This is a genomic window from Pseudomonas sp. NPDC098747, assembly GCF_044760045.1.
In the GTDB taxonomy this organism is placed as follows: Bacteria; Pseudomonadota; Gammaproteobacteria; order Pseudomonadales; family Pseudomonadaceae; genus Aquipseudomonas.
Window position 1 is genome coordinate 1 of sequence record NZ_JBIWAL010000027.1, and the last position, 57076, is coordinate 57076.

Here is a 57076-nt window from a genome sequence, read left to right on the forward strand (position 1 = left end):
AAAGATAAATCTACAACCTAGAAAACCAACATCAAAAACAATAATAACAAAAACGACCAAATACCCAAAAAACTTTATATACAAAGAAGGCTTTCGAAGCCGGCCTGCGTCCAATCGTGGTCATCAACAAGGTTGACCGTCCAGGCGCGCGTCCGGACTGGGTTCTGGACCAGATCTTCGATCTGTTCGACAACCTCGGTGCTACCGAAGAACAACTGGACTTCCAGGTTGTTTACGCCTCGGCCCTGAACGGCATTGCCGGTCTGGAACACACCGACATGGCTGAAGACATGACCCCGCTGTACCAAGCGGTAGTCGATCACGTTCCAGCGCCAAAAGTTGACCGTGAAGGTCCTTTCCAGATGCAAATCTCGGCACTGGACTACAACAGCTTCCTGGGTGTTATCGGCGTTGGCCGTATCGCTCGTGGTAGCGTCAAGCCGAACACCCCGGTTGTTGCTATCGGTGCCGATGGCAAGAAGCGTAACGGTCGTATCCTGAAGCTGATGGGTCACCACGGTCTGCACCGTATCGACGTTGAAGAAGCTTTCGCAGGCGATATCGTTTGCGTCAGCGGCATGGACTCGCTGTTCATCTCCGACACCCTGTGCCACCCGGACACTGTCGAGGCGATGAAGCCTCTGACCGTTGACGAGCCAACCGTTTCGATGACCTTCCAGGTAAACGACTCGCCATTCTGCGGTAAAGAAGGCAAGTTCGTGACGTCCCGTAACATCAAGGACCGTCTGGACAAAGAGCTGCTGTACAACGTTGCTCTGCGCGTTGAAGAAGGCGACACCGCTGACAAGTTCAAGGTTTCCGGCCGTGGTGAGCTGCACCTCTCGGTACTGATCGAAACCATGCGTCGCGAAGGCTTCGAACTGGCCCTGGGCCGTCCGGAAGTGATCATTCGTGAAGTGAACGGCGTCAAGCAAGAACCGTTCGAAAACGTGACCATCGACATCCCTGAAGAAGCTCAGGGCAAAGTGATGGAAGAGATGGGCCTGCGTAAGGGCGACCTGAGCAACATGGTGCCAGATGGCAAAGGCCGTGTGCGTCTGGAATACAACATCCCTGCTCGTGGTCTGATTGGTTTCCGTAACCAGTTCCTGACCCTGACCAACGGTGCTGGCATCCTGACCTCGATCTTTGATCGTTACGACACCGTCAAGTCGGGCCACATGTCCGGCCGTCAGAACGGCGTTCTGGTTTCGGTTGAAACCGGCAAGGCTCTGACCTACTCCCTGGAAACTCTGCAGGCGCGTGGCAAGCTGTTCGTTGAACACGGTCAGGAGATCTACACCGGTCAAATCGTCGGCCAGAACAGCCGCGACAACGACCTGGGTATCAACCCAACCAAAGGCAAGAAGCTCGACAACATGCGTGCTTCGGGTAAAGACGAAACCATCGCTCTGGTTCCACCAGTGAAGTTCACTCTGGAACAGGCTCTGGAATACATCCAGGAAGACGAGCTGTGCGAAGTTACTCCTAAGTCCATCCGTCTTCGCAAGAAGATCCTGGACGAAAGCGAGCGTACCCGCGCTGCCAAGAAAGCCAAGATCTAAGTAATTAGTTCAGGCTGAATGAAAACGCCCCCGGTCGAGAGACCGGGGGCGTTTTTGATTGTCTGGGGTTTGTGTGGGTTGCGGCTTGAAGATCAAGAGCCCCTCACCCTAGCCCTCTCCCGGAGGGAGAGGGGACTGATTGGGGGATGCTCTAGAGATACGCCGACCTGATCGGGCCGTACCGAATCCATAATCGACTGGGTATTTCAGGTCGATGTATGGCGCAAGACACCTCGGTCAGCTCCCTCTCCCCTCTGGGAGAGGGCTGGGGTGAGGGTTGGCCTTTAGAACTTCTCGATTGCCCGAAAATTCTGCTCGCGCACCACTTCCTTCGGCTTATAAGCGCAATACCCCGGCCGTGGGCCGATTTTCGGGTGATTGCGGCAAGTGTCCGGGCGCTTGTCATAAATGGTGCACAGGCGGCTCTTACGATCCAGGTAGTAGCAATCGTTGTTGCTCATGCGCTGGAGGGTGAAGATGCCCGACTTCTGATTGAAGCGCTCGACCAGACCGTCCTTTTGCAAACGCTTGGCGATGTTCTTCGGCGGATCGCCCAGTTCGAACTCGTCGACCACGCCGATGCGCACCAGATCCTTGATCTTGACCTCGACCGGCAGCGTGCAGCAGCTGGAGATACAAGAGCCGCACATCGGGGCCGTATATTTGGCCCACGTATCGAGACGATCGATCTCGGCGGCGGCAATCAGGTTGGGCTTCATCATCGGGAGTTACCAGGCGTGTGCATCAGGGCGCGCGATCATACCGGGACTGGTGGATTTTTGAACAACCTTTCGCCAGATTTTTTCTGCATGCAGGCATTTTGCCGAACAATTCGGCACGGCCCCTGCATTCATTAGCTCATTCGCCAGGGTAATGCCGGGCCATCTCACCGTCTCAGGAAATACTGCCGAACCAGAGCCGCCACCGTCGGTCAGACCGTCTAGGCTCAGACAATTCCCCGCTCGCCCGAGGTCGTATCGATGACTCAAGAACCACTAGTTCGCGAAGCAGAGGTGGCCGCATTCCGCGACGCCGTCCTGACCAAACTCACCTACGCGGTGGGCAAAGATCCTGATCACGCCTTCGACCATGACTGGTTCGAAGCCATTGCGTTGGCAGCGCGTGATCACATGGTCGAGCACTGGATGGACCACACCCGGCAGATCTACCGCAAAGGTCAGAAGCGGGTGTATTACCTCTCGCTGGAATTTCTCATCGGCCGCTTGCTCTACGACAGCCTGAGCAACCTCGGTTTGCTCGATGTGGCGCGTGAGGCCCTGACCGAGCTCGGTGTCGATCTGGAGCGCATCCGCCTGCTGGAGCCCGACGCAGCGCTCGGCAACGGTGGCCTTGGCAGACTGGCGGCGTGCTTCATGGAAAGCATGTCGACCCTCGGCATCGCTGGCCACGGTTACGGTATTCGTTATGAACACGGTTTGTTTCGCCAGGCCATCGTCGATGGCTGGCAGCAGGAGCAGACCGAACACTGGCTGGATTTCGGCAACCCGTGGGAGTTCGAACGCCCGGAAGTCGTTTACCCCATCGGCTTCGGTGGCAGTGTGGAAACCGTCACCGACGCCAGCGGCAAATCCAGGCAAGTCTGGTCGCCCGCAGAAACCGTCCGCGCCATTGCCTATGACACACCGGTAGTCGGTTGGCGCGGGGCGAGCGTCAATACCTTGCGCCTGTGGCGTGCGCGGGCGATGGAAGATCTGCACCTGGAGCGTTTCAACGCGGGTGACCACCTGGGCGCTGTCGCCGAAGTGGCCCGCGCTGAAAGTATCTCCCGTGTGCTCTATCCGGCGGACAGCACCGAAGCGGGGCAGGAACTGCGCCTGCGTCAGGAGTACTTCTTCGTCGCCGCCTCGCTGCAGGATTTGCTGCGTCGCCATCGCAACATGCACACCTCGGTGCTGACCCTGGGCGATCATGCGGCCATCCAGCTCAACGACACGCACCCCTCGATTGCCGTCGCCGAACTGATGCGCCAACTGGTCGACGTCTACGACGTGGCGTGGGATGCGGCGTGGCAAGTGACGGTCGATACGCTGTCGTACACCAACCACACGCTGCTACCCGAAGCGCTGGAAACCTGGCCGGTGGGCCTGATGGAACGCATGTTGCCACGGCACATGCAGATCATTTACCTGATCAACGCGCAGCACATCGATTCGCTGCGTGCCAAGGGCATTCATGACTTCGACGTGTTACGCGCGGTGTCGCTGATCGAAGAAGACAACGGTCGTCGGGTGCGCATGGGCAACCTCGCGTTCCTCGGTTCGCACAGCGTCAACGGCGTGTCCGGGCTGCACACGCAACTGATGCGCGAAACCGTGTTCTCCGAGTTGCACAAGCTGTACCCGGAGCGGATCAACAACAAAACCAACGGCATCACCTTCCGCCGCTGGCTTTATCAGGCGAACTCCGAACTGACCTCGATGCTGGTTGATGCCCTCGGCCCGGACGTGCTCGATAACCCTGAAGAACGCCTGCTGGATCTGCAACCGTTCGCCGAGAAACCCGCGTTCCGCAAAGCCTTCGCCGAACAACGTCTGCACAGCAAAAAAGCCTTGGCCTATCTGATTCATGAACGGCTGGGGATCGCGGTCAATCCGGCGGCGATGTTCGACGTGCAGGTCAAACGGATCCACGAATACAAACGCCAGTTGCTCAACCTGTTGCACACCGTGGCGCTGTATCAGGCCATTCGCGCGGAACCGGAAATCGACTGGGTGCCGCGAGTGAAGATCTTCGCCGGTAAGGCGGCGGCGAGTTATCACCAGGCCAAGCTGATCATCAAGCTGACCAACGACATCGCACGGGTGGTGAACAACGACCCGACCGTACGCGGCCTGCTGAAAGTGGTGTTTTTACCCAACTACAACGTTAGCCTGGCGGAAAGCATTATTCCGGCGGCGGACCTTTCGGAGCAGATTTCCACTGCCGGTTTCGAGGCGTCGGGCACCAGTAACATGAAGTTTGGCCTCAACGGCGCGTTGACCATTGGCACCCTCGATGGCGCCAACGTGGAAATGTGCGAGCGCATCGGCGCTGAGCACATGTTCATCTTCGGTCTCAGCGCCCAGCAGGTTGAAGCGCGTAAACAGAATCACGAGTTCAGCGCTGCGCCCGACATTGCGGCGTCCCATCGTCTCAACGATGTGTTGCAAGCGATCCGTAGCGGCGTGTTCTCGCCGGATGACACTTCGCGCTATACCGGGCTGATCGATTCGCTGGTGGACTACGACCGCTTCCTGGTCTGCGCCGACTTCGACTCCTACTGGGAAGCGCAGAAGCGCGTCGAAGCGCACTGGCACGACACCAATAACTGGTGGCGCTCGGCGGTGTTGAACACTTCGCGGATGGGCTGGTTCTCGTCCGACCGGACGATCCGCGAGTACGCCACGGATATCTGGAAGGCGCTGGAGTAACTTTTCGCAACAAACGTAACCATGGCCCAACGTTTGTTGGGCCGGATCGATATACTGAGCGCCGGTTACCGGACGTATCAGTCAGTACACCAAATTTGTGAGAAGTGAGTCCTGTGGTGAGGGGATTTATCCCCGATGGGCAGCGCAGCTGTCCCCTGTTTTTGGGGGCTGCTGCGCAGCCCATCGGGGATAAATCCCCTCACCACAAAGGCTCACTCCTACAGGGTTTGTGCCTAGACTGATGCAATTGCCGGACTCGCCCCCCTGGGGGCCGCTTAGGGATATCGACCATGCAATGGATGTTCATGTTGATCGGGCTGGTGCTCGGCTGGCTGCTTGACGAGTCAATCAGCTCCGCGCTGTTGGGCGCGCTGCTGGGGCTGGCGATCGGTCAGACGATCCGCATCGCGCGGCTTGGCTCGCAGATGACAGAGCAACAGCACCAACTTGAACAGGCGAAGGTGGCTTTGCAAGGCGTTGCCCAGCGCCTGTTTCTGCTGGAAGGCTCGCCATCTCATGCGGTGGCACCGCCAAGCGTTGAGCCTGTCAGCGTGCCTGTCGACGACGTTGACGACGCCCCGGCGCCTGAACTGGTCTGGGACCTGCCGCCCGAACTCGAGCCCGTCTCTACCGTCGCCAGCGAAACCAGCCAGCCTTTGCCGGACGATATCTGGCGTCTGGACGCGGTTACCCCAGAACCACAACAACCAGCCGAACCCCGTGGCCCAAACCTGATCGAGCGCGGTATCAGTGCTGCACGCAATTGGCTATTCGGCGGCAACACCGTGCTGCGGGTCGGCGTGGTGCTGTTGTTCTTCGGTCTGGCGTTTCTGTTGCGCTACGCCACTGAGGGCATGGTTGTACCGATCGAATTACGTTACGCCGGGGTGGCGGCTGCGGCATTGGGTCTGCTGGCGCTGGGCTGGTGGCTGCGGCAGCGCAACAACAGCTATGCATTGATTTTGCAAGGCACCGGGATTGCGGTGCTGTACCTGACGGTATTTGCGGCGATGCGATTGCATCCGCTGCTTGATCCATCCGCCGCGCTGGGTTTGCTGGTGGCCGTGACGGTGTTTTCGGCGATTCTGGCCATCACCCAAGATGCGTTGGGTCTGGCCGCAGCGGCTGCGTTGGGTGGTTTCGCCGCGCCGATCCTGACCTCGACCGGTGCCGGCAACCACGTCGCGCTGTTCAGTTATTTCGCACTGCTCAATACCGGCATTCTCGCCATCGCCTGGTTCAAGGCCTGGCGTTTGCTCAATCTGATCGGCTTCGTTGGCACCTTCGGCATCGGTTTCGCTTGGGGCTTGCGCTCGTACGCGCCGGAACTGCTGTGGAGCACCGAGCCATTCCTGATTCTGTTCTTCCTGATGTACCTCGCCATCGGCTTGCTGTTTGCCCGGCGTAAATTGCTCGATATGCCTGACGCTCCGGCGGACGGCGATCGCGAGGCGCTGTTGCACTGGTCGGCGCGCAAGGGCGATTACGTCGACGGGACGATGCTGTTCGGCCCGCCAATCGTTGGCTTCGGGTTGCAGTTCGCGCTGGTCCAGCACCTGGAGTTCGCGGCCGCATTCAGTGCCTTGGCGCTGGGCATGATTTACATGTGCCTGGCCAAGGTGTTGATGGGCGGGCGCGCAGTACTGCTGGGCGAAACCTGTCTGGCGCTGGGGGTGATCTTCGCCAGTCTGGCGATTCCGCTGGGCCTGGATGCACGCTGGACGTCGGCGGCGTGGGCGGTGGAGGGCGCAGGGATTTTCTGGCTCGGCTTGCGTCAGCATCGACCGTTCGCCCGGGCCTTTGCGTTGTTGCTGCAATTTGGTTCGGCACTGGCGTTTCTCAGCCAATTGAATGTAGGCGAAAGCAGCCTGCTCGATGGCGCTCCACTGGGCGCGCTGATGCTCGGTATCGCGTTGTTGTTTACCTTCTATCAACTGCGCAAAGCCACGCCCGAGCAAGCTTCGCCTTGGGAACGTCAGGGGCTGCCGGTATTGGCGTGCCTGGGCCTGACTTTCCTTTATCTGCTGGCGCCGTTGTTCTTCTTCGTCCAAGGCACGGCGATCAGTTGGGCGCTTGCCGGTTTGGCGACGTTGTTTGTTGGCCTGCGCCTGCAATCGCGCGCGTTCCTGTTCACCGCGTTCGGCGTGCAGTTGCTGGGTGGTGCGTTGTTCCTGCTGCGGCTGCAAGGCGGGGGAGATGATTCGACGGCGGTGTTCAGCGCCGGTTGGAGCGGTCTGCTCAGCGCTTCGCTTATTGGCTTGGCGCTGATCGCCGGCATGTTGCTGGCGGCTCGCGACGAAATGGTGCGCGGCGACGTACGCCTGTTGCGTGGTTTGTCGGTGGTGCTGCTGGCCGGTCTGGTGCTGATCAATCTGGCGGTATTGTTTGTCCTGCCGTGGCAAACGGCGAGTGCGGTGTGGGCGGCGAGTGGTTTATTGATCATCTGGCTGAGCCTGTACCTCCAGCAGCGCGTGAGTTTTGTCTTTGGTCTGCTGTTGCAGGTGATCGGCGGCGCGGCGTTCTTGCTCGCCGGCCCTGAGTTGCTCGGGCCGCTGTCCGCTGAAGGACTTAAACCGTTGGCCCATGGTGGATTCTGGACGCCACTGGTGCTGGGGCTGGCGGCGATGATCGGTGCCTGGCGCCTGCAACTGGGCAATCACGCTTCGGCGTTTGATGCGCTGAGTTTGCAGCGTTTGTCCGAGGTCCTGCTAGTGTGGGGCGCTGGTTGGTGGGCGATGGCGTGGGTCAGTGAGGTGCTGCGTTTTGCACCGGTGAATCTGCAAGGCACATTGTTGCTGCTGGTGGCAGCGCTGAGTGTTCTGTTGTGGACGGTTCTGTCGCTGCGCTTGAAGTGGTCGACGCTTGGCTTGCTTTGCACGCTGCTGATTCCGGCGGCAGGTTTGGTACTGCTGGCGGCTTGGCACTCGCGTTATCACCCGGCAGCAGACTTCGGCTGGCTGGCGTGGGCGCTGGTGTTCGCGGCGCATTTCCTCAGCCTGCGCCGTTTGGCGCCAATGCTGCCGGCACGCGCCTTGAGCACTGCCCATGTGCTCGGTTGCTGGCTGCTGATCGGCGTGCTCGCGCTGGAATTGCGCTACGGCTTGCTGCTGTTGTCCGAGCAATACAACGCCTGGCGTTGGCTGGGTTGGGCAATTCTGCCGAGCCTGTATCTGTTGCTGATGGCCGCACCGCGCAACTGGCCGTGGCCAGTGTTGGCATTCCCGCGCGAGTACCGCTTGTATGCCGCCGCGCCGTTGGCAGTGTTGATGCTTGCGTGGTTCTGGCTGGCAAACGGCGTCAGCGATGGCAACGCGGAACCATTGCCCTACGTTCCGTTGCTCAATCCGCTGGAGCTGGGTTTGCTGTTCGCCTTGTTCGGTGTGTACGTCTGGTCGCGCAGCGTGGTATCGCAACTGTCGATCCGCCAGGACTACGCCGATTACGCCACGCAACTGGTCGCCGGGGTCTCACTATTCGCCTTCTGCACTGCGTTGGTGACCCGCGCCGCGCACCACTGGGCCGGCATTCCGTTCGAACTCGATCAACTGCTCGCCTCAATGCTGGTGCAGGCCGGGTTGTCGATCGTCTGGACGCTGATGGCGCTGGGGTTGATGATCGGCGGACACCTGCGGCACCGTCGCGAAGTCTGGCTGATCGGTGCGGCGCTCATTGCGCTGGTGGTGGCCAAACTGATTTTTGTCGAATTGAGCAACCGTGGCGGCCTCGCCCGGATCGTCTCGTTTATCGGCGTCGGCGTGTTGCTGCTGGTGGTGGGCTACTTCGCGCCGCTGCCACCGAAACGCGCCGAAGCTGACCCGGCGGCGGAAAAACCGTCCCCGGAAACCGAAGGAGTTGCATCTTGAGTCGCATGCTGAATCTGGGGTGGTTGGCATTGGGCGTGGTGATGGTTGCCGGTGCTCAGGAAAAACCGGCGGACTTCGCCACGCAGGTGCCGCTGTCGGTGACGGGCGCAGGTCCGTGGTATCGGCTCGAGTTGCCGCTGAGCGCACAATTGCAGGCGCGCCAGACTGATCTCAGCGACCTGCGCGTGTTCAACGCTGCCGGCGAACCACAGGCCTACGCACTGGCCCGCGAATCGGCGCAAACCCGCGACGACGGTCAGTTGCATGAGGTGAAATGGTTCCCGCTGTACAACGCTGCCGACGCCACGGAGCGCGCGCCCAACGTCCGGGTGCAATCCACCACCAACGGCACTTTGGTTGAAGTGCAGCCATCCAGTCAGTTGGAGGCGGGTGAAGAAGTACTGCGCGGTTGGCTGCTCGACGCCAGTGCGATCAAAGCACCGTTGCAGCAGTTGATCCTCGACTGGACCAGCGAGCGCGACGGCTTCCAGCGCTTCAGCATCGAGGCCAGCGACGACTTGCAGCGTTGGCAGCCGTGGGGCGAGGGGCAGGTGGCGCGGCTGACCTTTTCCGATGAGCGGATCGAGCAGCATGAGGTGGCCTTGCCGGGGCAATCGGCACGTTATCTGCGACTACTCTGGGAGTCGCCAAACGCGGCGCCGGCCTTGACCTCTGCACAGCTGAAAAGCAGCGACCCGCGCAACGTGCCGCTGCCGTTGGTCTGGTCGCAAGCGTTGGCGGGCAGTAGCAGCAAACCCGGCGAGTACACCTGGCAGTTGCCGATGGGGCTTAACGTCGAGCGGGTGCAGGTCGAGCTGAAACAACCGAACAGTCTGGCGCCGGTGACCTTGGCGGGACGACGCGAGAGCAACCTGCCGTGGCAGACCTTGGGAAGTGGCTTGCTCTATCGCCTGACGCAGAATGCTCAGGACGTGGTGCAAAACGAATTGCAGTTGTACGGGCAAACCGTGCAGCAGTTGAAGCTGACGGTGGATGAGCGCGGCGGCGGCTTGGGCGAGCAGGCGCCGAGCCTGAAATACGCGGTGCGGGCAACGCAGGTGATTTTCCTCGCACGCGGCGAAGGCCCGTACAGTCTGGCGCTGGGCAATCCGAATGTGAAAACGGCAAATCTGCCGTTGACGACGCTGATACCGGATTTCAAACCGGAGAAACTGGCGGCGTTGGGCAAGGCGACCGTTCAAGGGGGCGCGGTTGCCACCCAGACATCGACCGCGACCACAGCGGCTGTGGCTGAGACCAATTGGAAGAAGATCGGCTTGTGGGCGGTGTTGTTGCTGAGTGTGGTGTTTCTTGGGGCGATGGCGTTCAGCTTGCTGCGCAAGCCTCCTGCCAATTCCTGAAGCGGCGGGTGCTGCGCACCATTCGCGAGCAAGCTCGCTCCCACAGTTGATCTCCAGTGGACACAAATGTTGTGATCAATCGAGATCCCTGTGGGAGCGAGCTTGCTCGCGAAGGCGGCCGATCAGTCGACCAAAAATGGTCAACCACCATCCATCCCATTTCCAACTACGCTAAACCCGGTACCTGAACTCTCTGCACCCATTCACGTCTGATACAAGCAATTGCGCCCCGACGCACGTTACCGGGCGTCTTCGCTCGCTACGTTTTCAGACTCCCTGTAAACTGCGCGGGTTTTTAGCCCCCCATTCCACCGGAGCCGTCCATGTCCCGCGTTACCCTGAGTCGCTATTTGATTGAGCAGACCCGTAGCAACAACACACCTGCCGATCTGCGTTTCCTGATCGAAGTGGTGGCGCGCGCCTGTAAAGAAATCAGCCACGCCGTGTCCAAAGGCGCCCTGGGTGGTGTTCTGGGCAGCATGGGCACTGAAAACGTGCAAGGCGAAGTGCAGAAGAAACTCGACGTGATCTCCAACGAGATCCTGCTCGAAGCCAATGAATGGGGTGGTCACCTGGCCGGCATGGCGTCCGAAGAAATGGACAATGCCTACCAGATCCCGGGCAAATACCCGAAAGGCGCGTACCTGCTGGTATTCGACCCGTTGGACGGTTCGTCGAACATCGACATCAACGCGCCGGTCGGCACTATCTTCTCGGTACTGCGTTGCCCGAACGAATACCTGACCCAGAACGAGCCGCTGAACGAAAAAGCGTTCCTGCAGCCAGGCACTCAGCAAGTTGCTGCCGGTTATGCGATCTACGGCCCGCAAACCATGCTGGTGCTGACCTTGGGCGACGGCGTCAAAGGCTTCACCCTGGACCGCGAAATGGGCAGCTTCGTACTGACCCACGAAGACATCACCATCCCTGAAAGCACCCAGGAATTCGCCATCAACATGTCCAACCAGCGTCACTGGGAAGCTCCGGTACAACGTTACGTTGGCGAGTTGCTGGCCGGTGAAGAAGGTCCGCTGAAAAAGAACTACAACATGCGTTGGGTCGCGGCGATGGTTGCCGACGTGCACCGCATCCTGACCCGTGGCGGTCTGTTCATGTACCCGCGCGACAGCCGCGAGCCATCCAAACCAGGCAAACTGCGCCTGATGTACGAAGCCAACCCGATGTCGTTCCTCGTCGAGCAAGCGGGCGGCACGTCCACCGACGGTCACCAGCGCATCCTCGACATCCAGCCAGAAGGTCTGCACCAGCGCGTAGCGGTGTACCTCGGTTCGAAAGAAGAAGTCGCACGCGTTACGGCCTACCACAAGGAATAAACCATGAACGCGCCTTGGCAGCCGTTGCTCGATTGGTGGTTCGGAAATGCCGAATCACCGGATGAGATATCGGCTGACAAGGGCAAGTTGTGGTTCGGCAAGCGTGACAGCCAAGACCTCGAAGCGCAGACGCGTTTCGGGGTCTTTGTCGATCAGGCCTTGGCCGGCGAATTGACCGAGTGGACGCAACGTCCCGAAGGTTGGCTGGCGGTGGTGCTGCTACTCGATCAACTGCCGCGAATGATCTTTCGCGACTCTTCCAAAGCTTTCTCCGGTGATCTGCGTGCGCAGAAACTCGTCGCGCAAGGCATCGCTGCGGATTTCGATCGGCAGTTAAAGCCCATTCAGCGAGTGTTCATTTATCTGGTGTTCGAACACTGCGAAAACCTCGCGGTACAGAACGAAGCGGTTTCCAGGTTCATCGAACTGGTGGCTGAACAGCCGGAAGTGGAGCGGGCGGTGTTTGCCGACAATCTGGACTATGCCGAGCGGCATCAAAAAGTGATTGCACGGTTTGGAAGGTTTCCGCATCGCAATGCGGTGTTGGGAAGGGAGTCTACGGCTGAGGAGTTGGTGTTTCTTTCTGGGCCTGGGTCGCGGTTCTAGAAGCTTACCCTCACCCTAGCCCTCCCGAAACGTCGGACCGCCCGGAGGGAGAGGGGACCGACTGAGGTGTTTGGCTTTGATACATCGACCTGAAAGTCTCCAGTCGAACTCACTTTTGAACAGCATGAAGATCTGCTCCCTTTCCCCCTCGCCCCCTTGGGGGAGAGGGCTGGGGTGAGGGGGTAAAGCCCTTGATCTTCAGATCCTGAAGCTGCCAACCAACTGCTTGAGACGCGCCGCCTGCTGCTCCAGATCGGAGCATGCGCGCAACGTCGCCTGCAAGTTCTCCACACCTTCCTGATTCAGCGTGTTGATTTCGTTGATATCAACGTTGATCGACTCGACCACAGCCGTCTGCTCTTCAGTCGCAGTCGCCACCGACTGGTTCATGCCGTCGATCTCGCCGATGCGCTGGGTCACGCTGCCCAGGCGTTCGCCGGCCTGGTTGGCGATGCCGACGCTGCTTTCACTCTCGCGCTGGCTCTCGGTCATGATGCTGACCGCCTGACGCGCGCCGACTTGCAGCTCTTCGATCATCTTCTGCACTTGTTGCGCCGAATCCTGGGTGCGGTGCGCGAGGTTGCGTACTTCGTCGGCGACCACGGCGAAACCACGACCGGCTTCACCGGCGCGGGCGGCTTCGATCGCGGCGTTCAGCGCCAGCAGGTTGGTTTGCTGGGAGATGCTGGTGATCACCTCCAGAATCTGGCCGATGTTCACGGTGTTGCTGTTCAGGGTTTCGATATTGCCGCACGAATCGCTGATCTTTGCCGAGAGCTGTTGCATGGCATGGATGGTTTTATCCACAACCTGCTGACCGTCGATCGCCAGGCTGCGCGCTTCGCTGGAATGCTGCGAGGCGAGGGCGGCGTTCTGGGCTATTTCCTGCGCCGCAGCGCCGAGCTGGTTGATCGCTGCTGCCACGCTGTTGGTGCGAGTGGCTTGCTGATCGGAGTTGTACATCGAAGAATTCGAGGCGGCGACCACACGCAGGGCGACTTCGTTAACCTGGCCAGTTGCCGAAGACACTTCGCGGATCGAGGTGTGAATACGCTCCACGAAGCGGTTGAACGAAGTGCCCAGCGCGCCGAATTCGTCGTTGCCGTGAATCACCAGCCGTTTGGTCAGATCGCCTTCACCTTCGGCGATGTCGTGCATGGCGCGACCCATGGTCAGCAGCGGTTGCATCAGCACGCGGATCAGCATACTGAGCAGGAAGATGATGATCACCACGGCAATGACCATGGCGATCAGCGCCGAGGTGCGGAATTCGCTGAGCATCGAGAATGCGGTGTCTTTGTCCAGCACCAGCGCCACGTACCAGTCGGCGGACGGCACACCGTTGACGCGGGTGAAGGAAATCAACTGGGTCTTGCCGGCGAACTCGACTTCTTTCAGGCCAGGGCTGACTTTCGGTGCGCCGTTGGGGTAGACCTCGGCGAGGGTCTTGAGCACCAGTTTGCTGTCCGGGTGGATCAGGATTTTACCTTCTGCACTGACGATGAACGCGTGGCCGTGGCCGCCGAAGTTCAGCAAGTTGATGATCGCGCTGACACTGCTCAGGTCGATGTCGGCACCGGCCACGCCGAGCATCTGGCCCTGACGCAGCACGGGAGTGGCGACGGTGATCACCAGTTTGCCTGACGAGGCGGCAATATAAGGTTCGGTAACGATGGTCTGCTGCGCGCTGTTGGCCGCTTTGTACCAGCCACGGGCGCGCGGATCGTAATCCGGCGCGCGGTTGCCGGCGGGCACGGAGAACATCACGCCGTCAGCACCACCGAAATAGCTGAGCTGGAAGTTGCTGGTGTAGGCGGGCAGGTCGATGATGCGTTTCAGGCTGGCGGGGGCGTTGCCGTCGACCGCGACCTGCTGGGACAGCGATTGCAGCAATTGAATGCGGCTTTCCAGCCAAGTCTGGATGTTGCTGGTGGTCAGGCTGCCGAGTTCCTGCATGGTGGACTCGGTGCTGCTGCTCAGCGCTTCGCGTTGTCGATAGTCATTGAAAAAGATGAAACAGGCGAACGCAACGGCCACCACGAGGGCGGCAGCCAACAAGATCTTGTGGCTGAATTTCATGTTTCTGGTCATCGAATGGACTACCGCGAAGGGGCTGGTCGAGAAAGGGCGGCAATTTGCCACACTCAAGGGCTTTGCGCTGCTTTTATGTCGACCGCTGCGCATTAAAGATTAGGCGTCTTTTGCGAAATGCGACGAAATGCTCAAAAGCGTTACAAAGTGTCTGATTTGTCTGCAAAAGCCAGACGAGCGGAGCAATAAATAGCCCGTCACGCAGGGAACCAGACAGGGGTTTTCTCTTCTAAGCTTCTGGTTGGCACCATGCCATCCCCCCTTCGTTTCAGGAGTTACACCATGTCGCTGCGATCTATCGCCCTGCTGTCGTTTTGCGTGCTATTGGCCGCATGCAGCAAGGTCAATCAGGATAATTACTCAAAGCTCTCGGCCGGCATGGCCAAGACCGAAGTGGAGACCCTGCTCGGCAAACCGACTGATTGCTCGGGCGCGCTCGGCATGTCCAGTTGCACCTGGGGCGACAAGAACAGCTTTATCAGCGTGCAATACGCTGGTGACAAAGTGCTGATGTTTTCCGGCCAAGGCCTGAAGTAAACCGGGGCTTCGCGCCCACGGAGAAGAAAAATGAAGCGGTTATTGCTTGTCCTTTTTGCCGGCCTGGTATTGGCCGGCTGCGCCACTTCCGGCGTGGATCCGTTGGCGCCGAAAACCGTCGACAGCGTCAACCTCAAGCGTTATCAGGGCACCTGGTATGAGCTGGCGCGCTTGCCGATGTACTTCCAGCGCCACTGCGCGCAATCCGAAGCCCGTTACATCCTCAAGCCTGACGGCAATGTCGCGGTGCTCAATCGCTGCCTGACGCCGGACTGGCAGTGGGAAGAAGCCAAGGGCACGGCTTATCCACAGGTGCCGGGCAAGACCGACAAGTTGTGGGTCGAGTTCGATACCTGGTTCTCACGACTGATTCCGGGTGTGGCGAAGGGCGAATACTGGGTGCTGTACGTCAGCGACGACTACAAGACCGCCATCGTCGGCGACCCGAGTCGCAAGTACCTGTGGCTGCTGTCGCGCACGCCGACCGTCAACGGTGTGGTGCGCGAAGAACTGTTGAGCAAGGCTCGCCAGCAGGGTTACGACACCACGCGGTTGATCTGGCGAGCGTCCGATCGGCAGATGGCCAAGACCTCGAACTGACGACAACTGTAACTGTGGGAGCGAGCTTGCTCGCGAAAGCGGACTGTAATTCAACATGAGTGTTGAATTTGACGGCCCCTTCGCGAGCAAGCTCGCTCCCACAGTTTTTTGTATCAGCCTAAAAGCTCGCGCAAGACTTGCGTGAACGCGCGAGCGCTTTGTTCTTCTGCCGCATGGCGCCTGTCGCGCACTACCCACTGGCCATTGACCAGCACATCGCGCACCTGACGATCTCCACCTGCAAACAACCAGCGATTCAAAATCCCGTCACCACTCGCCGTCGCCAGATACGGGTCGTTGCCATCGAGCACAATCCAGTCTGCGCGCTTGCCGACTTCCAGCGCACCAATCGGCTGCCCCAACGCCTGAGCGCCGCCATCCAGCGCCGCGTCGTACAACGTGCGCCCGACCATCGGCTGATCCGCGCCATACAAACGGTTACGCCGCTGATCACGCAAACGCTGGCCGTATTCCAGCCAACGCAATTCCTCGACCACGCTGAGCGACACATGGCTGTCAGAGCCGATACCCATGCGCCCGCCCTGCGCGAGGAAATCCACCGCCGGGAAAATCCCGTCGCCCAGGTTGGCTTCGGTGGTCAGGCACAGGCCGGCGATGGCGCGACTCTTGGCCATCAGCGTGACTTCTTCCGGGTTGGCGTGGGTGGCGTGGACCAGGCACCAGCGCTGATCGACCTCAGTGTTTTCGTACAGCCATTGCAGCGGGCGGCGACCGCTCCAGCTCAGGCAGTCATCGACTTCCTTCTGCTGTTCGGCGATGTGAATGTGCACCGGGCACTGCTTGTCACTGGCCGCCAACACTTCGCTGATTTGCTGCGGGGTGACCGCGCGCAATGAGTGAAAGCACAGACCCAGTGATTGCGCCTTTTGCTGCGCCAGTAACGGCTGCAAACGCGATTGCAGATTCAGGTAGTTATCGGTGCTGTTGATGAAGCGGCGCTGGCCGTCGTTTGGCGTCTGGCCGCCGAAACCGGCGTGGCTGTAGAGCACCGGCAGCAGGGTCAAACCGATACCGCTTTCACTGGCAGCCTGGCTGATGCGCAGCGCGAGCTCAGCCGGATCGGCATAAGGCTGACCATTGCTGTCATGGTGAACATAGTGAAATTCAGCAACCGAGGTGTAACCGGCCTTGAGCATTTCGATGTACAGCTGACGGGCGATCACACCGAGTTGATCCGGGCTGATTTTTCCGACGAGGCGATACATCAGGTCGCGCCAGGTCCAGAAACTGTCATTCGGGTTACCGGCCACTTCGGCCAGTCCGGCCATCGCGCGCTGAAAAGCGTGAGAGTGCAGATTGGGCATTCCCGGCAGCAACGGCCCGCTCAACCGTTCGGTACCATCTGCGGTGGAATCGGCCAGAATCTGGGTCAGCACGCCATCAGCGCCGACCTCAAGACGTACATTGTTGGCCCATCCGTTAGGCAGCAGCGCGCGTTCGGCAAAGAAGGCGGACATGGTTCAGCACCCCATCGTGTGTTATTTGTATATACATATACAGACGTTTGCCTGCCCGGTAAACTCCGGCAAGCTAGCAACCTCTACCGACGAACAAGGATCAACCGTGCCGACTCCGCCACCAGTTTCCCCGTTGGCCGCGAACATGGGCGACAGCCCGGCGCCCTTGTACGCCCGCGTCAAACAGATGATCACCCAGCAGATCGACAGCGGAAACTGGCCGCCGCACTACCGCGTGCCGTCGGAAAGCGAACTGGTCAATCAGCTTGGTTTCAGCCGCATGACTATCAATCGCGCGCTGCGCGAGATGACCGCCGATGGCTTGCTGGTGCGTATGCAAGGCGTCGGCACCTTCGTCGCCGAGCCGAAAAGCCAGTCCGCGCTGTTTGAAGTACACAACATCGCCGATGAGATCGCCTCCCGCGGTCATCGCCATACCTGCCAGGTCATCACCCTCGAAGAAGAGGCCGCCGGTTCCGAGCGCGCGCTGGCGCTGGACATGCGCGAAGGGCAAAAGGTGTTTCACTCGCTGATCGTGCATTACGAAAACGATATTCCGGTGCAAATCGAAGACCGCTTCGTCAACGCGCTGGTCGCCCCGGAATACCTCAAGCAAGACTTCACCCTGCAAACGCCTTACGCCTATCTCAACCAGGTCGCGCCGTTGACCGAAGGCGAGCATGTGGTTGAAGCGATTCTGGCTGAAGCGTCCGAGTGCAAGTTGCTGCAGATCGAAAAAGGCGAGCCATGCCTGCTGATCCGCCGCCGCACGTGGTCGGGCCGTCAGCCGGTGACGGCGGCACGTTTGATTCACCCCGGTTCCCGTCATCGTCTGGAAGGTCGGTTTCATAAATGAAATGCGAAGTGAAGGTTTTACGCGCTGAAGGCTATCCGCGCATGCCGTGGAAAAACGGCGGCGGCAGCACCGAAGAAATCACCCGTGATGCCGGCGCAGGCCTCGACGGTTTCGGCTGGCGTCTGTCGATTGCCGACATCTCCGAGTCCGGCGGTTTCTCGACTTTCGCTGGTTATCAGCGAGTGATCACCGTGTTGCAGGGTGACGGTATGACCCTGTGCGTCGATGGCGACGATACTCGGCCACTGTTACCGCTCGACCCCTTTGCCTTTAGCGGCGAGAGCCAGGTTTCCTGCACCTTGCTCGGTGGGGCGATTCGCGATTTCAACCTGATCTATGCGCCGCAGCGTTACAGCGCGCGATTGCAGTGGCTGGATGGCGAGCAGCGGTTTTTCAGCTCAGCCGGCACGGTGTTGGTGTTCAGTGTCAGCGAGTTGCTGGAAGTGACGGTCGGTGAAAAGGCTGCACAACTTGGTCGCCATGATTGCCTGCAAGTGGACGGTAACAGCGGGCTCGTCGAGATCGCTATGAGTGCCGGCTGCTGCCTGATAGAACTGACTGCACGCTGATCTCCCGTTCCAACAAATACCCTGTGGTGAGGGGATTTATCCACGATGGGTCGCGCAGCGGCCCCAAAAAAGGTCTGCTGCGCAGCCCATCGGGGCGGTGCGACGTTTCGCTAAATCCCCTCGCCACAATTACGTTCACAACTCTGTTTCCCGCCGCGCACCAACTTGTTACCGAACGCCCCAGCGTGGCGCAAAACCCCGCTCACGTAACATCCCTCTACCTCCCCGAATCATCCCCTCGAAAAATTTCATCTTCGCCAGAACCCTTGATTCAGGCGACCTCCAGCCGTGTCCGCGATTTTTCTTGAACACCTCACCAACAAGTTGGCCGCTTGATTGCATATGCTTGTATGTACAAGTAAAGACGTATGCGTATGAGTCGATCGAGACTCTCCGCAGCGTCCACTGATTCGTTTGTCGCGCATTGATGCGCACAAGCTGCTTGCCCACTGCCAGGGTTGGTTTGAATTGATCGCTGAGGAGTCTTTTTCGTGACTGACAATACCCAGAAACCTACAAAGCACCGTGACGTCGAAATCCGTGCCGCCCGCGGTAACAAGCTGACCGCCAAGAGCTGGCTGACCGAAGCGCCGCTGCGCATGCTGATGAACAACCTCGACCCGGAAGTTGCCGAGAACCCGAAAGAACTCGTGGTTTATGGCGGTATCGGTCGCGCCGCCCGTAACTGGGAGTGCTACGACAAGATCGTCGAAAGCCTGACCAACCTGAATGACGACGAGACCCTGCTGGTGCAATCCGGCAAGCCGGTCGGCGTGTTCAAGACTCACAGCAACGCCCCACGCGTACTGATCGCCAACTCCAACCTCGTCCCGCATTGGGCGAGCTGGGAGCATTTCAACGAACTCGACGCCAAAGGCCTGGCCATGTACGGCCAGATGACCGCCGGCAGCTGGATCTACATCGGCAGCCAAGGCATCGTTCAAGGCACCTACGAAACCTTCGTTGAGGCAGGTCGTCAGCACTACAACGACAACCTCACCGGCAAGTGGGTCCTGACCGCAGGTCTGGGTGGCATGGGCGGCGCTCAGCCGCTGGCCGCAACCCTCGCCGGCGCGTGCTCGCTGAACATCGAATGCCAGCAGGTCAGCATCGATTTCCGTCTGAAAAGCCGTTACGTCGACGAGCAAGCCACTGACCTCGACGACGCGCTGGCCCGCATCAGCAAATACACCAAAGAAGGCAAAGCGATCTCCATCGCCCTGCTGGGTAACGCCGCGGAAATTCTGCCGGAACTGGTCAAGCGCGGTGTGCGCCCGGACATGGTCACCGACCAGACCAGCGCCCACGACCCGCTCAACGGTTACCTGCCGGCCGGCTGGACCTGGGACGAATACCGCGCCCGCGCCAAGACCGAACCTGCTGCTGTGATCAAGGCTGCCAAGCAGTCGATGGCTGTGCACGTCAAAGCGATGCTGGAGTTCCAGAAGCAAGGCATTCCAACCTTCGACTACGGCAACAACATCCGCCAGATGGCTCAGGAAGAGGGCGTCGAGAACGCATTCGACTTCCCGGGTTTCGTTCCCGCTTATATCCGTCCGCTGTTCTGCCGTGGCATCGGCCCGTTCCGTTGGGCGGCGCTGTCGGGTGATCCGCAAGACATCTACAAAACCGACGCCAAGGTCAAAGAGCTGATCCCGGACGACGCCCACCTGCACAACTGGCTGGACATGGCCCGCGAGCGCATCAGCTTCCAGGGTCTGCCGGCACGTATCTGCTGGGTCGGCCTGGGCCTGCGCGCCAAGCTCGGTCTGGCGTTCAACGAAATGGTCCGCAGCGGTGAATTGTCCGCGCCAATCGTAATCGGTCGCGACCACCTCGACTCCGGCTCGGTCGCCAGCCCGAACCGCGAAACCGAATCGATGCAGGACGGTTCCGACGCTGTGTCCGACTGGCCACTGCTCAACGCTCTGCTGAACACCGCGAGCGGCGCGACCTGGGTTTCCCTGCACCACGGCGGCGGCGTTGGCATGGGCTTCTCCCAGCACTCGGGCATGGTGATTGTCTGCGACGGTACTGACGAAGCGGCCGAGCGAATCGCCCGCGTACTGCACAACGACCCGGCGACCGGTGTCATGCGTCACGCCGATGCCGGTTACCAGATCGCCATCGACTGCGCGAAGGAACAGGGTTTGAACTTGCCGATGATTACTGGCAAGTAACACGCTTTGCTTTATGTGGGAGCGAGCTTGCTCGCGAAGAGGCCAGCATATTCAACAACTGTGCTGGCTGGCACATCGCTTTCGCGAGCAAGCTCGCTCCCACAGAAAAGCAGCCCTACAGAAGCTCAGTGAACAATTAAAACAATCCACAGAGGTTGAATCATGGCTGTTAGCACCGATCGTGCAGGCAACAAACCGTTGATCGAAAGACGTTCGATCGACTACATCCCGGAAGCGGAAAGACACGGTCGTCTGTTGAGCCAGTTCACTTTGTGGATGGGTGCCAACCTGCAAATCACCGCGATTGTCACCGGGGCCCTGGCCGTGGTGTTGGGCGGTGATGTGTTCTGGTCGTTGATCGGTCTGCTGATCGGTCAACTGCTCGGCGGTGGCGTCATGGCGCTGCATGCTGCGCAAGGACCAAAACTGGGCCTGCCGCAGATGATCTCCAGTCGCGTGCAGTTCGGTGTGTATGGCGCGGCTATCCCGATCGTGTTGGTGTGTTTGATGTACCTCGGTTTTACCGCCACCGGAACCGTGCTTTCCGGTCAGGCGCTGGGCCAGTTGTTTGGTGTCAGCGACAGCGTCGGCATCCTGATTTTTGCCAGTGTCATCGTGCTGGTCACGGTGCTCGGTTATCGAGTAATCCACTGGATTGGCCGTGTTGCCAGCGTCATCGGCGTGATCGCTTTTGTTTTCCTGTTCTGGCGTCTGATGAATCAGACCGACGTCGGCGCACTCCTGCAAATCCGCCACTTCAGCTGGAGCAGTTTCCTGCTTGCAGTGTCGCTCGCGGCGTCCTGGCAGATCGCTTTCGGCCCGTACGTGGCTGACTATTCGCGCTACCTGCCGAGCAGTACTTCCTCGGTGAAAACCTTCTTCGCCGCGGGCGCAGGTTCAGTGATTGGTGCCCAAGTGGCGATGATCCTCGGCGTGTTTGCTGCGGCTTCGGCCAACGGCCAATTCGCCGGCCATGAAGTCGCCTACATCGTCGGTCTGGGCGGTACTGGTGCCACCGCAGCGCTGCTGTATTTCAGCATCGCGTTCGGCAAAGTCACCATTTCCACGCTGAACTCCTACGGCAGCTTCATGTGCATCGCGACCATCATCAGCGGTTTCCGTGGCCACCTTAAGGTGTCGCGTTTGCAGCGTCTGGTCTTCGTATTGTTCATCGTCGGTGCAGCAACCCTGATCGCGTTGCTCGGTCAGCATTCGTTCCTGGGGGCGTTCAAGTCTTTCATCCTGTTCCTGCTCGCGTTCTTCACACCTTGGAGCGCGATCAACCTGGTGGATTACTACTGCATCACCCGCGAGCGCTATGACGTACCGGCGCTGGCCGATCCGAAGGGTCGCTACGGCCGCTGGAACATGCTGGGTATCAGCGTCTATGTGTTCGGTGTGCTGGTGCAGCTACCGTTTATCTCCACCAAGTTCTACACCGGCCCGCTGGTGGCAATGCTGGGTGATGTGGATATTTCCTGGATCATCGGTCTGATACTGCCCGCCGCCGTGTATTACGTCTGCGCAAAAAAATGGCACAGCGCCGTCCCTGATCACCTGATTCTGCCGACCGAGCAGGACAGCGAAGCACAACCTGAAAAAAGCGGGGCCAGCCGCGTTGCGGCGCAGGCCTGATTGGACGTGGACAGGGCTGGATGCCTCTTGACTGCCGTAAGCCCAATTCATGATTAGGAGCGTCACGACAATGAAATCGAACAAGACCCTGCTGACCACATTGCTTTCCATGGGCCTGCTCGCCAGTGCCGGCGCCACCCAGGCGGCCGGTTGGTGCGAGTCAGGCAAACCGGTGAAGTTCGCTGGCCTGAACTGGGAAAGCGGCATGCTGCTGACCGACGTCATGCAAGTGGTGCTGGAGAAAGGCTATGACTGCAAGACCGACAGTTTGCCGGGCAACTCCATCACCATGGAAAACGCCCTGAGCAGCAACGACATTCAAGTGTTCGCCGAAGAATGGGTCGGCCGCAGCGAAGTCTGGAACAAGGCCGAGAAGGCCGGCAAGGTCGTCGGTGTCGGCGCTCCGGTAGTGGGCGCGATCGAAGGCTGGTACGTGCCGCGCTACGTGATCGAAGGTGACGCCAAGCGCAAGCTTGAACCGAAAGCGCCAGACCTGAAAAACATTGCTGATCTGGCCAAGTATTCCGCCGTGTTCAAGGACGCTGAAGAGCCTGCCAAGGGCCGCTTCTACAACTGCCCGGCCGGCTGGACCTGCGAGCTGGACAACAGCGAAATGCTGAAAAGCTACGGCCTTGAAAACAGCTACACCAACTTCCGTCCGGGCACCGGCCCGGCGCTGGATGCGGCGGTGTTGTCGAGCTACAAACGTGGCGAGCCGATCCTCTTCTACTACTGGTCGCCAACCCCGCTGATGGGCCAGGTTGATCTGGTCAAACTGGAAGAAAAACCGGGCGTCGACAAGCGCGTGACGATCAAGGTCGGCCTGTCCAAGACCTTCCACGAACAAGCCCCGGAACTGGTGGCCGTGCTGGAAAAGGTCAACCTGCCGATCGACCTGCTGAACCAGAACCTGGGACGCATGGCGAAGGAACGTATCGAGTCGCCAAAACTGGCGAAAATCTTCCTCAAGGAACATCCTGAAGTCTGGCACGCGTGGGTCAGTGAAGACGCCGCCAAGAAAATCGACGCGGCGCTGTAGGTCGATACCTCCCGGCCAACCGTGAGGCTGGCCGGGAGATATGCCGTCATCGCTTGATTGAGATTTCTGATTGAGAGCCGCTTATGTTTCCCGAAAGCTTTACCTTTTCCATCGCCGACTGGGTCAACGGTTGGGTCGATTCGCTGGTCACCAACTACGGTGATGTGTTCCGCCAGATATCGGACACCCTGCTGTGGGCCATCGTCAACCTTGAAGGCCTGCTGCGCGCAGCGCCCTGGTGGCTGATGCTCGCCATAGTTGCCGGCGTCGCCTGGCATGCAACACGCAAGGTCGTGACCACGGCGGTCATCGTCGGTTTGCTGTTCCTCGTCGGTGCTGTCGGCCTGTGGGACAAGCTCATGCAGACCTTGGCGCTGATGATGGTGGCGACGATCATTTCGGTGCTGATCGGCATTCCGCTGGGGATTCTCTCGGCGCGCAGCAATCGCCTGCGTTCGGTGCTGATGCCGCTGCTCGACATCATGCAGACCATGCCGAGCTTCGTGTACCTGATCCCGGTGCTGATGCTGTTTGGTCTGGGCAAGGTCCCGGCGATTTTCGCCACCGTGATCTACGCTGCGCCACCGCTGATTCGTCTGACCGATCTGGGCATCCGCCAGGTCGACGGCGAAGTGATGGAAGCGATCAACGCGTTCGGCGCCAACCGCTGGCAGCAACTGTTCGGCGTGCAACTGCCGCTGGCTCTGCCGAGCATCATGGCCGGGATCAACCAGACCACCATGATGGCCCTGTCGATGGTGGTAATCGCCTCGATGATCGGCGCCCGAGGCCTTGGTGAAGATGTGCTAGTGGGGATTCAGACCCTCAACGTCGGACGCGGGCTTGAGGCCGGTCTGGCGATCGTGATTCTCGCGGTGGTCATCGACCGCATTACTCAGGCGTACGGTCGGCCACGGCATGAGGTGAGCAAATGAGCAACGCAACCGTGAGCAAGATCGAAGTCAAAAACGTCTTCAAGATTTTCGGCAGCCGCGCCAAGGACGCCTTGGCCATGGTTGGCCAGGGCAAGACCAAGGATCAGGTGCTGAGCGAAACCGGTTGCGTGGTCGGGGTCAACGACCTGTCGCTGAGCATCGGCACTGGCGAGATCTTCGTGATCATGGGCCTGTCCGGTTCCGGTAAATCGACGCTGGTGCGCCACTTCAATCGCCTGATCGACCCGACCAGCGGTGCGATCCTGGTGGACGGCGTGGACATCCTGCAATACGACATGGAAGCCCTGCGCGAATTTCGCCGGCACAAGATCAGCATGGTCTTCCAGAGCTTCGGCCTGCTGCCGCACAAAACCGTGCTCGACAACGTCGCTTACGGCTTGAAAGTGCGGGGCGAGAGCAAGCAACTGTGCGCCGAGCGCGCCCTGCACTGGATCAACACCGTGGGCCTCAAAGGCTACGAAAACAAATACCCGCACCAGCTCTCCGGCGGCATGCGTCAACGTGTGGGCCTGGCCCGCGCCTTGGCGGCGGATACGGACATCATCCTGATGGATGAAGCGTTCAGTGCGCTGGATCCGCTGATCCGCGCCGAGATGCAGGACCAGTTGCTGGAGCTGCAAAAGACCCTGCACAAGACCATCGTCTTCATCACCCACGACCTCGACGAGGCCGTGCGCATCGGCAATCGCATTGCGATCCTCAAGGACGGCAAGCTGATTCAGGTTGGCACGCCGCGCGAGATCCTGCATTCGCCGGCGGATGAGTATGTCGACCGCTTCGTGCAGCGGCGGGCGGCGGTGGTTTAAACAGATTTGTAGTGATGCTGCTGGCCCCTTCGCGAGCAAGCTCGCTCCCACAGGGGATCGCATTCCAATGTGGGAGCGAGCTTGCTCGCGAAGGGGCCGGTAGGGCTGCATAAATATTCAGGTTTTTCGGATGAGGTTAAAGATGTCCCAGGCTGAGAAAATCGTGATCACCGGCGCCCACCTGCGCTGGCAGGACGTAGTCGCCGTGGCCCGCCACGGCGCACAACTCGAGCTGTCGAGCGAGACTTGGACGCGCATCGAAAACGCGCAAGGCATCGTCCAGCGTATCGTTGCCAGCGGCGAGCGCGCTTATGGCGTCAACACCGGTCTGGGCGGGTTGTCCAACGTCTCGCTGAAAGACGAGCAGCTCAGCCAATTGTCGCGCAACACCCTGCTCAGCCATGCCTGCGGCGTCGGCCCGGTTTTGGCCGACGAACAAACCCGAGCGATCATCTGTGCCGCGATCCACAACTACAGCCACGGCAAATCCGGCATCCATCGCCAAGTAGTGGAAGGGCTGCTCGCGCTGCTCAATCGCGGCATCACCCCGCAGGTACCGTCGCAAGGCTCGGTGGGATACCTGACGCACATGGCGCACATCGGCATTGCGCTGCTAGGCGTCGGTAACGTCAGCTATCGCGGGCAAATCATCTCTGCCCAACAGGCACTGGCCGAAGAGGGCCTGCAACCGGTGCAACTCGGTGCGAAGGACGGTCTGTGCCTGGTCAACGGCACGCCGTGCATGACCGGCCTCAGTTGTCTGGCCATCGCCGACGCCACGCGTCTGCTGCAATGGGCCGACGTGATCGGCGCCATGAGTTTCGAAGCGCAGCGCGGGCAGATTGACGCGTTCGATGCCGAAATCATTGCGCTCAAAGCGCATCTGGGAATGCAGCAGGTTGGCGTCAATCTGCGTGCGTTGCTTGAAGGCAGTGAAGTGATCGCGTCGAGCAAAGGCATTCGCACTCAGGATGCGCTGAGCATCCGTTCGATCCCGCAGGTGCACGGCGCCGCGCGCGATCAACTGGAACACGCGATCAAACAGATCGAAACCGAACTCAATGGCTGCACCGACAACCCGCTGCTGTTGGGCACGCCGGACGAATTCCGCGTCATGTCCCAAGCCAATCCTCACGGCCAGTCGGTGGCAATGGCGGCGGATCTGCTGGCGATTGCCATGGCGGAAATCGGCTCGATTGCCGAGCGTCGTCTCGATCGCTTGGTCAACCCGCATGTCAGCGGTTTGCCGGCGTTTCTGGTGGCCAATCCGGGGGTGAACTCCGGGATGATGATCGTGCAATACGTCGCCGCGTCGCTGTGTGCGGAAAACCGCCAATTGGCGCAACCGGCGGTGCTCGACAACTACATCACTTCGGGTTTGCAGGAAGACCACTTGAGCATGGGCACCAACGCCGCGCTGAAGCTGCATCGCGCCCTGGAAAACTGCACGCAGATCCTCGCTATCGAATATCTGCTGGCGGCGCAGGCGTTTGAATTCCTCAAGGAACAGCGTTTCGGCGCAGGCACCGATGTTGCCTGGCGACTGCTGCGCGAAAAGGTCCCGGCTTATGATCAGGACCGCTGGCTAGCGCCGGATATCGCTGCCGCCGCGAGTGTTTTGAAAGACTCGAATCTGTTGCACAACGCGCTACCGAATTTGCACTGAAAACTATCTACGCCAGCGTGCCAAGGCGCGGCTCCCCAAAAGGGCAGACGCGACGGACAACGGACATCTCCGGAGCGTCTGGCGAGTTAACAATAAACTCTCAAAAGGAGCACAAAATGACTGCGCTGAACCTGATTCCCGGCCAACTGAGCCTGGCCCAACTGCGTGACGTGTATCAGAACCCGGTCAAGCTGACCCTCGACAACAGCGCCTCCGCACAGATCGAAGCCAGTGTCGCTTGCGTCGAGCAGATCCTCGCCGAGAACCGCACAGCCTACGGCATCAACACCGGTTTCGGCCTGCTGGCCTCGACCCGCATCGCCAGCGAAGACCTGGAAAACCTCCAGCGTTCGCTGGTGTTGTCCCACGCTGCCGGCGTTGGTGCGCCGATCAGCGATGCGCTGGTGCGGCTGGTGATGGTGCTCAAGGTCAACAGCCTCAGCCGTGGTTTTTCCGGCATCCGTCGCGTTGTAATCGATGCGCTGATTGCGCTGATCAACGCCGAGGTTTATCCGCACATTCCGCTGAAGGGTTCGGTCGGTGCTTCCGGCGACCTCGCGCCGCTGGCGCACATGTCGCTGGTGCTGCTGGGCGAGGGCAAGGCGCGTTACAAGGGCGAGTGGATGGAAGCCACCGAAGCGCTGAAAGTCGCCGACCTGACGCCGCTGACGCTGGCGGCTAAGGAAGGTCTGGCGCTGCTTAACGGTACTCAGGTTTCTACTGCATTTGCTCTACGTGGTTTGTTTGAAGGCGAAGATTTGTTCGCGGGCGCCATCGCGCTGGGCGGTCTGACGGTTGAAGCGGTGCTCGGTTCGCGCTCGCCGTTCGATGCGCGCATCCATGCTGCTCGCGGGCAGAAAGGTCAGATCGATGCGGCCGCTGCTTACCGCGATTTGCTGGGTGAGCGCAGCGAAGTTTCCGACTCGCATCAAAACTGCGACAAGGTCCAGGACCCGTACTCCCTGCGCTGCCAGCCGCAAGTCATGGGCGCCTGTCTGACCCAGTTCCGTCAGGCCGCTGAAGTGCTGGCGGTCGAAGCCAACGCGGTCTCCGATAACCCGCTGGTATTCGCCGCTGAAGGCGATGTGATTTCCGGCGGTAACTTCCACGCCGAACCCGTGGCCATGGCCGCTGACAACATGGCCTTGGCCATCGCGGAAATCGGCTCGCTGAGCGAACGCCGCATCTCGCTGATGATGGACAAGCACATGTCGCAACTGCCGCCGTTCCTGGTGGCCAATGGCGGCGTGAACTCCGGTTTCATGATCGCTCAGGTGACTGCTGCCGCGTTGGCCAGCGAGAACAAGGCGCTGTCCCATCCGCATTCGGTGGACAGCCTGCCGACTTCGGCCAACCAGGAAGACCACGTGTCCATGGCCCCTGCGGCCGGCAAGCGCCTGTGGGAAATGGCCGAGAACACTCGCGGGATTCTGGCGGTGGAATGGCTGGCGGCGGTGCAGGGGCTGGATTTGCGCAATGGCTTGAAGACCTCGGCGAAGCTGGAACAAGCCCGGGCGATTCTGCGTAAGGAAGTGCCGTTTTATGAAAAGGACCGGTTCTTTGCGCCGGACATCAATGCGGCGACTGAGCTGTTGGCTTCGCGCTGCTTGAACGAACTGGTCGCGGCGAAGCTTTTGCCGAGCCTTTGATGGCCTCTTCGCGAGCAAGCTCGCTCCCACAGTTGAAATGCGTTCTCCTGTGGGAGCGAGCTTGCTCGCGAATCGATTTTGAACAAGACGAGGACTTGGGATGAAAACCCTCTGGCAACACTGCCACGTCGCAACGATGGCGCAAGGCGTTTACTCGATCATCGAGGATGCGGCCATCGTGACGTCCGGTGCGCTCATCGAGTGGATCGGCCCGCGCAATCAATTGCCGTCCGGCGAGTATCCGGCTGTCAATGATCTGCAAGGCGCGTGGGTCACCCCCGGCCTGATCGACTGCCACACCCACACGGTGTTCGGTGGCAACCGCAGCGGCGAGTTCGAAAAACGTCTGCAAGGCGTCAGCTACGCGGAAATCGCAGCGGCCGGTGGCGGCATCGCCAGCACCGTGCGCGCTACGCGTGAGGCGTCGGAAGACGAGCTGTTCGCCAGCGCCGCCAAGCGTCTGAAAAGCCTGATGCGCGACGGCGTGACCACGGTGGAGATGAAGTCCGGCTACGGGCTCGATCTGGCCAACGAACGCAAGATCCTGCGGGTCATCCGCCGTCTAGCCAAAGAGCTGCCGATCAGCGTGCGCAGCACCTGTCTCGCCGCCCATGCGTTGCCGCCCGAATACAAGGATCGCGCCGACGATTACATCGATCACATCTGCGCCGAAATGCTTCCGGCCCTCGCCGCCGAAGGCCTGGTCGATGCCGTGGATGCGTTCTGCGAATACCTGGCGTTCTCGCCGGAGCAGGTCGAGCGCGTGTTCATCGCTGCGCAAAAACTCGGTCTGCCGGTGAAGTTGCACGCCGAACAATTGTCGTCGTTGCACGGTTCCAGCCTCGCCGCGCGCTATCACGCGTTGTCCGCCGATCACCTGGAGTTCATGGACGAGGCCGATGCCATCGCCATGGCCGCGTCCGACACCGTCGCGGTGCTGCTGCCGGGCGCGTTCTACTTCCTGCGCGAAACCCAATTGCCGCCGATGGACGCCTTGCGCAAGCACAAGGTGAAAATCGCCATCGCCAGCGACCTCAACCCGGGCACTTCGCCGGCGTTGTCGCTGCGTTTGATGTTGAACATGGCCTGCACCTGTTTGCGCATGACCCCGGAAGAGGCTTTGGCTGGCGCGACTATTCATGCCGCGCAAGCGCTGGGCATGGCCGACACGCATGGCTCGCTGGAAGTTGGCAAGGTCGCGGATTTCGTCGCCTGGCAGATCGATCGCCCGGCGGACCTGGCTTACTGGCTTGGTGGTGATCTGGACAAACGCGTCGTGCGTCACGGCGTTGACTCAAGTCTGTAGGAGAGCGGTTGTGGATAAGGTTCTGAACTTCAAACAAGGTCGCGTGCCGCTGCTGATCAGCATGCCCCATGCCGGTTTACGTCTGACCCCGGTGGTTGAGGCCGGCCTGATCGCCGACGCGAAAAGCCTGCCGGACACTGACTGGCATATTCCGCAGTTGTACGATTTTGCCGAAGAACTGGGCGCCAGCACATTGGCCGCCGAGTACTCGCGTTTCGTCATCGACCTGAACCGGCCGTCCGACGACAAACCGCTGTACGCTGGCGCCACCACCGGGTTGTACCCGGCGACGCTGTTCGATGGTATTCCGTTGTTCAAGGAAGGGCTGGAGCCGTCGAAAGAAGAACGCACGACATATCTGGAGCAAATCTGGATGCCGTATCACCGCACCTTGCAGCAAGAGCTGGCACGGCTTAAAGCCGAGTTCGGCTACGCGCTGTTGTTTGATGCGCACTCGATCCGTTCGATCATCCCGCACCTGTTCGACGGCAAACTGCCGGACTTCAACCTCGGCACCTTCAACGGCGCCAGTTGCGATCCGCAGTTGGCCACGCAACTGGAGGCGATCTGCGCGCGCCACAGCGACTACAGCCATGTGCTGAACGGGCGCTTCAAGGGCGGCCACATCACCCGGCATTACGGCAACCCGGCAGAGAATATTCATGCGGTGCAACTGGAACTGGGCCAGTGCACTTATATGGAAGAGTTCGAGCCGTTCCGCTACCGCGCCGACCTGGCCGAGCCGACGCGGGTGGTGCTCAAGGAAATGCTGCAGGGCTTCCTCGCTTGGGGCGAATCCCGCTACGCATGACGGTAGGCCTTTGGCGAGGGGATTTATCCCCGTTGGGTCGCGCAGCGGCCCTAAAACCGGCCACCACAGTTTCTCAGACATACCGCGTATATCGGTTTTACGACGGCTTCGCCGCCGGACGGGGATAAATCCCCTCGCCACAGGGGACATCGCTGAAAAATTGTGATTACGCGCGAGCATGCTCATTGACGTAAATCGGGTTTATGATGCCCAACGGCAGAATAGTAGAAGTCCCCCCAGGGATGACCTCGACCCCTTACGGAGCGCGCAATGCAGACTTTGTTTCCGCAGATCAAACCTCACGCCCGGCACGATCTGGCTGTCGATGACACCCATACGCTGTACGTCGACGAAAGCGGCTCACCGGAAGGCTTGCCAGTCGTGTTCATCCACGGTGGCCCGGGCGCCGGTTGCGACGCGCAGAGCCGTCGCTATTTCGATCCGAACCTTTATCGCATTGTCACCTTCGACCAGCGAGGCTGCGGACGTTCCACCCCGCACGCCAGCCTCGAAAATAACACCACCTGGGATCTGGTCGCTGACCTTGAGCGGATCCGCAAGCACCTGGGTATCGACAAATGGGTGCTGTTCGGCGGTTCATGGGGTTCGACCCTGGCTTTGGCCTACGCGCAAACCCATCCGGAGCGCGTTCATGGTCTGATCCTGCGTGGGATCTTTCTCTGCCGTCCGCAGGAAATCGAGTGGTTCTATCAGGCTGGCGCCAGCCGTCTGTTCCCTGATTACTGGCAGGACTACATCGCGCCGATCCCGCTGGATGAGCGCGATGACTTACTCACCGCTTTCCACAAACGGCTGACCGGTAACGACCAGATCGCCCAGATGCATGCGGCTAAAGCCTGGTCGACCTGGGAAGGGCGCACCGCGACCCTACGGCCGAACCCGCTGGTGGTCGATCGCTTTTCCGAGCCGCAGCGCGCGCTGTCGATTGCGCGGATCGAATGCCACTATTTCACTAACAATGCTTTCCTTGAGCCGAATCAGTTGATTCGCGACATGGGCAAGATTGCTCATCTGCCGGGCGTGATCATTCACGGTCGTTACGACGTGATCTGCCCGCTCGACAACGCCTGGGAATTGCACCAGGCCTGGCCGAACAGTGAATTGCAGGTCATTCGCGATGCTGGCCATGCCGCATCCGAACCGGGCATTACCGATGCGCTGGTGCGCGCGGCGGGCAATATGGCACGTCGTCTGCTCGATCTGCCGCCCGAAGAAGCATGAAGGGGCTTTTACAGCGCGTACGCGGTGCGCGAGTGGAAGTGGCGGGTGAGGTGGTTGGCGCGGTCGATCAAGGTTTGCTGGTGCTGGTAGCGGTCGAGCCCGACGACACGCGCGCCAGCGCCGACAAACTTCTGCATAAGCTGCTTAACTATCGGGTATTCAGTGATGCTGATGGCAAGATGAACTTGTCCCTCTCCGATGTCGGCGGTGGGTTGCTGCTGGTCTCTCAGTTCACCCTGGCTGCCGATACTAAAAGCGGGTTGCGCCCGAGCTTCTCGACCGCGGCCCCTCCGGCGTTGGGCGAGGAATTATTTGACTATCTATTAGGCAAAGCGAAACAGATGCATGGCACTGTGGCATCAGGTAGATTCGGCGCGGATATGCAGGTGCATTTGATCAACGACGGCCCTGTTACCTTTTTGTTACAAACCTGACAGCGCTTGAAACGCCTTTTTAGGAGATTTCGACGTTTTTAGGGTGTTTTCGCGATAAATACTTTGTTACCCCTGATGCGTTGTCATGCGGGCTACTAGATAATCGCGCGCTACGGTGATCAGCGTTCGTTGGTCCATTTTGACCTAGGTAGAGATTTGTCTGGATCCGATTGGGGAATCATTTTGCCCCAGCGGAGTCGGAACAATGCTCGCCAACTTGGCAAGGGTGCGCTGGAAGGTCGGCTTTTCGAAGCCGAAAACCCCACAGGCACTTCATCTGGCCGTTGGTTTTTTGATCTGTTTTCGGCGAGGGTTGCTCGTGATTGTTAGTCCCTGTAATGCAGCAAAAATGTCTGCCAAACGCATGCGAAGTGCTCTGGTAGCGGGCTCGGCGCTCCTGTGCCTGCTCAGCGCCGGTCAGCTTTGGGCGTTCAATCTTGACGATGTATCGGCCAAGGCTAAAGAGCTGGCCGGGCAGAAGTTCGAGGCCCCGCGCAGCAACCTGCCGAACGAATTCCGCGACATGAAATTCGCGGACTATCAGAAAATCCGCTTCCTCACCGAAAAGGCTGAGTGGGCTGATAAGAAGACGCCGTTCAAGCTGTCCTTCTATCACCAGGGTATGCACTTCGATACACCGGTGAAAATCAACGAAATCACAGCGAACACCGTCGAAGAGATCAAATACGATCCGACTCGCTTCGATTTTGGCGACCTGAAGTTCGATCCAAAAGCCACCGAGCAACTGGGTTATGCCGGTTTCCGTGTGCTGTACCCGATCAACAAGGCCGACAAGCAAGACGAAATCATGACCATGCTGGGCGCGAGCTACTTCCGCGTTGTCGGCAAGGGTCACACCTACGGTCTGTCGGCCCGTGGCCTGGCGATCGATACCGCGTTGCCGTCGGGTGAAGAATTCCCGCGTTTTCGCGAATTCTGGATTCAGCAGCCGAAACCGGGCGACAAGCATCTGGTGATCTTCGCCCTGCTTGATTCACCGCGTGCTACCGGTGCCTACCGTCTGATCCTGCGTCCAGGCAGCGACACCGTTGTCGACGTCAAAGCGCAGATGTTCCTGCGTGACAAGGTCGGCAAACTGGGCATCGCCCCGCTCACCAGCATGTTCCTGTTCGGCGCCAACCAGCCGTCGAAAGTCCTCAACTATCGTCGTGAACTGCACGACTCCAGCGGTCTGTCGATCCATGCCGGCAACGGCGAGTGGATCTGGCGTCCACTGAACAACCCGAAACACTTGGCCGTGAGCAATTTCAGCGTCGAGAACCTGCGTGGTTTCGGCTTGCTGCAACGTGGCCGTGATTTCAGTCACTACGAAGACCTCGACGACCGCTACGACAAGCGCCCAAGCGCCTGGATCGAGCCGAAGGGCGACTGGGGCAAAGGCACCGTCGATCTGGTCGAGATTCCAACCGCCGACGAAACCAACGACAACATCGTTGCGTTCTGGAGCCCGGAAAAACTGCCGGAGCCAGGTCAGCCACTCGACTTCGCTTACCGCATGCACTGGACCATGGACGAAGCGGCGATTCATGCGCCGGACAGCGCCTGGGTTGCGCAGACTCTGCGTTCGACCGGTGACGTCAAGCAATCGAACCTGATCCGTCAGCCGGATGGCAGCGTGGCTTATCTGGTCGACTTCGAAGGTCCATCGCTGGCGGCTCTGGCCCCGGATGCGGACGTTCGCAGCCAGGTCAGCGTTGGCGACAATGCAGAGCTTGTCGAGAACAACGTGCGCTACAACCCTGAAACCAAGGGCTGGCGTTTGACCCTGCGCATGAAGATCAAGGACGCGAGCAAGGCGACCGAGATGCGTGCCGCACTGGTGCAGCCAATCGTTACGGCGGATCTGGCGAAGTCTTCGCTGCCGACGTCGAACTCGTCCGTCGCCAAGGCCGACAAGGTTGCCGCCAAGCAACAAGAGAAACTCGACAAGGAAGCCAAGGCGGCAGAGGCCAAACACGCCGACGCTAAGCCAGTCGCAGATGCCAAGGACCAGGCCAACAAAGACGCCAAGCAGCCAGTCGCTGCCGACGCGGCCCCAGCCACACCGGAATCGGCACCGACTGAAGAAGTCCTGACCGAGACCTGGAGCTATCAGTTGCCTGCCGATGAGTAACTCTCAAGTACAGCCAGAGACTCTGTCCGAGTATCTGGCGCATCTGCCGATGACCGACGAGCAGCGCGCGGAACTCGCGGGCTGCCAGTCGTTCAGCGAGTTGCATGAACGCCTGTCGTCCTCGACGTTCGACGCCCCTGCCGAAGCCGCCCAGGCTTCGGTGGGCAAGCGCCTGACCCTGAGCACCGCTGAAGAGCTTGAAGAAGCGGAAATGTTGGTGCTCGACGCCAGCGGCCGAGTCAGCCTCAAGGCAACGCCGCCGATCCGTCGGACCAAGGTTGTGCCGGAGCCGTGGCGCACCAATATTCTGGTGCGCGGCTGGCGCCGGATGACTGGCCGCACCAACCCGCCACAACCGCCGAAGGACGAGAACGTCCTGCCGGCGGCGCGCTGGCGCACGGTCGGTTCGATTCGTCGCTACATTTTGCTGGTGCTGATGCTCGGTCAGACCATCGTCGCCGGCTGGTACATGAAAGGCATCATGCCGTACCAGGGCTGGTCGTTCGTCGATCTGGACGAAGTCCTGCATCAGCCGCTGGTGCAAACCGCCACGCAGGTGCTGCCATATGCGTTGCAAACCAGCATCCTGATTCTGTTCGGGATTCTGTTCTGCTGGGTTTCGGCCGGTTTCTGGACCGCGCTGATGGGCTTCCTCGAGTTGCTCACCGGCCACGATAAATACCGCATCTCCGGCAAAAGCGCCGGCAACGAGCCGATTGCCAAAGAAGCGCGTACCGCGCTGGTGATGCCGATCTGCAACGAAGACGTGCCGCGTGTATTCGCGGGCTTGCGTGCGACCTTCGAATCGGTTGCCGCTACCGGTGATCTGGATCGCTTCGACTTCTTTGTGCTCAGCGACAGTAACGACTCCGACATCTGCGTGGCCGAGCAACAGGCCTGGCTGGACGTCTGCCGCGAAGCCAAAGGCTTCGGCAAGATCTTCTACCGTCGCCGCCGTCGCCGTGTGAAGCGCAAGAGTGGCAACCTCGACGACTTCTGCCGTCGCTGGGGTGGTGACTACAAATACATGGTCGTCCTCGACGCCGACTCGGTCATGAGCGGCGAGTGCCTGACCAGTCTGGTGCGTTTGATGGAAGCCACGCCGGACGCCGGGATCATCCAGACCGCGCCGCGTGCATCGGGCATGGACACGCTGTATGCGCGCATGCAGCAGTTCGCTACCCGCGTGTATGGCCCGCTGTTTACTGCCGGTCTGCACTTCTGGCAGTTGGGCGAATCCCACTACTGGGGTCACAACGCGATCATCCGCATGAAGCCGTTTATCGACCACTGCGCCTTGGCGCCGTTGCCGGGTAAAGGGGCGTTCTCCGGTGCGATCCTGTCTCACGACTTCGTTGAAGCCGCGCTGATGCGTCGTGCCGGCTGGGGCGTGTGGATTGCCTACGACCTGCCGGGCAGTTACGAAGAGTTGCCACCCAACCTGCTCGATGAACTCAAGCGTGACCGTCGTTGGTGCCACGGCAACCTGATGAACTTCCGTCTGTTCCTGGTTAAAGGCATGCACCCGGTGCACCGCGCGGTGTTCCTCACCGGCGTGATGTCGTACCTGTCGGCGCCGTTGTGGTTCTTCTTCCTGGTGTTGTCGACTGCGTTACTGGCGGTGAACACCTTGATGGAGCCGCAGTACTTCCTCGAACCGCGTCAGCTCTATCCGTTGTGGCCTCAATGGCACCCGGACAAGGCGATTGCGCTGTTCTCGACCACTATCGTGCTGCTGTTCCTGCCCAAATTGCTGAGTATCATCCTGATCTGGGCCAAGGGCGCGAAAGAGTTCGGTGGCAAGTTCAAGGTGACCCTGTCGATGCTGCTGGAGATGCTGTTCTCCATGCTGCTGGCGCCGGTGCGGATGATTTTCCACACCCGTTTCGTCTTGGCCGCGTTCCTCGGCTGGGCCGCGACCTGGAATTCGCCCCAGCGTGACGACGACTCCACGCCATGGAGCGAGGCGGTCAAACGCCACGGCCCGCAGACTCTGCTGGGCTTCTTCTGGGCGCTGCTGGTGATCTGGCTGAACCCGAGCTTCCTGTGGTGGCTGGTGCCGATCGTCGGTTCGTTGATGCTGTCGATTCCGGTGTCGGTGATTTCCAGCCGTGTCGGTCTGGGTCTCAAATCCCGTGACGAGAGCCTGTTCCTCATCCCTGAGGAATACAATCCGCCACAGGCGCTGCTGGCCACCGATCAGTACACCCACGAAAACCGTTGGCACGCACTGAACGACGGCTTCGTCCGCGCGGTGGTCGATCCGCAGCAGAACGCCTTGGCGTGCTCGCTGGCGACCTCCCGTCACGGTCAGGCCGAGCCGATTGAGTGGCTGCGTCAGGAGCGTGTGCGTCACGCGATCAAGGTCGGTCCTGCCGGACTGAACAACCATGATCGCCTGCAACTGCTGAGCGACCCGGTAGCCTTGGCGCGCTTGCATGAGCAGGTCTGGGCCGAAGGTCATGCCGAGTGGCTGGATGCATGGCGGGCATCGGTGAAAGCCGATCCGCATGCGCCGTTGCTGCCGCTGCGACCGGTGAGCCCGCAGGCTCAACCGGCCTGATAAAGGAACCCCGACTGTTTCGTAATGCTGTTCACTTAAGCGGAGCAGCTTTACGGTCAACTGGAAACCGGGTTTTTGACATCTTCACCGTCCTTGGCTTGAGGGCCTTGGGCGGTGATCCAGAAACAACCCCCCTACACCCTCTCTTAATTCCGCAAGTCGCCTCCTGTCGAATCATGTTTTAAGCCAGCATCCGTGGGCAAGCGACGTCGGCGCCTAGTCGCCTGACTGGAAAGATCCAGTGCAGGCGCTACCCACTCGATGGGAATGTTGGATGAAGGAGTTCAGTTCGCAGAAATTGAAAAGCTCACCGAGGTCGAGCCGGTCTTGTTGAGCAGACAGAAAAAACCCGATGTCAGAGGTCTGGCATCGGATTTCCAGTAAGGCCGGCTTGAACTCAAATGCTTAAGTGAACAGCATTACGAGAAAGCGGTTTTTTTGCATGTGCGTCACCATTCGGCTCGGATCATTGCCGCATTGCTCTGATATTCAGCTACCACGGTATCCCCGTGTACTCAGTGAGCAACTCATGGAAGGGTGATTGGCACACGTGTCCGCAAGGGTTCACTCCTGCGTCACAGCCTCGGCGATGAGTGCCAGTTGTCTGAGATCAGCGGGCTCGGCTGCTGTGATGTCGGATGGCATTTCCTGCGCATCGGATTCGGCAAAGTTTCCGGCGCTGTCGACTGCGCGTACGCTGTAAAAGCCCTTGTCTGCCGGATTAACAACCGTGCTTGTTTTGCCCTCCACGGTGTTGATTTTTTTGCCGTCGCGGTAGATCTGATATTCCTTTACGCCCACGTTGTCTGTGGCCGCCTTCCAAAAAAGCCACCCGTACCCTTCTAATATAAAGAAACGCAGATCGGTGGGCTTGCTGGGCTTCGTTACGTCCCCCAGCGAAACGCGGATTTCTGCGGGGGCACCGTCACCGCTGGCATAGTGGGGGAGAACCTGGAGGGTGTGGCTCGCGCCGTCTGCCAAGCCAGAGAATACGTACTCTGTGCCGGCCTGCCTGGCTACCAATCGATCATTGGCGTACAGCGAATAAGTAACTGCTTCGCTATCGCGCGGTCGTACCCAGTCAAGCTTGATCGAGTTGCTCGAAACGATCGTGCCTTTTAATTGCTGCGCGGTGGATTGGCTCGCTTTACTGGCCCGGGCGCGGGTGCTGTGAATGCATCGGTTCACAACGCCGGTTGCTTCGAAGAAATCGCAGTAGATAATATTACCGACACTTGCTTGTCGGTAGTTTCCCGTTCCGAGTTTATTGAAGAATGCGCTCCAGAAAGCAGCGTTGGAATTATAACGCACCGGGCCAAGCCAACTATAACCACATGCGAATATTGGATACAAACGACCCTTTGGAAAGGTGGCCATTTCCTTGTTGATATGGTCGCGAAGTTGGAACTGGTCGTTTAAATCGTTTCCGGTCCATGAGCTGTTGATTTTCGGCCAGCAGTAATCCGGCGGGTTGTTTCGGGCGACGATTATACTTCTGCCGGGAAAGCGGCGGCGGATTTGGCCGATTGTCATGTTTCTCGCCGACGACGGGATACAGAGATGAGTGTATCCGCGAAATGCACGATTAAAATCCCACTCATCAACGGTCAGTTCATGAAAGTTCAAAATTACTATTTCGCCAGGATTACGTGTGACAAAATCGGCTACTTGGGCGATGCATTGATAGAGTTGGCGCCCGGCATCGTAACCACCGTGTTGGAACATCAACCTTGAACCTTTCCAATGCAGGCGCAAATCCAGCGCTCTGATACCATGCGCTAACTGATGGTTAAACGTATGATTCTGGCAGGCAGCCCACTGATCGGCAGGCCAGCCGGCGCCGTCCTGGTCGACGCCAGCGTTGTGCGCCATGGGCATGACGACGTCATGCAGTTTGAGACATTCCAGATCAGGCCCGATGTCTGTCATCCATCGGCTTGCGTTAAATACTGACGCGCGACGGCGCAGTACCACGGTGTTACGGGCGTTACTGATTGATTGACGATCTCGAGAACCGTCTGCGCTGACCGTCAATATAAAGGTCAGCTCAGTGTCATCTGCAAGTTTGGCGAGCTCATCAGACGGTATCTCGAACGTCGGTTGTACCTCGGTTGTAATATCAATTGGCGCAGCCTCGGCAAGTTTGAAAAATTTTTTGGTGCCATCGGTTTCGGTAACTTCGCAATGAAGCCACAGTCGTGCTGCACTCGTAGTGTCTATATCGGCGTGGACAGTGGCAGTCGGGCTCGATGTTTTAGCGTCATAATCAAGAATATTGCCATTGGTGTTGGAGATTGTGACGTGTAGTGATGAATTGGTATTCTCAATAGTCATGTTTGTGCTCGAAATCTATTAAGTTGTTCTAATGCTTTTAAGTTGAATGGATGGAATACTTAAAAGCTTTTTTGTAGGCGAGATGATTCTAGGCCACGACTGAACCTAGCATCGTGAAATTGATCGGTGGTAGTTAAATCTGTATTGTTGTTGTTAGCGGAAGTTGCATGCGTAAGTTGGCGCGTTAATAATGGTTGTCAAGTAATCAGGGTCGGGGTGATGCCGTGGGCTAACTTGCGAAGTGCCAGGCGAACTCGCCCGTGAAGTTGGCGGAGGTGGAATTGGCAACCCGTTAAGACGCTATTGATCAGCGTCGGGCGTAGCGGGACTGCGGATGTGCGATGGGGTGTCCCGACGAGCTTACCCGTCGGGAGGCCGGGGTTTTTCTTAAACCTTGAAGCGCCCCACCAGCATCTGCAAATGGGTGCCCAGCCGCGCCAACTCAACACTGGACGCTGCTGTCTCCTCACTCGCCGCAGACGTCTGATCCGACACATCGCGCACATTCAGCACGCTACGGTTGATCTCCTCAGCCACAGCAGATTGCTGTTCAGCCGCCGCCGCGATCTGCTGGTTCATCGCCTGAATCGCCGACACGGTGCGTGTAATGCTTTCCAGCGAACCACCAGCGCGACGGGTCAGCTCAACGCTGCTGTCGGTAAGGGTGCGGCTGTTGTCCATGATCGTTGCCACTTGTTGGGTGCCGTTTTGCAGGCCGATGATCAGCTCTTCAATCTCTTCGGTGGATTTCTGCGTGCGCTGCGCGAGGCTGCGTACTTCGTCAGCGACCACGGCGAAACCACGTCCGGCCTCACCGGCGCGCGCCGCTTCGATGGCCGCGTTTAGCGCCAGCAGGTTGGTTTGCTGGGCCACGGATTTGATCACGTCGAGCACGCTGCCGATCTTGTCGCTTTCGCGCTTGAGTTCGCCCATGGCGGCGGTGGAGTTGCCGACTTCAACGGCCAGACGCTCGATCTGTGCGATCGCTTCGCCAACCACCTTGTCGCCTTCGCGGGCCTGTTGGTCGGCGGCGACGGCGGCTTCTGAGGCCTCTTCGGCGTTACGCGCGACTTCCTGCACGGTGGCGGTCATTTCGTGCATGGCGGTGGCAACCTGATCGGTCTCGATCTTCTGATTGTTGACCCCGGCACTGGTCTGTTCGGTCACTGCCGACAGTTCTTCAGCGGCGCTGGCGATCTGGGTCACGCCTTCGCTGATCCCGCCGATCAGCTCACGCAGGCCTTGGGTCATGCTCTGCATCGAGCGTTGCAATTGGCCGAGTTCGTCACGGCGCAGCGAAACCAGGTTGTGGGTCAGGTCGCCGGCGGCTACGCGTTCGGCGACTTTCAGGGTCTGGTTCAGTGGAATGATGATCTGCCGGGTGATCGCCCAAGCGGCCAGCAGGCCGAAGGCCAAGGCCAGCAAGGTGGCGATCAGCAGCATGTTCTTGGCGTGGGCGGCATCGGTGTCACGCACGATAGTTTGCGAAGCCGTCAGCTTCTTGCTGAGGTCGATCAGGATGTCGCCCTGAGCGGACATGCGCGCGAGTGACTTGGCATTGGTGACCTGCGAGTCGCGGAACTGAGCGACCGCCGCTCGATAGGCTTTGATCGAGTCAGTGGCCTGTTGCAGGTTGGCGATGTGCTGTTCCGGCAGTCGCGAGGGCAGGCTTTCAAGGTTTTTCAGGGCATTGTCGATGGCAGCCAGTGCCGGTTGCTCTGCTTCAGCCTTGCCGCTGTAGGTGTAGCCGCGCACCTGATAACGCGCTTGCTGGAGCAATTTGCTCAGCTCGATCACGCTGTTGAACTGCGCGACGCTGTCACCTTGCAGCAAGGATTTTTCAACTTCCGCAACCTTGGCCACGGCGTTGTCGGCGTTGGCGCCCAGCTTGCTGCGGGCGTCTTCGCGCTGCACGGTGGCTTGGGTCATGTCGGCAAAAGCACGTTTGTACTCGGCGACGGCGGCCAATTGCTGATCGACCATGGCGGCGTCGGACGGTTGTTCAATCATGCCACGGGCGGTTTGCAGGCCGCTGTCGAGTTTGTTCAGCAACTCGTTGACCGCGCCCGGGCCTTGTTCGCCACGGCGCGCGTCATAGTCCACGCGCGCTAGGCGCAAATCCTTGGTCAGCTCGTTTAGGCTGGAGATGAAACCGAGCTTGTCGCCGCGGCTGATGATGCCGCTCATGCCGGTCCAGCCGGTAAAGGTGATCAACAACGTCAGCAACAGCACCAGGCCGAAACCGATTCCCAGTTTGCGTTTGACGCTGACGTTTCCAAGACTCTCGGCTAACCAACGGTACATGCGACGACTCCCCTCGGACCACTAATTGGACTTATGGGGACTGTATCGGCTGGATGATGGCAATCTGTAACGCGATTTGTCTGGAGAAGGCGTCAGAACAATCGGGCGAGGAGGGCGGTGACGGCGGTTTCGACGCGCAGAATGCGCTCGCCCAGTTGCACCGGTTGCAGACCGGATTTTGCCAGCAGATCGATTTCGTAGGGGATCCAGCCACCTTCCGGGCCGATGGCCAGGGTCACCGGTTCGCTCAAGGCGCGCGGGCACGCTGGGTAGTTGCCGGGATGGCCAACCAGGCCGAGGGTGCCGTCGGTAATCGCCGGCAGTCGATCTTCGACAAACGGCTTGAAGCGTTTTTCGATGACTATCTCTGGCAGCACCGTGTCGCGGGCCTGTTCGAGGCCCAGGATCAACTGCTCGCGAATCGCTTCAGGTTCAAGAAACGGCGTCTGCCAGAAACTCTTCTCGACGCGGTAGCTGTTGACCAGAATCACCTTCGGCACGCCCATGGTCGCCACGGTCTGGAACACCCGGCGCAGCATCTTCGGGCGCGGCAGGGCCAGCACCAGCGTCAGCGGCAGCTTGGCTGGCGGCGGCTTGTCGAGGGTGACACGCAGTTCAGCTTCACCCGCCTCCAGGCGCAACAGCTCAGCCGAACCCATCAGCCCATTGATGCGCCCGACCCGCAGGCTGTCACCCACTTGCGAGCGATGGACTTCCTGCATATGGGTCAGGCGCCGATCACGCAACACGACACGGTCGGCCGCAATGAAATCGGCCTCTTCGAGCAACAGAAGGTTCATGCCTGGGTCGCTGGCGGCTGATCGTTGTGATCGTCGGCCGGATTCTCGTCCGGGCGTTCGCGTTTGCTGATCAGGCCACCGAACAGGATGCCGATCTCAAACAGCATCCACATCGGCACGGCCAGCAGGGTCTGCGAGAAGATGTCCGGTGGCGTCAGGATCATGCCGACCACGAAGCAGCCGATGATCACATACGGGCGGATCTTTCTCAGGTAGGCAACGTCGACCACGCCGATCCACACCAGCAGCACCACGGCCACCGGGATTTCGAACGCCACGCCGAAGGCGAAGAACAGCGTCATGACGAAATCGAGATAGCTGGCGATGTCGGTCATCATTTCCACGCCAGCCGGGGTGGCTGCGGCGAAGAACTTGAAGATCAGCGGGAACACGAAGTAATAGGCGAACGCCATGCCGGTGTAGAACAGCAGGATGCTCGAGACCAGCAGCGGCACTGCAATGCGCTTCTCATGCTTGTACAGGCCCGGCGCGATGAACCCCCAGATCTGATGCAGGATCACCGGGATCGCCAGGAACAGCGAGACCATCATCGTCAGTTTCAGTGGCGTCAGGAACGGCGACGACACGTCGGTGGCGATCATCGTCGCGCCGACCGGCAGGTAATGGCGCAGCGGCGTGGAGACGAACGTGTAGATCTGCTGGGTGAAGGCGAACAGCCCGGCGAAGATGATGAAGATCGCCGCTACACAACGCAGCAGGCGGGTGCGCAACTCGGTGAGGTGCGATACCAGCGGCATGTGCTGGTCGTTTTCGGGAAGATCGCTCATGAGGCTCGCGGCGGCAAAGGAGTGTCGTGAGGCGCTGGTGTGATCGGCGCGGCGGCTGGAGCTATGTGTTCAACCGAAGAGTCTGCAACAGCGGGTACCGGTTCTGCCGGCGCTACAACGGGACCAGGTGCAGCGGGCGCGGCAGGCGCATGAATCGTCTGCTGGGCCACGTGCTCAACCGTTGTCGGTTCTTGCTGAACCGGCTGGAAGATTTTCCGCGCTTCCTGCTCTAGCGACAGAATGTGTTCGTTGTGCAGTTGCCGACGAATCTCGTCGGCACCGATTTCACGTTCAACTTCCTGTTTGATCGCGTTGAAGCTGCGCTTCAGCCGTCCGACCCACAGGCCGGCGGTGCGCGCAGCACCCGGCAGACGCTCGGGGCCCAGCACCAGCAGGGCGACGAGGCCGACGAGCAGCAGTTCAGTGAATCTGATACCAAACATTAGTCAGTGCTCACACGTCTTTGCGGATCGGCTCTTCGACTTTTTGCGCCTGCACGTCGATGGTGTGCGGCGGGTTGGCCTGAGCGGTGGCTTGCGGCTGCACCGGTGGTACCGGTTGAGCAGGCGTCACGGTCGGATCAGCGTTCGGCTTCTCGTCGTCGTTCATGGCTTTGCGAAAGCCCTTGATCGACTCACCGACGTCGGTGCCGAGGTTTTTCAGTTTCTTGGTGCCGAACACCAGCACCACGACAACCAGAATGACGACCCAGTGTTTCCAGTCAAAAATGCCCATGTTGCTATTCCTCTCTAATAATTGTTCAGGCGGACGGACGCGAGGCTTTCTCGACGTGTCCGGACAGGCCAAAGCGGCGATCCAGTTCATCGAGCACGGCCTGCGGATGCTGCCCCAATTGGGCGAGCATGACCATACTGTGGAACCACAGGTCAGCGGTCTCGTAGATCACGTCGCTGCAGTCGCCGCTGATCGCGGCGTCCTTGGCGGCAATAATGGTTTCGACCGACTCTTCGCCGACTTTCTCCAGAATCTTGTTCAAGCCCTTGTGATACAGGCTGGCCACATACGAGCTGTCGGCCGCTGCGCCTTTGCGCTCTTCCAGTACCTGAGCGAGGCGCGTCAGAGTGTCACTCATGTTTGTGTCCTGCGGAGTAGATTGCGTGCGGGTCTTTCAGCACCGGGTCGACCGTTTTCCAGTCGCCGTTTTCGAAGACGCGGTAAAAGCAGCTTTGACGGCCGGTATGGCAAGCGATGTCGCCGATCTGTTCGACCATCAGGATGATCACGTCGGCGTCACAGTCCAGACGCATTTCATGCAGCGTCTGTACGTGGCCGGACTCTTCGCCCTTGCGCCACAGCTTGCCACGGGAACGTGACCAGTAGATTGCACGGTTTTCCGCGGCGGTCAGCTCGAGCGCTTCGCGGTTCATCCAGGCCATCATCAGCACGCGTCCGGTCTTGTGATCCTGGGCAATCGCCGGCACCAGGCCATCAGCGTCCCATTTGATCTCGTCCAGCCAGTTGTTCATCTTCGACTCCGACAGCGAACCCACACTTCAATAGTCGGGTTCAGGCGTTGAAACAGTGTGCCAGCCGATCACGGAACTGGCTATCGGCGAACGACCAGATACAAGCCGACGGCCACCATGATTCCCGCCGGCCAATGCCCCAATTCATGCATCGGGCCACCGGCGGCGAGGATAGTACCGCCCGCCAGATGGGCACAGCCGAGCAAACGCAGGAACCAGTCGTCCTTGCGTTTGTGCCACGGCGCCGGTGGGTCGTAGGCGTGTGGCTGCGACATGCGCTCGAGCAGGTCGCGAGCCATATTGGCCAAGTGCGGAATCTGTTCAAACTGGCTCTGTACGTTGCCGAGCAAGGCTTTCGGGCTGACGCGCTCGCGCATCCAGCGCTCCAGAAACGGCTGCGCGGTGTTCCACAGATCCAGATCCGGATAGAGCTGACGACCTAAGCCTTCGATATTCAGCAAAGTCTTTTGCAACAAAACCAACTGCGGCTGCACTTCCATGTTGAAGCGCCGCGCCGTCTGGAACAGGCGCATCAGCACCTGGCCGAATGAAATATCTTTTAATGGTTTTTCGAAGATCGGTTCGCACACGGTGCGGATCGCCGCTTCGAATTCGTTGAGCTTGGTTTCTGCCGGCACCCAACCCGAATCGATGTGCAACTGCGCCACGCGGCGATAATCACGCTTGAAGAAAGCGAACAGGTTTCGCGCCAGATAATCCTGGTCTTCCGGAGTCAGGCTGCCGACGATGCCGCAGTCGATCGCGATGTACTGCGGGCTCCACGGGTTGACCGTGCTGACGAAGATGTTGCCCGGGTGCATGTCGGCGTGGAAAAAGCTGTCGCGGAACACCTGGGTGAAGAAGATCTCCACGCCGCGTTCGGCGAGCATTTTCATGTCGGTGCGCTGATCGGCGAGGGTCGCCAGATCGGTGACCTGAATGCCGTAGATACGCTCCATCACCAGCACTTTCGGCCGGCACCAGTCCCAATAGACTTGCGGCACGTAGAGCAGCGGCGAACCTTCGAAGTTACGCTTCAACTGACTGGCGTTGGCCGCCTCGCGCAGCAGATCGAGTTCGTCGTAGATGGTTTTTTCGTAGTCCTGCACCACGTCCACCGGGTGCAGCAGGCGCGCGTCGGCCGACAGTTTTTCGGCGGCACGGGCGAGGATGAACAGCCACGCCAGATCCTGCGCGATGATCGGTTTCAGGCCCGGCCGGATCACCTTGACCACCACTTCTTCGCCGGTTTTCAGCTGCGCGGCATGCACTTGCGCCACCGAGGCCGAGGCCAGCGGTTCGACGTCGAAACGGCTGAACACTTCGCTGATCTTCTTGCCGAGCTGCGCTTCGATGAGCTTGATCGACACTTGGGAGTCGAACGGCGGCACGCGATCCTGTAGCAGCATCAGCTCATCGGCGATGTCTTCCGGCAGCAGGTCGCGGCGGGTCGAGAGAATCTGCCCGAACTTGATGAAAATCGGTCCCAGATCCTGCAATGCCAGACGCAATCGCGCGCCTCGGCTCAGCTCCAGCGTCTTGCGCGGGAACCAGCGCCATGGCAGCACATAGCGCAGCGCCAGGAGAAACCAGGGCAGCGGCAGATCGAACAGCAGGTCATCGAGGCGGTAGCGGATCACGACGGACTGGATGCGCAGCAGACGGCGGACGGCGAGCAGCTTCATGCGTTATCGCTTGGGTCGAGGGATCGGGAAAGGCGCTCGAAACGCGCCTCGAGACGTTCCAGATCAAGTTTGATCCGGTCCAGTTCGCTGAATCGCGCTTCGGCTTCGCGCTGCCCGACGAGGGTGCGCGATTCTTCGGCGAGGTACTCGGCGAGGTTCTGATTGAGGCTGGCAAATCCTTGTTGATACCAGCGCGCGCGGCTGCGCAGATGACTGCCAACCAGTTGCGTGGCGACCGGGCCGACCCAGCGCGAGAGTTCGTACTCCCAGTCCAGCTCAAGATCCTGCAACACGCCGGCCAGCTCCAGCAGTACGCCGCTGTCGCCATCAAGCTCGACTTCCGGGGCGTGCAGCACCGCGGTCTTGTCTTTGCTCAGGGCCAGTTTCAGCAGGCTGGACGCCGGGGCGCGCAGGGTGCAATCGACGCCGGTTTCCCAGTGCGAGGCCAGCATCAGGCCTTCGTCGCTGGGCAAAATGAACAGTTGCAGCGCCGGGCTGCGGCAATCGACGGCAATCACTTTGCCGGTCAAATGCGCCAGCCGCGGCAGCGCCGTGCTGTCGAGACGCAGCACCCGGTTGAGGCCGAGTTCAACGCTGGCGAGCAGCCCGGTGAGCAGCATCAGGGCTTGATGCCGCGGTGCAGGGCGACGATGCCGGCGGTCATGTTGTGATAGGTCACGCGGTCGAAACCGGCCTCGACCATCATCGACTTCAGGGTTTCCTGATTCGGGTGCATGCGGATCGATTCGGCCAGGTAGCGATAGCTTTCCGAGTCGTTGGTGATCAGCTTGCCCATCAGTGGCATGAAGGCGAACGAGTAAGCGTCGTAGGCTTTGGACATCAGCGCGTTGGTCGGCTTGGAGAATTCCAGCACCAGCAGACGGCCGCCCGGCTTGAGCACACGCAGCATCGAACGCAGGGCGTCTTCCTTGTGCGTCACGTTGCGCAGGCCGAAAGCGATGGTCACGCAGTCAAAGTGGTTGTCCGGGAACGGCAGTTTTTCTGCGTCGGCCTGGACGAATTCGACGTTGCCCGCCACGCCCAGATCCAGCAGGCGGTCACGACCGACCTTGAGCATGGATTCGTTGATGTCAGCCAATACGACCTGGCCGGTAGGGCCGACCAGATGCGAGAACTTTTTGGTCAGGTCACCGGTGCCACCGGCGATGTCGAGCACGCGGTTACCGCTGCGCACGCCCGACAGTTCGATCGCGAAACGCTTCCACAAACGGTGCATGCCGCCCGACAGAAGGTCGTTCATCAGGTCGTATTTAGCGGCTACGGAGTGGAATACCTCAGCGACTTTTTCCGCTTTCTGGCTTTCCGGAACGTTTTTGAAGCCGAAGTGAGTGGTGGGTTCGGCATCGCTGCCTTTGCGCTGATCAGTCATATCGCTGTCACCAAAAGAGAATGCGCGACATTCTAATCCCCAAGGCATGCTTTGTCTTGGAATGGCTAAAGGTAAGATGGGCAACCTTCGGGACGATTTGCCGCAGACGCGGTCAAGATTTACCATCACCTATTCATCAATCAGGAGTCATTCGATGGCCAAAATCAGTGTTGAGCGTGCCCACACACTGGGCAAGGAAGCCGCCCGCGAGAAGGCCGACAAGCTGGCCAAAAAGCTTAATGAACAATACGGTCTGGAACCGCAATGGTCGGGCGACGTACTGAATCTCAAGCGCTCGGGTGTGAAAGGCGCGGTGCATGTTGGCGATGACTCGATCCGCGTGGATGTGGAACTTGGCCTGATGATGTCGGCCATGAGCGGCATGATCAAAGCCGAGATCGAGAAGGCTCTCGACAAAGCGCTGGTCTGACGTATTTGCTGAGTCCCGAATCCCTGTGGGAGCGAGCTTGCTCGCGAATGCGATGTGTCAGTTGACTGAAATGTTGGCTGATACGACGCTTTCGCGAGCAAGCTCGCTCCCACAGTTTTTTGTGTTGCGCCCCGGGATTCATGTCAGTTGTTAGGGTGCCGTTTCTAATTTTTCTGCCTACTTTGTGCCTGAGCCCGACACTTTCGCGGGCAGTTCCTCAAACCTTCTGCGCGTGAGGTGCACCATGGCCAAAGTAATTTTGAAGAAAAAAATCGACGCTTCGACTTCTGCTCTGAGCGACGTCAAATCCTATGCCCGCAAGATCTGGCTGGCAGGCCTGGGTGCCTACACCAAGGTTGGCCAGGAGGGTGGCGAGTACTTTCAAGAGTTGATCAAGGCTGGTCAAACTGTTGAAAAGAAAGGCAAAAAGGTAGTCACCGAAAAACTCGAAGCGGCCAATGCCGAAATCGACGAAGCCCGTGATGAAGTCAGTTCTTTCAAAGGTCGTGTCGAAGTTCAGCTCGACAAGGTTGAGAAGGCATTCGACACCCGTGTAGCAGGCGCCTTGAATCGTATCGGCATTCCGTCTAAACATGACGTTGAGACACTCTCTGCTAAGCTCGATGAGCTGACGGCATTGCTCGAACGCGTCGCGCGTAAATCTTAAGGAGAACGGGATGGCTGGTAAAAAGAACACCGATAAAGAAGGCAGCTCGTGGATTGGGAAAGTCGAAGACTACTCCCGCAAAATCTGGCTGGCTGGTTTAGGCGTGTACTCGAAGATCGACACTGACGGCAGCAAGCTCTTCGATACATTGGTTAAAGACGGCGAGAAAGCCGAGAAGCTCACCAAGTCTGCAGTCGGCAAGAAAGTCGATGCCGCCAAGGATTCTGCTTCTTCCGCCAAGTCGCGCATCAGCGGCGTGAAAGATCGCGCGCTGGGCAAGTGGGACGAGCTGGAAGGGGCTTTCGACAAGCGCCTGAACAGTGCGATTTCACGCCTGGGCGTACCGAGCCGCAATGAGGTCAAGGCACTGCACAGCAAGGTTGAAACCTTGACCAAGCAGATCGAAAAACTCACGGGTCTGAAAACCCAGCCAGTCGCGGCGAAAACCGCGGCGGCGAAACCGGCAGCCAAAACTGCAGCGGCCAAACCAGCAGCTAAAACGGCGGCCAAGCCATTGGCCAAAGCGGCTGCCAAACCGGTGGCGAAAGCTAAAGCTGCGGTTAAATCGGTAGCGAAAACTGCTGCCGCCAAGCCTGCAGTCAAGGCAGCGGCCAAACCAGTTGCCGCGGCCAAGTCGGTTGCCAAACCAGCAGCAAAAGCAGTCGCCAAGCCAGCCGCGAAAACCGCTGCTGCCAAACCGGCTGCCAAACCGGCTGCGGCGAAGAAACCAGCAGTAAAAAAACCGGCCGCGCCGAAAGCCGCTGCGCCGAAACCGGCCGCTCCAGCAACCAAGCCTGCGACCCCGGCAACCCCGGCCAGCGCGTCGAACTCCGCCGCTGCACCGACCCCGGTGGTAACCCCGACTGCTGCATCGACCCCGTCGACGCCAACCAGTCAGTCCTGATTTTTCAGGGCAAAACAAAACGCCCGGCCTGTGAAGGTCGGGCGTTTTTGTTTGTGCATTTTAAAAGCAGGCCCTCACCCCAGCCCTCTCCCGGAGGGAGAGGGAGCCGACCGAGCTGTCTCGTGTCAAACATCGACCTGAAAAACCGAGTCGATTATGGATTCAACACAGCTTTTTCACGTTGGCCGGTCTGTTGAAAGACCGAATCGATTATGGATTCAGCACATCACGTTCACGTCGGCGGACTTCTTGAATATCCTCCAATCAGTCCCCTCTCCCTCCGGGCGGTCCGACGTTTCGGGAGGGCTAGGGTGAGGGGCTTTTGAAGTTAATCGTGGTCTTCCAGATACTGCAAAGCCATCCGCTCCGTCGCCACCTTCACCGGCGGCAACAAATGCGGCGCCACCAGCATCATGATCTGATAAACCACCAACCTGACCTCACCCTCGCGATCCAGAATCCGCTGATAGTCCAGCGAAAACAGCAACGTCATGGTGATCTGCTCAACCAGTTGCCCCAACGCCTGAGTATCGCTGACCAGTTGCCCCGACGCCTTCAATCGCGCCAGCAATGATGCCAGCGTGCGCTTAAGGGCATTGAGCAGATTGCGAATCCCCTTCGCCAGTTTCGGCAGGCGTCCGGCGAGATTCGACAGGTCCTGGAACAGGAACCGATACTGCGCCAGCCGCTCGACGATCAAATGCAAAAACAGCCAGTAATCTTCCGGCGCCAGCTCCACCTCCGGCGGTGGGTCCAGCAACGGTGCCAGTTCATTCTGGAAGCGATCGAACAGTCCGAGTATCAGCGGTTCCTTGCCGTGAAAGTGGTAGTAGAGGTTGCCGGGGCTGATCCCCATTTCATTGGCAACTTCCATGGTGGAAACGTTCGGCTCGCCCTTTTCGTTGAACAATTGCAGAGCACATTCGAGAATCCGGTCGCGGGTTTTCATCCAGTCTTCTTAGAAAAGTTCGGTTAAGCGTCAGCGCACACGCACGTAAGTACCGGGTGCTGCCTCCATCGGTGGATAGTTCGGGTTGCCGAGGGTCATCTGGGTTTCGTGCTGGGCGCCCGAGCGCTGCTGAATCCATTCCAGCCACTGCGGCCACCAGCTGCCGTCGACGTGTTTGGCGTCGTAATACCAAGCGCGGGGGTCGCTGCTCATCTTGCCGTTCTCGACGTACGCGGCTTTCGGGTTGCTTGGCGGGTTGAGAATGCTCTGCACATGGCCGCTGTTGGACAGCACGAAACGCCGTTCGCCACCCAGCAACAGGGTCGAGCGATACACCGCATCCCACGGCGTGATGTGGTCGTTCATGCCGGCGACGCTGAAGCTGTCGACCGTGACTTTCTGCAAGTCAATCGGAGTGCCGCACACTTCCAGCCCGCCCGGGTGGGTCAGCGGGTTGTGCTTGAAAAAATCCAGCAAGTCGCCGTGCAAGGCAGCTGGCAGGCGGGTGTTGTCGTTGTTCCAGTAAAGGATGTCGAAGGCCGGCGGTTCTTTGCCCAACAGGTAGTTGTTGACGAAGTAGCTCCAGATCAAATCGTTGGGGCGCATCCAGGCGAAGACCTTGGCCATGTCGCGACCGTCGAGCACGCCTTTTTGATAGGAGCGACGTTTGGCGGCTTCGAGGGTCTGCTCGTCGGCAAACAGCGTGGCGGGGGTTTCGATCTGGCTGTCGAGCAGGCTGACCAGATAAGTGGCGCTGGAGATGCGGCGCAATTGCCGCTTGGCTTGCAAATGACCTTGCAGTGCGGCGATGGTCAGGCCGCCGGCGCAGGCGCCCATCAAGTTGACCTCGCGCGCGCCGGTGATTGCCCGGCACACGTTCATCGCCTCTTCCACGGCCTCGACATAGGTCGACAAGCCCCACTCGCGGTGGCGCACATCCGGGTTGCGCCAGCTGATCATGAAAGTCTGCAAGCCGTTCTTCAGGGCGTACTGGACGAAGCTGTTGTGCGGGCTCAAGTCGAAAATGTAGTACTTGTTGATTTGCGGCGGCACCACCAGCAGCGGCTTGGCGTACTGTTTTTCGCTCATCGGCTTGTACTGGATCAGCTCGAGCATCTCGTTGCGAAACACCACTGAGCCCGTGGTGGTGGCAACGGTTTTACCGACCTCGAAGGCCTGGCGGGTAACCTGCCGTGGCAGGCCATCGTTGTGCAGCAGATCATCGAACAAATGACTGAGGCCGCGCACCAGACTGTTGCCGCCGGAGTTGAACAGCTCCTTGATCGCCAGCGGGTTGAGCAGGGTGTTGGACGGCGCCACGGCGTCGTTGAGCAGGGTGAAGGCGAAGTGCGCGCGGGCGCGGTCGTCCGGGTTCATGTTGCTGTCGTCGATCCAGCTTTTGACCTGCTTCTGCCAGGCGAGGTACGCCTGCAGACTGCGCCGATAAAACGGATTGAGACTCCACGCCGGATCGGCAAAACGGCTGTCCTGCGGATTGGTCGGGTGCAGGGTCTCGCCAAGCAGCACGCGACCGAGTTGGCCACCCAGTTTCAGGGCGTGCTTCGCGCTGTGAAACGGGTTGCGCAGCCCATGGGCGGCGACACTGCGCAGCGTCGAGATCATATCCCGACCACGCAGACCGGTGATCGCACTTTGTGCGTTGATGAATACGGCGGGGCTGGGCACCACGCCCGTCGCTGGTTTGTCGCGCATGACTCAACACTCCTTCGTCTTCAGGCCAAAAACAAACTCACCGAACTAGAACACCATAGACGCTGTTGCGGGTTGCTGCCTGCGTGGCGTCCTGCCACGCACTCTTTATAACGCCCTGCATAAAGCCTGCCGCAGCGATCAACCGCCCAACGGTGTTGGGTGCGGGTGCATCACCGCTCGCTGACGTTCCTCCTGGAGGAATTTCATGATGATCGGTGCCACGGCTTCGGCGCGGGTAATCAGGAACAGATGACCATCGTCGATGATGTGCAACTGGGCGTTGGGAATTCGCCAGGCAAGCATGCGCATGTTGATCAACGGGATCAGCGGATCGTCGTCGCCGGCCAGCACCAAGGTGGGTTGTTTGATCTTGTGCAGCCAGTGAATGCTGGTCCAGCCGAGGCCGGCGAACAGTTGCCAGTAATAACCGAGCTTGCCCGCCGAACGCACTTTCGCGGCATGGCTGGCAGCCAGCGTCGGGTCGCGGCGGAACGAGCCGCCGTAGATCAGCGGCGCGATGCGGATCACATGGGACGGCTGGATGTAGCGCCTGGGACTTGCCATCATCCACAACACTTTAGGTTTGCCCGGCACCATCACTGCACCAGCAGCGGTCGCCGCCAGCACCAGTTTCTTACAGCGCTCGGGATAGTCGTAGGCAAACTGCTGCGCGAGTGCGCCGCCCCACGACACGCCGATCACGTTGACCTGGCCGTAGTTGAGATAATCGAGCATCCGCGCCGTCAGTTTGGCCAGGCCGGGAAAGCGATACGGTCGGTGGGGCGTTGAGGAGCCGCCGACACCGGGCACGTCGAAGGCGATCACCTCCAGATCCGGGTCCAGCGCTGCGACAAATGGAAACACCAGCTCCAGGTTGGCGCCGATGCCGTTGAAAATCAGCAAGGGCGTCAAGTGAGGCTTGCCGGGGCGTACCGCGGTGCGGAGGGTCTGGCCATCCAGCTCGACAGTACGGAATATGAACGGTTGCGGCATGCGTCAGGCCCTGTGAATTAATTCATCCCGCTCCCTGTAGGCGCGGGACCTGTGGCGAGGGGATTTATCCCCGTTGGGTCGCGAAGCGGCCCCGAAACCTGTACATGCGATTTGTCAGGCATATCGCGTGTACTCGACTCACGACTGCTTCGCAGCCGATCGGTGCGGTGCGACGTTTCGCTAAATCCCCTCGCCACAGGCCCGCTCCCACAATGGAATCGAGTAGTGTCAGTTACCGCTCGTGTACGTAAGTGCCCGGCGAGGCTTCGCCCGCCGGATAAGCCTTGTTGCCCAGTTTGGTCGGGGCCTTTTTCAGGTTGCCCGCGCGCTCGGCCTGCCACGCCTGCCAGTACAACCACCAGGAATCCGTGTGTTTGGTCGAGTTTTCTTGCCAATCATTGGCATTGGCGGCCATCTCTTCGCCGGTCATGTAACGAGACTTCGGGTTCCCCGGCGGGTTCAGAATGCTTTGGATATGGCCGCTGCTCGACAATACGAACTCCACTTTGCCACCGAACAACTGGGCCGATTTGTAGCAGGACTTCCACGGGGTGATGTGGTCGTTGGTGCCGGCCAGCGAAAAGATGTCGGCGGTGACCTGCTTGAGGTCGATTGGCGTGCCGCACACTTCCAGTGCATTGGGGCGAATCAGTGGATTGTTTTTGAACATTTCGATCAGGTCGCCATGGAACGCTGCCGGCAACCGTGTGGTGTCGTTGTTCCAGAACAGGATGTCGAACACCGGCGGCTCGTTGCCGAGCAGGTAGTTGTTGACCCAGTAGTTCCAGATCAGGTCGTTGGGGCGCATCCACGCGAAGACTTTGGCCATGTCTTTGCCCTCAAGCACGCCGGCCTGATACGAATGGCGCTTGGCGGTCTCCAGGGTCTGTTCGTCGACGAACAGCGCAACGTCGCTGTCTAGCGTGGTGTCGAGTACGCTGACCAGCAGGGTCAGGGCATTGACCTTCTTCTCGCCGAGCGCCGCGTAGTGGCCGAGCAGGGCGGTGCAGGTGATGCCACCGGAGCAGGCGCCGAGCATGTTGATGTCTTTGCTGCCGGTGATCGCGGTGACCACGTCGACCGCTTCTTTCAGCGCATCGATGTACGTCGACAGGCCCCACTCGCGCTGCGCCTTGGTCGGATTACGCCAGCTGACAATGAACGTTTGCACGTTGTTGCGCAGGCAGAAACGCGCCAGGCTCTTGTCCGGGCTCAGGTCGAATACGTAGAACTTGTTGATCTGTGGCGGCACCACCAAGAGTGGGCGCTCGTGGACTTGCTCGGTGATCGGCCTGTACTGGATCAGCTCCAGCACATCGTTGCGAAACACCACCGCGCCTTCCGTCACGCCCAGGCTCTTGCCAACCTCGAACGCGCCCATGTTGACCTGGCTCGGCATGCCGCCGTTGTGCACCAGATCCTTGGCCAGATGCGAGAGGCCATCGAGCAGGCTTTTGCCGCCGGTTTCGAAGAAACGTTTGACCGCTGCGGGGTTGGCCGCGGTGTTGGTCGGGGCCATGGCTTCGGTCATCAGGTTGATGACGAAGTGGCCACGAGCGATGTCTTTGGGCGACAGGCTGCTGTCGTCGATCCAGGCATGGAGTTCCTTGCGCCACGCCAGATAGGTTTGCAGATAACGTTTGTAGAGCGGGTTCTGGCTCCACGCAGGATCGGCGAAACGACGGTCATCGCCTGCCGGTTGCAGTTCGGATTTACCAAATAGCACGTTCTTCAATTCGAGGCCGAAATGGGTGACGTGCCTGACACTATGGATCGGTTGTTTGATGGCCTGTTTGAGCACCATACGAGCAGAGGCCAGCAGATCCTTTCCGCGCAGCCCAACGACGGGATTAAGCCCCAGGGTGTTTTCCGAGGCTTGGTACTTCAGGTCATCGTTATTCTTGTTACTCATCTACGACGCTCCATTGTCCTGAGACGAGTACCCGGCTTTCTGCTGTGCAGTTCCACAGCCAATGCCAGGTACTACTGCTCGGGTGACCGTTAATTCTGCATAGCTGCTTTACAGTCGTAGAGCACTGCAGGGAACTTGCCAGCTCCATTGGTTACCCGAGTTTAATTTTTTTCGCAAGCGGGCCGATCCTCGACGCCGCAGCGGAGCATTCAAACAGATGAAGTTAGAAAATGCCCTCTAAAGAGCACGAGCCTCGGTCTAGAGCATCAGCTTGACGATCGACTCGTCCGGATCGCGAGTTTTACCGGCGGCTTTGAGCTCGGCCAAATAATCGGCCCAGAGTGCGTCATAACGTCGCCCCAGCTCAAAGAGATATTCCCAGGTGAACAAGCCGCTGTCGTGGCCGTCATCGAAGGTCAATTTCAGTGCGTAGTGACCAGCCGGTTCCAGCTTGGTCAGACCGACATTGAGCTTGCCGAACTGCAGGATGGGTTTGCCGTGGCCCTGGACCTCGGCGGAGGGAGAATGCACGCGCAGAAATTCCGCGGGCAGGGTGAACTCCTCGCCGGACGCGTAGGTGAGCGTCAGGGTTTTCGAGGCTTTGTGCAGTTTGATGTCGGTGGGGATTTGGGTCATGGGCTGGCGTCCTTAATGTGGCGACCCCGATCTAAATGTGGGAGCGAGCTTGCTCGCGAAAGCGGTGTATCAGGCAACAATGATGTCGACTGACGCGCCGTCTTCGCGAGCAAGCTCGCTCCCACAGGGTCCGCTACCGCTGTAGGTATGACCTACAGGATATAACGGGACAGGTCTTCGTTCTCGGCCAATTCGCCGAGGTGGCTGTTGACGTATGCAGCGTCGATCAGGATCACCTTGTCATCGTGAGTGCTGGCCAGATCGCCGGCACTGAACGACACCTCTTCAAGCAAGCGCTCAAGCAGCGTGTGCAGACGACGGGCACCGATGTTCTCGGTCTTCTCGTTGACCTGCCAGGCGATCTCGGCGATGCGCTTGATGCCCTCCGGCTGGAACTCGATGTTCAGGCCTTCGGTTTTCAGCAGCGCGCAATATTGCTCGGTGAGCGAGGCATGCGGTTCGCTGAGAATGCGCTCGAAGTCTTCCGGGCTCAGGGCCTTGAGTTCGACACGGATCGGCAGACGGCCTTGCAGCTCCGGCACCAGATCGCTCGGCTTGCTCAGGTGGAACGCGCCGGAGGCGATGAACAGGATGTGGTCAGTCTTGACCATGCCCAGTTTGGTGTTGACGGTGCAGCCTTCGATCAGCGGCAGCAGGTCGCGCTGCACGCCTTCGCGGGATACGTCGACGCCGCCGGAGTTACCGCGCTTGGCAACTTTGTCGATCTCGTCGATGAACACGATGCCGTGCTGCTCGACCGCTTCCAGCGCCTTGGCCTTCAACTCTTCTTCGTTGACCAGGCGCCCGGCCTCTTCGTCGCGCACCAGTTTCAGCGCTTCTTTGACCTTGAGCTTGCGCGCCTTCTTCTTGCCCTTGCCCATGTTGGCAAACAGGCTTTGCAACTGGTTGGTCATCTCTTCCATGCCGGGCGGCGTGGCGATTTCGATGCCGGCCACTTCGGCGACTTCGATCTCGATTTCCTTGTCGTCCAGTTGGCCTTCGCGCAGACGCTTGCGGAACAGCTGACGGGTGTTGGAATCCTGGCTTGTCGACTCATCGCTGTTGAAGCCCATGCGGGCCGGCGGCAGCAGCGCGTCGAGGATGCGATCCTCGGCGGCGTCTTCGGCGCGGTGGCGAACGCGGGTCATTTCCTGCTCGCGCAGCATCTTGATCGCGGCATCGGCCAGATCACGGATGATCGACTCGACGTCACGGCCGACATATCCGACTTCGGTGAACTTGGTCGCTTCGACCTTGATGAACGGCGCGTTGGCCAGTTTCGCCAGACGACGGGCGATCTCGGTTTTACCGACACCGGTCGGGCCTATCATCAGGATGTTCTTCGGGGTCACTTCAACGCGCAGCTCTTCAG

At 59.5% G+C, this 57076-nt stretch carries 45 protein-coding genes and 3 pseudogenes; 26 read left to right on the plus strand and 22 right to left on the minus strand.

The window, feature by feature from the left end; genetic code table 11:
* Positions 1-74: 74 nt before the first annotated feature.
* Positions 75-1565: pseudogene (locus ACIQVE_RS17235) on the plus strand (GTP-binding protein TypA/BipA); the annotation flags it as partial.
* A 284-nt stretch (positions 1566-1849) separates the two neighbouring features.
* On the opposite strand, the gene ACIQVE_RS17240 reads toward ACIQVE_RS17235, so the two are convergent.
* The gene (locus ACIQVE_RS17240) at positions 1850-2287 is read right to left on the minus strand and encodes a YkgJ family cysteine cluster protein (RefSeq protein ID WP_402810412.1); all 438 of its coding nucleotides are present in this window, start codon (positions 2285-2287) and stop codon (positions 1850-1852) included.
* A gap of 258 nt (positions 2288-2545) precedes the next feature.
* Between ACIQVE_RS17240 and ACIQVE_RS17245 the strand changes: the two genes are divergently transcribed.
* From ACIQVE_RS17245 to ACIQVE_RS17265, 5 genes are all read left to right on the plus strand, one after another.
* On the plus strand, positions 2546-4996 hold the full coding sequence (locus ACIQVE_RS17245; protein WP_402810413.1) for a glycogen/starch/alpha-glucan phosphorylase: 2451 nt from the start codon (positions 2546-2548) through the stop codon (positions 4994-4996).
* 290 nt (positions 4997-5286) lie between these two features.
* The gene (locus ACIQVE_RS17250) at positions 5287-8859 is read left to right on the plus strand and encodes a DUF2339 domain-containing protein (RefSeq protein WP_402810414.1); all 3573 of its coding nucleotides are present in this window, start codon (positions 5287-5289) and stop codon (positions 8857-8859) included.
* Positions 8856-10220 carry a DUF3999 domain-containing protein gene (locus ACIQVE_RS17255; RefSeq protein WP_402810416.1) on the plus strand — a complete coding sequence of 455 codons (1365 nt, stop codon included), beginning with the start codon at positions 8856-8858 and terminating at the stop codon, positions 10218-10220. Before ACIQVE_RS17250 ends, ACIQVE_RS17255 begins: the two co-directional genes overlap by 4 nt.
* 323 nt (positions 10221-10543) lie before the next feature.
* Entirely contained in the window at positions 10544-11554 is a 1011-nt protein-coding gene (locus ACIQVE_RS17260; RefSeq protein ID WP_402810418.1) for a class 1 fructose-bisphosphatase, read from the plus strand.
* A gap of 3 nt (positions 11555-11557) precedes the next feature.
* The gene (locus ACIQVE_RS17265) at positions 11558-12160 is read left to right on the plus strand and encodes a DUF924 family protein (protein ID WP_402810420.1); all 603 of its coding nucleotides are present in this window, start codon (positions 11558-11560) and stop codon (positions 12158-12160) included.
* Between the two features lie 198 nt (positions 12161-12358).
* Here ACIQVE_RS17265 and ACIQVE_RS17270 read toward each other — a convergent pair whose 3' ends face one another.
* Both ACIQVE_RS17270 and ACIQVE_RS17275 read right to left on the minus strand, forming a co-directional pair.
* Positions 12359-13123 carry a methyl-accepting chemotaxis protein gene (locus ACIQVE_RS17270; RefSeq protein ID WP_402810494.1) on the minus strand — a complete coding sequence of 255 codons (765 nt, stop codon included), beginning with the start codon at positions 13121-13123 and terminating at the stop codon, positions 12359-12361.
* Between the two features lie 93 nt (positions 13124-13216).
* A pseudogene (locus tag ACIQVE_RS17275) lies at positions 13217-14251 on the minus strand (cache domain-containing protein); the annotation flags it as partial.
* 282 nt (positions 14252-14533) lie between these two features.
* Here ACIQVE_RS17275 and ACIQVE_RS17280 point away from each other — a divergent pair.
* Both ACIQVE_RS17280 and ACIQVE_RS17285 read left to right on the plus strand, forming a co-directional pair.
* Positions 14534-14788, plus strand: coding sequence for a hypothetical protein (locus ACIQVE_RS17280; protein WP_402810422.1), 255 nt, complete (start codon positions 14534-14536; stop codon positions 14786-14788).
* A gap of 30 nt (positions 14789-14818) precedes the next feature.
* Complete coding sequence (locus ACIQVE_RS17285) at positions 14819-15388, plus strand: lipocalin family protein (RefSeq protein WP_402810423.1); 570 nt, start codon at positions 14819-14821, stop codon at positions 15386-15388.
* Positions 15389-15501: 113 nt separating this feature from the next.
* On the opposite strand, the gene ACIQVE_RS17290 is transcribed toward ACIQVE_RS17285, so the two are convergent.
* Positions 15502-16866: a formimidoylglutamate deiminase gene (locus tag ACIQVE_RS17290; protein ID WP_402810425.1), complete on the minus strand. Its 1365-nt coding sequence runs from the start codon at positions 16864-16866 to the stop codon at positions 15502-15504.
* A 145-nt stretch (positions 16867-17011) separates the two neighbouring features.
* Between ACIQVE_RS17290 and hutC the strand changes: the two genes are divergently transcribed.
* The 15 genes from hutC to mdoH all read left to right on the plus strand — a co-directional run bounded on the left by hutC (position 17012) and on the right by mdoH (position 36712).
* Positions 17012-17722 (plus strand): histidine utilization repressor, encoded by a 711-nt coding sequence (hutC, locus tag ACIQVE_RS17295; protein ID WP_181818442.1) that lies wholly within the window; start codon positions 17012-17014, stop codon positions 17720-17722.
* Positions 17719-18291: a HutD family protein gene (locus tag ACIQVE_RS17300; RefSeq protein WP_402810427.1), complete on the plus strand. Its 573-nt coding sequence runs from the start codon at positions 17719-17721 to the stop codon at positions 18289-18291. The genes hutC and ACIQVE_RS17300 overlap by 4 nt, the downstream gene beginning before the upstream one ends.
* 491 nt (positions 18292-18782) lie before the next feature.
* On the plus strand, positions 18783-20471 hold the full coding sequence (gene hutU / locus ACIQVE_RS17305; RefSeq protein ID WP_402810428.1) for a urocanate hydratase: 1689 nt from the start codon (positions 18783-18785) through the stop codon (positions 20469-20471).
* Between the two features lie 162 nt (positions 20472-20633).
* Positions 20634-22106 (plus strand): purine-cytosine permease family protein, encoded by a 1473-nt coding sequence (locus tag ACIQVE_RS17310; RefSeq protein ID WP_402810430.1) that lies wholly within the window; start codon positions 20634-20636, stop codon positions 22104-22106.
* A gap of 70 nt (positions 22107-22176) precedes the next feature.
* Positions 22177-23145: an ABC transporter substrate-binding protein gene (locus ACIQVE_RS17315; protein WP_402810432.1), complete on the plus strand. Its 969-nt coding sequence runs from the start codon at positions 22177-22179 to the stop codon at positions 23143-23145.
* 83 nt (positions 23146-23228) lie between these two features.
* Positions 23229-24080 carry an ABC transporter permease gene (locus ACIQVE_RS17320; RefSeq protein WP_402810434.1) on the plus strand — a complete coding sequence of 284 codons (852 nt, stop codon included), beginning with the start codon at positions 23229-23231 and terminating at the stop codon, positions 24078-24080.
* A complete protein-coding gene (locus ACIQVE_RS17325; RefSeq protein ID WP_402810435.1) occupies positions 24077-24907 on the plus strand; it encodes a glycine betaine/L-proline ABC transporter ATP-binding protein in 831 nt (276 codons plus the stop codon). Before ACIQVE_RS17320 ends, ACIQVE_RS17325 begins: the two co-directional genes overlap by 4 nt.
* A 142-nt stretch (positions 24908-25049) precedes the next feature.
* Positions 25050-26573, plus strand: coding sequence for a histidine ammonia-lyase (gene hutH, locus ACIQVE_RS17330; protein WP_402810436.1), 1524 nt, complete (start codon positions 25050-25052; stop codon positions 26571-26573).
* 116 nt (positions 26574-26689) lie between these two features.
* Positions 26690-28222, plus strand: coding sequence for a histidine ammonia-lyase (hutH, locus tag ACIQVE_RS17335; protein ID WP_402810437.1), 1533 nt, complete (start codon positions 26690-26692; stop codon positions 28220-28222).
* A 100-nt stretch (positions 28223-28322) separates the two neighbouring features.
* The gene (gene hutI, locus ACIQVE_RS17340) at positions 28323-29528 is read left to right on the plus strand and encodes an imidazolonepropionase (protein WP_402810438.1); all 1206 of its coding nucleotides are present in this window, start codon (positions 28323-28325) and stop codon (positions 29526-29528) included.
* Between the two features lie 10 nt (positions 29529-29538).
* Positions 29539-30339, plus strand: a complete 801-nt coding sequence (gene hutG / locus ACIQVE_RS17345; RefSeq protein ID WP_402810439.1) for an N-formylglutamate deformylase — start codon at positions 29539-29541, stop codon at positions 30337-30339.
* A 270-nt stretch (positions 30340-30609) separates the two neighbouring features.
* A complete protein-coding gene (gene pip / locus ACIQVE_RS17350; RefSeq protein ID WP_402810441.1) occupies positions 30610-31581 on the plus strand; it encodes a prolyl aminopeptidase in 972 nt (323 codons plus the stop codon).
* Positions 31578-32015 carry a D-aminoacyl-tRNA deacylase gene (gene dtd / locus ACIQVE_RS17355; RefSeq protein WP_402810443.1) on the plus strand — a complete coding sequence of 146 codons (438 nt, stop codon included), beginning with the start codon at positions 31578-31580 and terminating at the stop codon, positions 32013-32015. The genes pip and dtd overlap by 4 nt, the downstream gene beginning before the upstream one ends.
* Positions 32016-32364: 349 nt before the next feature.
* Entirely contained in the window at positions 32365-34149 is a 1785-nt protein-coding gene (locus ACIQVE_RS17360; protein WP_402810444.1) for a glucan biosynthesis protein G, read from the plus strand.
* A complete protein-coding gene (mdoH, locus tag ACIQVE_RS17365) occupies positions 34142-36712 on the plus strand; it encodes a glucans biosynthesis glucosyltransferase MdoH (protein ID WP_402810445.1) in 2571 nt (856 codons plus the stop codon). Before ACIQVE_RS17360 ends, mdoH begins: the two co-directional genes overlap by 8 nt.
* Before the next feature lie 31 nt (positions 36713-36743).
* Here mdoH and ACIQVE_RS17370 read toward each other — a convergent pair.
* The 12 genes and pseudogenes from ACIQVE_RS17370 to ubiE form a co-directional block, all read right to left on the minus strand.
* A pseudogene (locus ACIQVE_RS17370) lies at positions 36744-36877 on the minus strand (IS4 family transposase); the annotation flags it as partial.
* A 399-nt stretch (positions 36878-37276) separates the two neighbouring features.
* Positions 37277-39046: a hypothetical protein gene (locus tag ACIQVE_RS17375; protein ID WP_402810447.1), complete on the minus strand. Its 1770-nt coding sequence runs from the start codon at positions 39044-39046 to the stop codon at positions 37277-37279.
* A gap of 387 nt (positions 39047-39433) precedes the next feature.
* A complete protein-coding gene (locus ACIQVE_RS17380) occupies positions 39434-41350 on the minus strand; it encodes a methyl-accepting chemotaxis protein (RefSeq protein ID WP_402810448.1) in 1917 nt (638 codons plus the stop codon).
* 92 nt (positions 41351-41442) lie between these two features.
* Complete coding sequence (locus ACIQVE_RS17385) at positions 41443-42150, minus strand: 16S rRNA (uracil(1498)-N(3))-methyltransferase (protein WP_402810450.1); 708 nt, start codon at positions 42148-42150, stop codon at positions 41443-41445.
* Positions 42147-42938, minus strand: a complete 792-nt coding sequence (tatC, locus tag ACIQVE_RS17390; protein ID WP_402810452.1) for a twin-arginine translocase subunit TatC — start codon at positions 42936-42938, stop codon at positions 42147-42149. The genes ACIQVE_RS17385 and tatC overlap by 4 nt, the downstream gene beginning before the upstream one ends.
* Positions 42935-43381, minus strand: coding sequence for a Sec-independent protein translocase protein TatB (tatB, locus tag ACIQVE_RS17395; protein ID WP_402810454.1), 447 nt, complete (start codon positions 43379-43381; stop codon positions 42935-42937). The genes tatC and tatB overlap by 4 nt, the downstream gene beginning before the upstream one ends.
* A gap of 10 nt (positions 43382-43391) precedes the next feature.
* A complete protein-coding gene (locus ACIQVE_RS17400; protein ID WP_402810456.1) occupies positions 43392-43673 on the minus strand; it encodes a twin-arginine translocase TatA/TatE family subunit in 282 nt (93 codons plus the stop codon).
* 25 nt (positions 43674-43698) lie between these two features.
* On the minus strand, positions 43699-44031 hold the full coding sequence (locus tag ACIQVE_RS17405; protein ID WP_003220849.1) for a phosphoribosyl-ATP diphosphatase: 333 nt from the start codon (positions 44029-44031) through the stop codon (positions 43699-43701).
* The gene (gene hisI, locus ACIQVE_RS17410; RefSeq protein WP_064117075.1) at positions 44024-44425 is read right to left on the minus strand and encodes a phosphoribosyl-AMP cyclohydrolase; all 402 of its coding nucleotides are present in this window, start codon (positions 44423-44425) and stop codon (positions 44024-44026) included. The genes ACIQVE_RS17405 and hisI overlap by 8 nt, the downstream gene beginning before the upstream one ends.
* Positions 44426-44505: 80 nt before the next feature.
* On the minus strand, positions 44506-46110 hold the full coding sequence (ubiB, locus tag ACIQVE_RS17415) for a ubiquinone biosynthesis regulatory protein kinase UbiB (RefSeq protein WP_402810458.1): 1605 nt from the start codon (positions 46108-46110) through the stop codon (positions 44506-44508).
* Entirely contained in the window at positions 46107-46730 is a 624-nt protein-coding gene (locus tag ACIQVE_RS17420; protein WP_402810459.1) for an SCP2 domain-containing protein, read from the minus strand. The genes ubiB and ACIQVE_RS17420 overlap by 4 nt, the downstream gene beginning before the upstream one ends.
* Entirely contained in the window at positions 46730-47500 is a 771-nt protein-coding gene (ubiE, locus tag ACIQVE_RS17425) for a bifunctional demethylmenaquinone methyltransferase/2-methoxy-6-polyprenyl-1,4-benzoquinol methylase UbiE (protein WP_060542605.1), read from the minus strand. Before ubiE ends, ACIQVE_RS17420 begins: the two co-directional genes overlap by 1 nt.
* Before the next feature lie 154 nt (positions 47501-47654).
* Here ubiE and ACIQVE_RS17430 point away from each other — a divergent pair, with 154 nt between their 5' ends.
* From ACIQVE_RS17430 to ACIQVE_RS17440, 3 genes are all read left to right on the plus strand, one after another.
* Positions 47655-47930, plus strand: coding sequence for a polyhydroxyalkanoic acid system family protein (locus ACIQVE_RS17430; protein ID WP_402810461.1), 276 nt, complete (start codon positions 47655-47657; stop codon positions 47928-47930).
* A gap of 244 nt (positions 47931-48174) precedes the next feature.
* Positions 48175-48597 carry a phasin family protein gene (locus ACIQVE_RS17435; RefSeq protein ID WP_402810463.1) on the plus strand — a complete coding sequence of 141 codons (423 nt, stop codon included), beginning with the start codon at positions 48175-48177 and terminating at the stop codon, positions 48595-48597.
* A 10-nt stretch (positions 48598-48607) separates the two neighbouring features.
* Positions 48608-49501, plus strand: coding sequence for a phasin family protein (locus ACIQVE_RS17440; protein ID WP_402810465.1), 894 nt, complete (start codon positions 48608-48610; stop codon positions 49499-49501).
* Positions 49502-49829: 328 nt separating this feature from the next.
* Here the strand turns inward: ACIQVE_RS17440 and ACIQVE_RS17445 are convergent, their stop codons facing one another.
* The 6 genes from ACIQVE_RS17445 to hslU all read right to left on the minus strand — a co-directional run bounded on the left by ACIQVE_RS17445 (position 49830) and on the right by hslU (position 57068).
* The gene (locus ACIQVE_RS17445; RefSeq protein WP_402810466.1) at positions 49830-50450 is read right to left on the minus strand and encodes a TetR/AcrR family transcriptional regulator; all 621 of its coding nucleotides are present in this window, start codon (positions 50448-50450) and stop codon (positions 49830-49832) included.
* 30 nt (positions 50451-50480) lie between these two features.
* The gene (gene phaC, locus ACIQVE_RS17450) at positions 50481-52163 is read right to left on the minus strand and encodes a class II poly(R)-hydroxyalkanoic acid synthase (protein WP_402810467.1); all 1683 of its coding nucleotides are present in this window, start codon (positions 52161-52163) and stop codon (positions 50481-50483) included.
* A gap of 138 nt (positions 52164-52301) precedes the next feature.
* On the minus strand, positions 52302-53156 hold the full coding sequence (gene phaZ, locus ACIQVE_RS17455) for a poly(3-hydroxyalkanoate) depolymerase (protein WP_402810469.1): 855 nt from the start codon (positions 53154-53156) through the stop codon (positions 52302-52304).
* A gap of 232 nt (positions 53157-53388) precedes the next feature.
* Positions 53389-55068 (minus strand): class II poly(R)-hydroxyalkanoic acid synthase, encoded by a 1680-nt coding sequence (gene phaC, locus ACIQVE_RS17460; protein ID WP_402810471.1) that lies wholly within the window; start codon positions 55066-55068, stop codon positions 53389-53391.
* Positions 55069-55326: 258 nt separating this feature from the next.
* Complete coding sequence (locus ACIQVE_RS17465) at positions 55327-55704, minus strand: gamma-butyrobetaine hydroxylase-like domain-containing protein (RefSeq protein WP_402810473.1); 378 nt, start codon at positions 55702-55704, stop codon at positions 55327-55329.
* A 152-nt stretch (positions 55705-55856) separates the two neighbouring features.
* On the minus strand, positions 55857-57068 hold the full coding sequence (hslU, locus tag ACIQVE_RS17470; RefSeq protein ID WP_402810496.1) for an HslU--HslV peptidase ATPase subunit: 1212 nt from the start codon (positions 57066-57068) through the stop codon (positions 55857-55859).
* Positions 57069-57076 lie beyond the last annotated feature (8 nt).

Bases quoted from the DNA above. Each gene is read 5' to 3' on its own strand.
- ACIQVE_RS17240 (WP_402810412.1), bottom strand. From the start codon at position 2,287: ATGATGAAGCCCAACCTGATTGCCGCCGCCGAGATCGATCGTCTCGAT.
- ACIQVE_RS17245 (WP_402810413.1), top strand. From the start codon at position 2,546: ATGACTCAAGAACCACTAGTTCGCGAAGCAGAGGTGGCCGCATTCCGC.
- ACIQVE_RS17250 (WP_402810414.1), top strand. From the start codon at position 5,287: ATGCAATGGATGTTCATGTTGATCGGGCTGGTGCTCGGCTGGCTGCTT.
- ACIQVE_RS17260 (WP_402810418.1), top strand. From the start codon at position 10,544: ATGTCCCGCGTTACCCTGAGTCGCTATTTGATTGAGCAGACCCGTAGC.
- ACIQVE_RS17265 (WP_402810420.1), top strand. From the start codon at position 11,558: ATGAACGCGCCTTGGCAGCCGTTGCTCGATTGGTGGTTCGGAAATGCC.
- ACIQVE_RS17270 (WP_402810494.1), bottom strand. From the start codon at position 13,123: ATGTACAACTCCGATCAGCAAGCCACTCGCACCAACAGCGTGGCAGCA.
- ACIQVE_RS17280 (WP_402810422.1), top strand. From the start codon at position 14,534: ATGTCGCTGCGATCTATCGCCCTGCTGTCGTTTTGCGTGCTATTGGCC.
- ACIQVE_RS17285 (WP_402810423.1), top strand. From the start codon at position 14,819: ATGAAGCGGTTATTGCTTGTCCTTTTTGCCGGCCTGGTATTGGCCGGC.
- ACIQVE_RS17290 (WP_402810425.1), bottom strand. From the start codon at position 16,866: ATGTCCGCCTTCTTTGCCGAACGCGCGCTGCTGCCTAACGGATGGGCC.
- hutC (WP_181818442.1), top strand. From the start codon at position 17,012: ATGGGCGACAGCCCGGCGCCCTTGTACGCCCGCGTCAAACAGATGATC.
- ACIQVE_RS17300 (WP_402810427.1), top strand. From the start codon at position 17,719: ATGAAATGCGAAGTGAAGGTTTTACGCGCTGAAGGCTATCCGCGCATG.
- ACIQVE_RS17310 (WP_402810430.1), top strand. From the start codon at position 20,634: ATGGCTGTTAGCACCGATCGTGCAGGCAACAAACCGTTGATCGAAAGA.
- ACIQVE_RS17315 (WP_402810432.1), top strand. From the start codon at position 22,177: ATGAAATCGAACAAGACCCTGCTGACCACATTGCTTTCCATGGGCCTG.
- ACIQVE_RS17320 (WP_402810434.1), top strand. From the start codon at position 23,229: ATGTTTCCCGAAAGCTTTACCTTTTCCATCGCCGACTGGGTCAACGGT.
- ACIQVE_RS17325 (WP_402810435.1), top strand. From the start codon at position 24,077: ATGAGCAACGCAACCGTGAGCAAGATCGAAGTCAAAAACGTCTTCAAG.
- hutH (WP_402810436.1), top strand. From the start codon at position 25,050: ATGTCCCAGGCTGAGAAAATCGTGATCACCGGCGCCCACCTGCGCTGG.
- hutH (WP_402810437.1), top strand. From the start codon at position 26,690: ATGACTGCGCTGAACCTGATTCCCGGCCAACTGAGCCTGGCCCAACTG.
- hutI (WP_402810438.1), top strand. From the start codon at position 28,323: ATGAAAACCCTCTGGCAACACTGCCACGTCGCAACGATGGCGCAAGGC.
- pip (WP_402810441.1), top strand. From the start codon at position 30,610: ATGCAGACTTTGTTTCCGCAGATCAAACCTCACGCCCGGCACGATCTG.
- dtd (WP_402810443.1), top strand. From the start codon at position 31,578: ATGAAGGGGCTTTTACAGCGCGTACGCGGTGCGCGAGTGGAAGTGGCG.
- ACIQVE_RS17360 (WP_402810444.1), top strand. From the start codon at position 32,365: ATGTCTGCCAAACGCATGCGAAGTGCTCTGGTAGCGGGCTCGGCGCTC.
- mdoH (WP_402810445.1), top strand. From the start codon at position 34,142: ATGAGTAACTCTCAAGTACAGCCAGAGACTCTGTCCGAGTATCTGGCG.
- ACIQVE_RS17375 (WP_402810447.1), bottom strand. From the start codon at position 39,046: ATGACTATTGAGAATACCAATTCATCACTACACGTCACAATCTCCAAC.
- ACIQVE_RS17380 (WP_402810448.1), bottom strand. From the start codon at position 41,350: ATGTACCGTTGGTTAGCCGAGAGTCTTGGAAACGTCAGCGTCAAACGC.
- ACIQVE_RS17385 (WP_402810450.1), bottom strand. From the start codon at position 42,150: ATGAACCTTCTGTTGCTCGAAGAGGCCGATTTCATTGCGGCCGACCGT.
- tatC (WP_402810452.1), bottom strand. From the start codon at position 42,938: ATGAGCGATCTTCCCGAAAACGACCAGCACATGCCGCTGGTATCGCAC.
- tatB (WP_402810454.1), bottom strand. From the start codon at position 43,381: ATGTTTGGTATCAGATTCACTGAACTGCTGCTCGTCGGCCTCGTCGCC.
- ACIQVE_RS17400 (WP_402810456.1), bottom strand. From the start codon at position 43,673: ATGGGCATTTTTGACTGGAAACACTGGGTCGTCATTCTGGTTGTCGTG.
- ACIQVE_RS17405 (WP_003220849.1), bottom strand. From the start codon at position 44,031: ATGAGTGACACTCTGACGCGCCTCGCTCAGGTACTGGAAGAGCGCAAA.
- hisI (WP_064117075.1), bottom strand. From the start codon at position 44,425: ATGAACAACTGGCTGGACGAGATCAAATGGGACGCTGATGGCCTGGTG.
- ubiB (WP_402810458.1), bottom strand. From the start codon at position 46,110: ATGAAGCTGCTCGCCGTCCGCCGTCTGCTGCGCATCCAGTCCGTCGTG.
- ACIQVE_RS17420 (WP_402810459.1), bottom strand. From the start codon at position 46,730: ATGCTGCTCACCGGGCTGCTCGCCAGCGTTGAACTCGGCCTCAACCGG.
- ubiE (WP_060542605.1), bottom strand. From the start codon at position 47,500: ATGACTGATCAGCGCAAAGGCAGCGATGCCGAACCCACCACTCACTTC.
- ACIQVE_RS17430 (WP_402810461.1), top strand. From the start codon at position 47,655: ATGGCCAAAATCAGTGTTGAGCGTGCCCACACACTGGGCAAGGAAGCC.
- ACIQVE_RS17435 (WP_402810463.1), top strand. From the start codon at position 48,175: ATGGCCAAAGTAATTTTGAAGAAAAAAATCGACGCTTCGACTTCTGCT.
- ACIQVE_RS17440 (WP_402810465.1), top strand. From the start codon at position 48,608: ATGGCTGGTAAAAAGAACACCGATAAAGAAGGCAGCTCGTGGATTGGG.
- ACIQVE_RS17445 (WP_402810466.1), bottom strand. From the start codon at position 50,450: ATGAAAACCCGCGACCGGATTCTCGAATGTGCTCTGCAATTGTTCAAC.
- phaC (WP_402810467.1), bottom strand. From the start codon at position 52,163: ATGCGCGACAAACCAGCGACGGGCGTGGTGCCCAGCCCCGCCGTATTC.
- phaZ (WP_402810469.1), bottom strand. From the start codon at position 53,156: ATGCCGCAACCGTTCATATTCCGTACTGTCGAGCTGGATGGCCAGACC.
- phaC (WP_402810471.1), bottom strand. From the start codon at position 55,068: ATGAGTAACAAGAATAACGATGACCTGAAGTACCAAGCCTCGGAAAAC.
- ACIQVE_RS17465 (WP_402810473.1), bottom strand. From the start codon at position 55,704: ATGACCCAAATCCCCACCGACATCAAACTGCACAAAGCCTCGAAAACC.